The following is a 57,671-nucleotide window of genomic DNA, read 5'->3' as shown; positions in this document are numbered from 1 at the left end:
GAGCAGCTCTCGCTTTGTCAAAAGCCAGTGCTGGTGTTGCGAAGCCTTGGACACCCTCTGGTAAGTATTCAGCGACCTGTTCCCAGCTCGCAGCGCGGGGACCAGTAAGTGAAGCTGGGTACCAATGGTCAATGACGGACTTCATTTCTTCGATGGTGGCGGCAATATCCTTATCATGGAGCATAGCAACGACAGCATGCACGCAGGCGTTGGATGCCTCTTTCAATTCCCGAATTTGTTTCGCCAGATACGCAGCTGAATGTGGGTTGTGGGCAACATCCATCAAAATCAAAGGTGAATCAGAAACGCGCTCCATGCGTCCAGCCAGTTTTACTGACTTCAGACCATCAACGATGTGCTCGTCAGTGACTTCAAGCTCAGAAAGCCCTAATGCCATGAGTGCCGTTGCTGCATTCGGAAGTGGTAAGTTGGGAATCGGCAAATCACGCAAATCAAACGCGCCGCATTGCCAATGCCAGACATCACCTTCTTTTTCATAGTCAAATTGATACCCTACTTGATGCAGGTTCGCGCCAATATCATCAGCATGGGCAGCAACACTGGCTGGCGGTTCAGGTTGACCGCAAACCGCAGGTTTTCCGGCTCTGAAAATACCGGCTTTCTCGAAGCCAATCACTTCAATGTCATCACCGAGCCAATCGACATGATCGATAGCCAAGCTAGTGATCACTGATACATCATGATCAACAACGTTTGTGGCATCCAAGCGGCCGCCTAAGCCAACCTCTAGTACGACCACATCAACTTGGTTATCAAGAAACAACCAAAGTGCTGCCAACGTGCCGAATTCAAAGAAACTCAGGCTGGTATCACCACGCAGTGCTTCGATCGCGGCAAACGCTTCTGAATGCCTTTCATCATCCAACTCCAAGCCATTGATTCGAACACGCTCGTTATAACGCACCAGATGTGGGGAGCTGTATACGCCAACTTTGTAGCCAGCGTTGAGAAGAATGGTTTCAATAATGGCACAGGTGGAGCCTTTGCCATTGGTACCGGCTACCGTGATGACTGTCGGCGCTGGCTTGGTTAGGTTTCTGTTACTGGCAACCAGTGAAGCGCGGTCCAAACCTAAATCAATTGCGCTGGTGTGAAGAGATTCCAGATACTGCAACCATGCAGATAGCGGTGAATGAGCACCGGGCTTAATGAGTTCTGACATTTGTTATCTATTCAAATTTCCGATACTTTAATCATATCAGCTAAAAGACAAAGAGCGCCATAAGGCGCTCTTTCGATGTGAGATTTGCTAGGCGAAGTTACTCTTTATCTTCTTCCACTGGCTCAGCTTCAATTACTTCACCTTCCAGCGGTTTGTCGACGGACACAACCAATGGAGATTCTTGGTTGGTCATTTTCGCCAGCATACCACCGATGCGCTGACGCATTTCGCGGCGATCAACAATCATGTCAATCGCACCGTGCTCCAACAGAAACTCGCTGCGCTGAAAACCTTCTGGCAGTTTCTCTCGCACGGTTTGTTCAATAACACGTTGGCCAGCAAAACCGATCAAAGCTTTTGGCTCACCGATGTTTACGTCACCCAGCATCGCAAAGCTTGCGGTGACACCACCGAAGGTTGGGTCAGTCAATACAGAAACAAAAGGCAGGCCTTTTGCTGACAGGCGCTCCAGCGCTGCACTGGTTTTCGCCATTTGCATGAGCGACATCAGCGCTTCTTGCATACGTGCACCGCCACTTGCAGAGAAACAAACCAAACCACAGTTATTTTCGATGGCTGCGTCTACCGCTTTCACGAAGCGCGCGCCAACAACCGCACCCATTGAGCCGCCCATAAAAGCAAATTCAAAAGAGGCCGCAACTACTGGCATACCCAGTAGTTCACCTTTCATGACGATAAGTGCATCTTTCTCGCCACTCGACTTCTGCGCTGCAGAGATACGATCTTTGTACTTTTTCGAGTCACGGAACTTGAGCAGATCTTTCGGCTCCAACTCATCACCGATTTCTACACGGTTACCTTCATCAAGGAAGGTTTCCAGGCGCTTGCGCGCGCTCATACGCATGTGATGGTCACATTTCGGACACACGTGCAGGTTACGCTCAAGTTCTGCGTGGTACAGCACCTGTTCGCAAGACGAACATTTGGTCCAGACGCCTTCTGGGATAGAAGCCTTACGTGAAGAACCGATATTGCTTTTTGTCAGAATTTTTTCAAGCCAGCTCATGAACGACCTTTTATATTGGAGCACTCGCCGCTTACATCATTACCATGCACTGTTTCGCTCACCATGAACGCGGTCTGTGCAGAGATGGGCAAGTGGCCTTGATATCTACGAATTCAACAGAGAATTAAAACACAACTTGTTAAGACTTTGGACAAAAAACTGGTACTACCTATTGTTAGTCCCACTTATCTCTACTTTGTTTTGTGACAAAGAGGCGATTTTAGGTACCTCTTTCATGATTAAAGCTGTTCGTCTGGTAGAAACAAAGGGCCTATCGGCGAGGATGGCAATTCATATTCCGTCGGATAATCCACTTCAACCAGATACAATCCTTCTGCCTTTGCTGTCGCTGCTGCCAGGTTGCGGTCTTTAATTTCCAGCAACCACTTCAGCCACTCTGGCTTTTGCTCTTTGCGGCCGACAGCAATCAAGCTGCCAGTGATGTTTCTCACCATGTGGTGAACAAATGCATTGGCCTTGATATCAATGATCACGAAACGTCCCTGACGAGTCACATTTATATGGTGAACATTTCGCCATGGGCTATTTGACTGACACTGAGCTGCGCGAAAAGACGTGAAATCATTCTCACCCAATAAGCATTGGGCCGCTTCATGCATCAGCTTTTCGTCCAATTCACCATGATAGTGGCTCACACCGTGACGGAGAATACCCGGACGCAAAACGTTATTGTAGATAATGTATCGATAACGACGTGCCGTTGCGGTAAAGCGGGCATGGAACTCATCCGGCACCTCTTTCGCCCAACGCACTGCGATTGTGTCAGGTAGGTGTGTGTTGACGCCCATGGTCCATGCTCGTAGTGGCCTTGAGCCTTCAACATCGAAATGAACTACCTGACCTGTGCCATGAACGCCAGCATCTGTGCGACCGGCGCACTGCACTTCAATAGGCTGATTGGCGATTTTGGACAGGGCTTTTTCAAGATGTTCCTGAACGCTTGGCACTTCACGCTGGCGTTGCCAGCCATAAAATTTCGCACCGTCGTATTCCACACCCAGGGCAATTCTCATCGTGTTTTCTCTGTCTTACAGGTTATCTAAGGCGGCGCATTATATAACCTGCTTTCTTCATAAGCCAATCAGCCAATAATTCCTCTAAGTTGAGTTAGCTACCTTTTAACAACATAAAAAAGGCGGGATACCCCGCCTTTTTGGGATCTGTTGGTTAATTAAGCTTCTCAATCATCAATCTGGCTTCATCCTTGAGGTTCGTATCGCCGCTTTGCATTACCTTTTCAAGAAGTTGAATGGCACCGTCAACATCATTCATCTCAAGATAAGCTTTCGCCAAATCCATATTGGTCGCGGCTTCACCACTGCTATCAACATCAGCAGGTTGAATGTCGCTCAGCACGTCTGGAAAATCTTCTAGCCCAACATCCAGATCTATTTTCAACGAGTCAGGGTCTTCCTGGGGCACACCGTCATCTTTCATCAGCTCATCAATACTGATGTAGTCTTCACTCGGCGCGGTCTCTTCAACCAGCTCGCTTTCAACATCATCCAGCAATCCATCCAAGTCACCTTCAAGGTCCATGGACTTGATCTCATCACCCAGAACCTCTGGTTGCTCAGACCAATCTTCGCTTTCAAGCTCCGGCTCCGGCGCTTGCTCCGCGCTCCAAACGTCACTTTCATCCTCAGGGATGTCGAGCTCTTCGGTTTCAAAGTCCCCCAGCCCTGAGTGTTCTTCTTCCAGTTCTTCTGAAAGCAGTGCTTCCATGTTCAAGCCTGCAACCTGATGCTCATCGTCATCGAGTTGCGCTAGCTCATCCAATTCAGCGGCTCGATAAGGCGCTTGCGAAACCGGCGCGGAAGGTTGCGTGAAGCCCTCTTCTTTCGATTGTGGTAGGAATTCTTCCAGCTCTCGTTGTTCATCTAACGCGGCAGACAGTGCATCGTCTTCGTCAAACTCACCCAGTTCATCAAGTCCGATAGGCTCAACTTTCGGGAAAGCCAGTGTATTAGGCTCCGTCGCCGTGAAGGCATGAACCTCTTCCTCGGTTTCTTGTTCCGGCTGAGGTGTATTCAGCGATTCTTCTTGAAGCGCTTCCTCTTCGGCGACGTCACTTTCAACGGACTCAGCTGCGTCTTCCTGGGAGGGAGGAAGTTCGACTTCATATTCCTGCGCTGCATCTTCTTCGGTATATTCGGGGAGATTTTCCAAATCCAGTGGCACGGTATCATCGTCATCAGGCAACACTTCACTGATTGCTTCTGATTCACCTTCACTGTCTGCTAATGCTGCCTCTTCGTCATACTCAGGCAAAGAAGACAGATCGAGCGGCGCTTCATCTTCCGCCTCGAACGCGTCTTCGGCTTCTTGCTCGACGGAGACATCTAATGGTTCTTCTGATTCCGATTCTAACGCTTGAGGCTCTTCAACTTCGTTTTCTGCTTCCGGGCTTTCTGAGATTGAGGATTCAACGTCACTATCTTCAATATCTCGCTCTTCTGAAGCCAGTTCATCAACAGTAAGCTCTTCAGTGATAGCTTCGGCTGTATCTGGCGTCTCATCAAAGGCTACCAGCTCATCCTGTGTCTCGGCTGTCTCTTCTGACGCTTCTGGCTCAATGTCTGGTTGCTCTAGCTCAGTTTGGACAGAGTCAGCTTGCTCTGAATCAAGCTCTTCAGACTCAGTTGAAGACGCATCTTCATCTAGCAGACTATCGAGAAGATCCAAGTCTTCGGCTGTCGCCTCAGGCTCTTCAATCGGCGCTTCATCCAGTGCGGTTTCTTCCGTATCGCTCTCAATATCTTCTTCAGTCTGCTCGTCCTGCTCAAGCACATCATCCAGTAGTTCCAGCTCTGATTCAGAGGCTTCAGGTTCAGGTTCAGCCTCAACAGGCGTATCGTCCACCAGCTCATCCAGCTCAGTCTCTGAACTGCCGTTGTTCAGTGCGTCATCAACCTCAGTAAGATCCTCAACACCCGACTCTTCAGCCTCTGTGTGCTCTTCAGTCTCTGCCACTTCTGGCTCAGGAATCTCCAACTCATCAGAGACTTCTTCCGGCGCATCATCTGAATCGTCACCCAATACCTCACCAGTGATCTCCGGTGTTGTCTCGGCATCAATATCCAGCACACTATCGATGTCCAATTCATTATCAATGTCGACGTCGAGATCAGGGTCTTTATCGATATCAAGCTCGCTATCAACACCAAGATCATCACCAAGCAGATCGTCATCCGGGACTTCATCCAGTAATGCACTTTCATCTTCGAGTGCATCACCGTCGTCAATCAGCTCATCGAGCAAAACATCGGTTTCTCCGAGGTCGACTTCTTCCTGATCTTCTGTTTCACCAAGAACATCGCCCAGCAAATCATCGTCATCAATGGCTTCGTCAAGTAATGCCGTTTCATCAAGCGGGTCTTCGTCATCTTCGCTGACAAACTCGTCCAGCAAGGCGTCTGTTTCAGACAGATCCGCGTCGAGTTCTGGCTCGAGCGATAAATCATCGGTATCGTCTTTTTCTTCTGATGCGACAGTATTGCCATCTTCATCGATGAGATCATCACCAAGCATTTCATCAAGCAGTGCATCAGGGTCTGCGATATCGTCCTCTTCCACGACATCATTACTGATAAGATCTAGGTCATCGTCTTCGCCGAGTGGCTCATCCAGCATTGCCGTATTGTCTTCAGCGCTTGGCTCTGGCTCAGCAGCTGAGCCGATAAGGTCATCGATGTCATCATCAGACAGGTCGATATCCTGAGACAAGTCAACTTCAGGCTCACCATCCAGCACGTTATCGAACAAGGCTTCATTGGTTTCAAGGGCTTCTTCTGAAGCGTCTTCCTCTGCTGACGCTTCAGGCGCTGGTTCGGCTTCTGCAGTGGCTACTTCGTCGCCTTCACTTGACTGTTCTGCGGCCAGTAAAGCATCAATATCATCGACTTCTTCATCACCGCCGCTGAGCGATTGCTCCCACATTGCGGCGAGCGCTTCATCAGGGCTGAGTTCTGCTTCTTCAGGCTGTGAGGACATCTCATCGAGCGCACGTTCCATATCTTCCAAACCGATCGCGTCATCGGTGTTCGCTTCGACATCGGTACTGGTATCAAAGTCATCATCCAAACCAACATCCAAGTTCGATGTCAGATCAGTATCGGCATCGATGTCCAGGTCGCCTTCTTCAGGTTCTTCTGAAAGCTCAAGAGTATCGGACAGGTTGATATCATCAAGATCATCACCCATGTCGTCGCCAAAGAGTTCGTCGGTATCAATATCATCGGTAACTTCAAGTTCTTCATCTTCCAGAACAAGTTCGTCAGTACCGTCATCAACATCGACCATCGCCGCTGGCATATCTGGGGCTGCGCCATCCAGACCTTCCGGCTCTTCAACGTCAACATCTTCGTCTTTGCGGCGACGCATGATGAAGAAGGCTGCGGCACCAATTACTAGCAACGCTGGAATAATTGCCATAGTCCCCAGCATCAATGGGCTTGCCATCACGGATTCAAAGAACGACGGTTCTTTCATTTCCACCTTAGCCTGACGCATACGCTGAACTTCGAGGAACTCACGAATTTCTTCTGTTAGTTCTTCATCAGCTGACATCTGGTCTTTCATGGCAGCCAGCTCATTTTGTACTTCGGCCAGACGGATTTTCAGAATGTGGTTACTTTCAACTAGTTTGCCCATTTGCAGGTCAGATTCGTTGATTTGGTTCTGAACCGCAGACATGTTTGGTTTGGTCGGCGCGCCTGACATGTCACCCTTAGGTTCCATTACCTCCTTCTCTTTCATAGCCGCGTTCTCAGCCATGGCTTCCGGTTCACCGGCTTCCATTTCTGGCTTCGTTTTTTCGACCATTGCAGGTTCAGGTTTTGGCTCAGGCTTAGGTGTTGTTTTTGGTGTGGTCACTGCCGGCGTAGTGACTTGCTGACTTAATGGCTGATTAGCCACGCGTTTTGCGTCTTTACGCGCCTCATCAATTTGCAGGCGGCTCGCAACATCACCAGTACTCTCACGACGAATCTCAGTGAGTGTTGGCATCAACAAGGTACTGCCAGGAATCAAACCGTGGATATTGGCATCTTCAAACGAACCTGGATTCAGGCGAAAAATTGCACCAATGGTCTGATAGACAGTCACTGAGTTGTTCGGCTGATAGCGCGACGCGATAGACCAAAGTGTGTCAGAGTCACGGGTTGGCCCAACAGTCTGGCGTCGGTTCACAGAGGAAAGCGGCGCTTGATTTTGTTGAGTCAGAGGCTCAGTGGCACTGGACGGAGGAGACTCTTCTACCGGGCCAAGAATGCGAATAGCAGACTGCGCAGAGAACGGAATACCGAGGCTCAGCAATAGAGACGAGACGACAAGCGTTTTGCCGATACGACCACGTGATAAGTATGAAAAAAGAGTTCGCTTCATCGCGTTATAAAAATCTGGGTCAGACACTGCCCGCATTCCCCTATGGCAGAATAAAAGGCTTTTCACAATCGCGGTGCGTTTCCCGTACTGAAGTCGCTGGGAGGCAAGGCGTTAAACACCTGCTGCGATTGATATTACTGGTTATTTCCATAACTATATCGGAAGCCCAGCTGAAAACTGTAGTGTGAAGAGATAAAACTGTGTTTTGTGATCAAACAACCGGCACCAGATCACTGCTGCCGGCTGTTGGGTTGAATAAGTCAGGGATGATTACAGGTAATCGCGGATCAAAAATTCAGCAATTTGCACTGAGTTCGTCGCTGCGCCTTTGCGGACGTTGTCAGCAACAACCCACATGTTCAGGCCGTTCGGGTGACTGATATCATTACGCACACGACCGACCATGACATGGTCTTTACCTGTCGCTTCTTTTACCTGCGTTGGGTAGTCTTCGCCATAGTAAACTTCAACACCTTCAGCACGGGATAACAAGTCCATCGCTTCGGTGGCATCCAACGGCTGCTGACATTCAATGTGTACGGCTTCAGCGTGGCCATAGAACACAGGCACGCGCACACAGGTCGGGTTTACCGCCACGGAATCGTCGCCCAGAATTTTCTGGGTTTCCCACACCATTTTCATTTCTTCTTTGGTGTAGCCGTTGTCCATGAACTCATCGATGTGTGGCAGACAGTTAAACGCGATCTGTTTTTTGTAGGTGCCTGGTTCTGCTTCCTGACTGTTCAACAGTTTCACTGTCTGGCCTGCCAGTTCATCAACCCCTTTCTTGCCTGAACCCGATACTGACTGATATGTCGAGACGTTGATGCGCTCGATACCTGCTGCATCGTAAATTGGCTTCAGTGCCACCAGCATTTGGATGGTCGAACAGTTAGGGTTTGCGATGATGTTACGGTTACGGAAATCCGCAATCGCTTCCGGGTTCACTTCTGGCACGACCAGTGGGACATCGTATTCGTAGCGGAAACGTGAGGTGTTATCGATAACCACTACGCCTTCATCAGCAGCAATCGGTGCCCAACGATCAGATGATTCTGCACCCGCTGAGAACAGCGCGATTTGAACCTGGCTCCAGTCAAAGTCTTCCACGTTTTTCACGCGGACACTTTTACCGTTAAAGCGGATGGTTTCACCGGCGCTGCGCTCACTTGCCAGCAAGTGAAGATTGCGCACAGGGAATTTACGCTCTTCCAACACCTCGATAATGGTGCGTCCTACTGCGCCTGTAGCACCTAAAACAGCGACGTCATAAGCCACATCGAATTCTTGTGTCATGATTATTCCTCTACGGTAAAACCTAAATTAGCGAGCGACTCTAACCCAAACGCTGCCTCGCCCGCTAGTGTAATTGCACTGTACTCGCGTCTGTCCCAGTAATTCTTTCGCAAGCGGTCAAAGCTTGCGCGGTGCAGCTCAACGTCAGCCATCGCACGTCGAAACTCGGCGTCATCACGGCGGATGTCATAAATGAGCTGGCACAGTGCCATCAGATCGCTGTCGTCCCAAGGCTTGCTCAGTGATACCTTTGGAATTGGCGCGATCGGCAGCAAAGACGCCGCTTCGACTTTTTCTTCCTGATTATCCAGAAACTCGCAGTAACTGTTGTAGATCATGGTGGTGCCGCGTGCTTTACCTTCCAGTCCGTAACCCGCAACGTGCGGGGTGGCGAAAGCCAGCATGGGAAGAAGTTCCATGTCCACTTCCGGTTCAAACTCGAACACATCTAGCACGGCAGTTAAATGCTGTGTTTTCAGTGCAGCTTTCAGTGCGTCATTACTGACCACTGGACCGCGAGCCGCGTTGATAAGGATTGAACCAGGCTTCAATGCAGCGATCTCCGCTTCACCCATCAGATGATGCGTTGGGTATTCACCGGTCTTGGTTAGCGGCGTGTGGAAGGTCAGGGCATCACACTCTGCAATCAGCGTTTGTAGAGGATGAAACTCGCGTGTGTCGCCTTCCGCTTGTTTGATAGGATCGCATAACAGGTGCGGAATGCTGAGCGCTGACAGACATTTAGACAGGTAGCTTCCCACCTGACCTGCGCCCACAATGCCAACTTTACGGTCAGCAATAGAAAAGCCCTGTTGCTGGCTCAATACCAGCAGCGCGCTTATCACGTATTCGGCCACACCCACTTTGTTACAGCCCGGCGCGGCAGTAAAGAAGATGCCTTTGCTGGCAAGCAAATCCGCATCAACATGGTCTGTCCCTGCGGTTGCCGTACCAACAAATTTCAGTTTATTGGCTTTTTCCAGCAGTACTTCGTCAACTTTGGTGACGGAGCGAATCATCAGCGCGTCAACGTCAATCAGATCATCTGCCTTCAGGGTACGTCCTGCTTTTGCGGTAACCGTACCCAGCTTGCTGAACAGCTCAGCGGCATACGGCATGTTTTCATCAATCAGAATGTTCAAGTGTGTTTACTCTTACATTTATTCTATTGGCGCTATTGTGACGGTTTTCTGCGCCAGATAAAACGAAAAAACCCGGCCAATTGGCCGGGCAAAATCCAGGATCTGAAAGGTAGAGATCGGCTCTCAACGATCTAAACCTGCGTCTGTTGTGGGCATAAAGCCTACGTCCCGGAAAACTAAAGGGCCTGTCTACCTTTGACAGCCAGCAGACCCTGGGGACAAGTGAGACGCTTATCCCTCGTATTTTTTGATAACCAGCGTGGCGTTGGTGCCACCGAAGCCGAAGCTGTTAGACATCACAGTCTTCAACTCAACTTCACGGGCTTCCGACACGATATCCAAGCCTTCAGCGGCTGGATCCAGGTTTTCGATGTTGATGCTTGGTGCAACGAAGTTATTTTCCAACATGATGGTGGAGTAAATCGCTTCGTGAACACCTGCCGCACCCAGTGCGTGACCGGTCATGGCTTTGGTTGCAGAAATTGCAGGGCTGTTGTTGCCGAACACTTCCTGAATCGCCCCCAGCTCTTTCACATCGCCCACTGGCGTAGAGGTACCGTGAGTGTTGATGTAGTCAATTTGATCGACGTCCTGCATCGCCATCTTCATACAGCGAACTGCGCCTTCGCCCGATGGCGCTACCATATCGTAGCCATCTGATGTTGCACCGTAGCCCACGATTTCACCGTAGATTTTCGCACCACGCGCCAGCGCATGCTCAAGCTCTTCGATAACCATCATGCCGCCACCACCAGAGATAACGAAACCATCGCGATCAGCGTCGTAGGTACGTGATGCTTTTTCTGGGTTGTCGTTGTATTTGGTCGACAGTGCACCCATGGCATCAAACATCATGGTCAGTGACCAATCCAGTTCTTCACCACCACCCGCAAAAACTAAGTCTTGCTTACCCAGTTGAATCAATTCGACAGCGTGGCCAATACAGTGCGCGGACGTCGCACATGCTGAGCTCATGGTGTAGTTCACACCACGGATTTTGAATGGTGTTGCCAGACAAGCTGAAACCGTTGAAGACATGGTACGTGGCACCATGTAAGGACCAACACGTTTTACGCCTTTTTCACGTAATGTGTCTGTGGCTGCAACCTGGTTAATCGATGATGCGCCACCAGAACCGGCAACCAGACCGGTGCGGTCGTTAGACACCATATCTTCTGTCAAACCGGCATCTTCGATAGCCTGCTCCATTGACAGATAAGCGAAGCCCGCAGCATCGCCCATAAAACGAAACTTTTTGCGATCAATGTGATCAGCAGGATTGAGCTTTAAATCACCCCAGACATTACTGCGAAGCTTCATGTCTGCGAACTGTTGGGAAAAGCTAATCCCTGATTTACCCGTCTTTAATGACTCCAGCACTTCTTTAACGTTGTTACCGATGCTGGAAACAATTCCCATACCTGTAATTACGGCTCGTTTCATCTTTTGTTCCTACAATTCGAGTTCGCACCGATGATAGCGGTTTTGATACGCCTAAGTGGTCAGCTTTCCTAGAGTACAGGTGTAAGCTGAAATTTTTCACATACTGACACAGACCCGTTGTCGGTTCTGTATATTCCGTCGAATTGGCGATAGAATCCGCGCTCGACGTGCAAATCCCATTTTTATTAAGGTAAGGCTTGTGACCCAAACCCGTATTGAACACGCCCAAATCCATTGGAATGACGCCGGAACACCGGTCTCTGACAACTTTGACGATGTTTACTTTTCCAATGCCAATGGTCTGGAAGAAACGCGCTACGTGTTCCTGCAGCAAAACCAGCTACCAAACCGCTGGGATACCTTTTCACATGACCGATTCGTGATTGCGGAAACCGGGTTTGGTACAGGCCTTAACTTCCTGGCTGTGTGGCAGTGGTTTGCCCAATTCCGAAAGGAAAACCCTGAGGCTCAAGTCAACCAGCTTCATTTCATCAGCTTTGAGAAGTTCCCGGTCTCCGTCACTGATTTAGAAAAAGCCCACGCAGCCTGGCCAGAGTTGGCGGATTTCGCCGAAGCACTGCGCAAACACTACCCAGCAGCGGTTTCTGACTGCCACCGTTTGGTACTGGCAGATGGCATGATCACGCTGGACTTGTGGTTCGGCGACATCAAAGACTGTATGCCACAAGTGTGGACGTCTGATGACGGTATTGTGGATTGCTGGTTTTTGGACGGCTTTGCACCCAGCAAGAACCCTGAAATGTGGAGTCAGACGCTATTTGACGGCATGGCAAGACTGGCCAAACAAGACTGTACCGTCGCCACTTTCACTGCAGCTGGCTTTGTGCGTCGCGGCTTAATTGACGCAGGCTTTGAAATGAAAAAAGCCAAGGGCTATGGCACCAAACGCGACATGATTGTCGGCACCATGGTCGAACGTAACCAGCCACGCCAACAGGCTCCTTGGTATAAACGTACTGCACCACAAAATAGCAATGACATTGCGATTATTGGTGGCGGTGTGGCGAGCGCCACCTTGGCATTGTCACTGGTACGTCGTGGAAAATCAGTCACCCTTTATTGCGAACATGACAAGCCTGGACTTGCCGCATCTGGCAACCGACAAGGCGCGGTGTATCCACTTCTAAATGGCAGTGACGATGCCCTTTCTCGCTTCTTTGCGCCGGCATTTTTGTTCTCCCGTCAGTTTATTGAACAGGCAGCAGAAACGGTTTCGTTTAATCACGATTTGTGTGGCGTTACCCAATTAGGGTGGGATGAAAAAAGCACGGACAAATTGGCGAAGATGCTGACAGGTGGTTTTCCGGAATCTCTTATCCACGGCATCACTAGAGAAGACGCCGAATCACTGACTGGCATTGAAACCGGGCACGGCGGTGTCACCTATCCTCTCGGCGGTTGGTTGTGTCCTCAGCAGTTAACTCAGGGCTTGATAGCCAACGCTGAGGAAACTGGCCTGTTGACCTGTCATTACAGTACCGAAGTGACGAAATCCAGTCATCAGAACGGGGCGTGGATACTGACTGCAAACCAAAGCGAACGGACTCACGATACCGTGGTTGTCGCTAACGGCCATAAGTTCACCCAGTTTGAGCAAACCGCCCCCATTCCGGCCTATGCGGTTCGTGGCCAGGTGTCCCACATCAATACCACGCCAGCGTTAAAGCAGCTCAAAACCGTGTTGTGTTATGACGGTTACCTGACGCCGGCCAACCCAAAAAATGACACTCATTGCATCGGCGCCAGCTACAGCCGGAATGATACTTCCATGGACTTCCGCATGGACGATCAGGCTGACAACAAGCAGCGCCTGGTCGATTGCATTCCTGCTGAGTGGCCAAAAGAGATTGATACTGACCATGGTGGTGGTCGTGTAGGTATTCGCTGTGCCAGCCGCGATCATCTGCCATATGTCGGTGATGTCTGCGACTTTGAAGCCCTGAAAACCGTATACAGTGATTTACGAGATAAGAAAGACAGTGCCGAAGATGTGCCGGTTTACCCGAACCTCTATAGCCTGTTGGCACTCGGTTCGCGCGGTTTAACCTCTGCCCCCATCCTCGGTGAACTTCTGGCTTCACAGCTTTGTGGCGACCCACTCCCCATGCCGGTTGATGTGCTTAATGCCTTGCATCCGGGACGAATGTGGGTAAGAAAACTGCTCAAGGGTAAAGCTCTTTAGTAGAGAAAGATAATTCAAACAAAGAAGGCGCCGATTGGCGCCTTCTTCTTATCTGGTTGGTATTTAACCTGCCTGCTGTTGCAGCGATGCCCAAAGGTTACCCACCAGCACTTGATCGGAAGGGTTCAGCTCGTTTGAGTTCTCTTTCAGGCTTTCGTCAACACGTACCTTCAGCGCAGATACCTCTTCGATACCGTCCTGCTCACAATCTGCGGCCGCCAGCGAGACATGACCACGCAGATAACCGCTGGCAAACAACTCATCATCAGAGGCGGTGTCTACCATGGCATCAATCAGGTCGAGGATTTTCTCTTCGTATTCTTGGATCATTTTTAGCTCTCAGGAAAAGTCTGCTGGCGTTAAAGGAGGACGATTATAAAACGTTCGAAGGGCGTCTGAATAGGTTTTGGCGCGCGTAGGCATGCCGTTTTTCAGATATTTCATCACTTGTTCACGCACTTTTGCGGTAAATACCGGGCGGTCAGGTTCAAAAGAACCGTTTAGATTGTCGCAACTTACCTGAAAGCGAAAGCCACAACTGGCCGACAGAATCCACTCTACCGCCTGAGGTTTGATTTCTACCTTTTCAAACTCGGCTTGCGTCTGCTCATCGCGTCCATCCGGTAGATACCAGTAGCCAAAGTCTTCCAACAAACGGCGTTCAGGCCCGGCAATGCACCAGTGCGACACTTCATGAAGCGCAGAGGCATAAAAACCACGGGCGAAGATGATTCTGTGGTGTGGGTTGTCATCATCCGCAGGCAGATAAATCGGCTCATCGCCGCCCAGCAGCAATTCTGTGTTGAAAGAATCAATAAAAGTCTGATTAAAGACAGAAATAAGGTCGTTGTAATCGTGTTGCATGGCGCGAATTGTAATAATGAAGTTACAGCAAATTCAGTTAAGCGGGCATTTTACCTGCCAAAGCCCCTATTGTCGCAGCAAAAAGCGCCGTTTTAGGCCAATTCCACCAGCAAAAGCATGAATTCAATTCATGGTTGACCTCACAACCTTTCATTGGATTGAGAGATGGATCACAACTATGATTACGCGAAATTATCCCACTCAAATGCAAGTTACTGAATATCATGTTGTTGTCCACGTTATACATCGTTGGAATTACCGCTGAAGCCATGACAGGCGCATTGGCGGCTGGCCGCAGGAATATGGACTGGTTTGGCGTCATGCTGGTCGCTGCCTGCACAGCCATTGGCGGCGGTACCGTGCGTGATATTTTGCTCGGTCACTACCCGCTTAGTTGGGTCGCTAACCCGCATTATCTGGTGATTGTTTGCGTTGCCGGTATCGTGACGACCTGGATGGCATCTTGGGTGGCTCGCAATCACAAGCTTTTGGTCTGGCTGGACTCACTCGGTCTGATTGCTTTCAGCATTATCGGTTGTCGCGTGGGCATGGATATGGGGCTGTCGCCACTGATTTGTGTGGTGTCCGCGCTGGTCACTGGCATCTTTGGTGGCCTGTTGCGTGACTTGCTGTGTCGCCGTCAGCCAATGGTGCTGCATAAAGAGCTTTATGCCTCTGTCGCTTTCTTAGCCGGCGCTATGTATTGGGCACTGATGACATACGGAAACCAGTTTGGCATTGATGAGAACATCGCGACCATTTCTACGCTGGTGACAGGCTTTGTCTTCCGTATGTCAGCGGTGAAGTTTGGCTGGAGCCTGCCGGTGTTTAGTTTTGAATCGGAAGAAGCTTTAGAGCATAGGTCCTAGGGAAAAGATTGCATAAGAAAGATAACAAACAGGGCTGATGGTGCTAAACCATCAGCCCTTTTTCAAATCTTTGATTTTACAAGAATCTTCTTTCCCAGCCCCTAGGATCTTTCATTTAAATCTTCGGCGTATTGGTATGCACTCCTGCATTCTGTGCGCGGTGACGCAGCAGGTGGTCCATCAATACAATCGCCACCATGGCCTCTGCAATTGGCACTGCGCGGATGCCAACACATGGGTCATGACGACCTTTGGTAATCACATCGACGGTTTCACCATCTACGTTGATGGTTTCACCCGGTACCGTGATGCTTGAAGTTGGCTTCAGCGCAAGGTGCGCAACGATATCCTGACCTGATGAAATACCACCAAGGATGCCACCAGCGTGGTTGGATTTAAAACCTTCCGGCGTCAGTTCATCACGGTGCTCACTGCCGCGCTGGTTGACGACATCAAACCCATCGCCCACTTCCACACCTTTCACAGCATTGATCCCCATCAGGGCGTAAGCAACGTCTGCGTCTAAACGATCGAAAACTGGCTCGCCCAGACCAACAGGCACGTTATTCGCGACCACAGTCAGTTTGGCACCGATAGAATCGCCTTCTTTTTTCAGCGCACGGATCAGTTCATCCAAGGCTTCAAGTTTTGATTCATCCGGGCAGAAGAATGGGTTTTGCTCAACTTGCTCCCAGTCGACCTTGTCGATGGTCACATCACCCATTTGAGAAAGGTAACAACGGACTTCAATACCAAACTCTTGCTTGAGGTATTTCTTCGCAATCGCACCCGCAGCAACACGCATCGCCGTTTCACGTGCTGAAGAGCGGCCACCACCACGGTAATCGCGGTGTCCATATTTTTGATGGTAGGTGTAGTCGGCATGGCCCGGACGGAAGCGGTCAGCAATTTTAGAGTAATCCTGTGAGCGCTGGTCGGTATTTTCGATAACCAGGCCAATCGAAGTCCCTGTCGTTTTACCTTCGAAAACGCCAGAAAGGAACTTCACTTCATCCGGTTCGCGACGTTGAGTCGTGTATTTTGAGGTACCCGGACGACGACGGTCCAGATCGACCTGTAAATCTGCTTCTGAAATTTCAAGTCCCGGTGGGCAACCGTCAACAATGCAGCCCAACGCCAATCCATGACTTTCACCAAAAGTGGTGACCCGAAAAACCTGACCTATTGAATTGCCTGCCATTACTTCCTCTGTTTCTCTCCGGTCGACGTATCACAACCGCATTAGCATGCACCTAATGAAACATAACCGCGATTGAGAAGCAAAAGCTTTTTTTATGTACAGGTGGAAACTCCCTGTAATACTGGGCTGGTTTCAAGAAATGAGGCAAAACCGGAAAGAGAGATATAAAAAAGGCCGAAATCTATAATTTCGGCCTTTTTCTTAGGGGCAAAGACAACAATTAGTCTTTATAGATAGAAAATTCGTCGGCAACACTGACCAGATCCTGATAGGTCATCAGGAAGACACCGTGGCCGCCATTTTCAAATTCCAGCCAAGTCAGTGGCAGGTGCGGATACTGTTCCTGAACGTGAACCATGGAGTTACCTACTTCACAGATCAGAATGCCTTGCTCAGTCAGGTATTCCGGTGCATTGGCGATGATGCGGCGCATCAGTTTCAAGCCATCGGTCCCGGCAGCCAGACCCAACTCTGGCTCGTGACGGAATTCATCCGGCAGCGAGTTCATGTCTTCCTCATCCACGTATGGTGGGTTGGAGACAATCAGGTCATATTTATCTTTTGGCAGATCGCGGAACAAATCTGAGCGGATAGGGAAAACCTGCTGCTCCAGGCCATGTTCCTGAATGTTCATCTCTGCCACTTCCAGCGCATCGGTAGAAATGTCCACCAGATCTACTTCAGCGTCAGGGAACGCGTAGGCACACGCAATACCAATGCAGCCACTGCCGGTGCACAGATCCATGATACGGTTTGGCTCGACTTCCAGCATTGGGCTGAACTGATTCTGGATCAGCTCACCGATTGGTGAACGTGGTACCAGCACACGCTCATCCACGTAGAATTCCAAATCGCAGAAGTACGCTTTGTTTGTCAGGTAAGCCACTGGCGTGCGCTCGTTGATACGACGGACCACACGTTCAACAATACGGTGACGTTCACTGGTGGTCAGACGCGCAGTTTGCGTTTCTGCAGGCACATCGATTGGCAGATAAAGTGTCGGCAGTACCAGTTGTACCGCTTCGTCCCATGCATTGTCCGTTCCGTGACCGTAATAAATTCCTGCTGCATTAAAGCAACTTACCGTCCAACGTAGCATGTCTTGCAGCGTACGCAGCTCGTTGACGACTTCATCAACAATAATTCTATCCAAAATGGCCTCCAGTAGCCTCAACACATCACCGTCAGGGCGATTCCAACAGGAAAGCAGACATTGTTCTTATTTTAAGTAAAATGCAGCTAACAGAATTTGGAAATGACTTATGAGTAAGAAATCCCCGATCCCAGAAGATGACGACATGTCATTGTTCCGCGATGCGGTGAAAGGCGTTAAAAAACTGCAGCAGGATACCATAAACCCGCCAAGACGCCAGACAACAGAGCAAGCGCGCAAGAAGCAGACAGAGTCCGCGGCGCGCGACCATACCTTCTATTTCTCAGACGAGTTTGAACCGCTGCTGAAAGAAGATGGGCCAACCCAATATGCGCGCACAGGTGTCTCCAAATACGAAGTAAAAAGACTTCGCCGCGGTGTTTACGTGCCGGATATGTTCCTGGACCTACACGGCATGACGCAACTGGAAGCCAAGCGTGAGTTGGGCGCTCTGATTGCAGCATGTATAAAAGAAGGGGTCAGTTGTGCCTGTGTCATGCACGGTATTGGCAAACACATACTGAAACAGAAGACACCACTTTGGCTGGCACAGCACCCTGACGTGTTGGCATTCCATCAAGCGCCACTGGAATTTGGTGGTGATGGCGCTTTACTGGTTCTGATTGAAATCCCGGAAAAATAGCCTGAAGCCGAGGGGCTGTTGACCTTTGGTGATGATTTTTGCAGCAGTTTGTGGGGATTTTATGCAAGGCAGAGGCTTCGATGTGTAGCTAGCCTACATGAGAAGCCGATAACGCCGCAGAAATTCCCCACAAACGCTGCCCGAAGGGTTCTGCTCTAAGCGTTTTATGCTTTGTTGTGGTGTATTTGCTTAGACCACTAGGCGGCACACATCTCGCCGCGCCTAAAACGCTTATAGCTAGAACAAAATTTAACCACCAAAGGTCAACAGCCCCTAGACACAAAAAACGCCCTGTGTTGGGCGTTTTTTTATGTTTGCTTAAAGCTGTTTTCGACCTGGCCGTCAGGATGCGTAACCCATCACTTGCGAAGGACTTTTCATCCACAGCACTTCGCTCTGTTCCGTTTGCGGATTGTATTCAATGCAGGAAATTGAAGATGTCGGGAACATCGGCGGCTGCAAATCAGCTTCAAACTCTGCTGTGAGATAACCCACCAGCGGTAGATGAGAAACCAAAAGAATCGACGCTGGATTATCAACGGAAACTAAAGCGCGCAGGTAAGAAGCGACGTGCTCGCTGTCGCCATACGGCGTGATGCCATCTTCCGTCAAAATGCTTTTCGCTTCAGGCAAAACGGCTGCACATGCCGACCAAGTCTGCTGTGCGCGCAAATAAGGGCTCACCAACACTAAGTCCAGTTTTCCCTCTGGCAGCTCTTGTGCCAGCCAGCGTGCCATTTCAACCGATTGTTGCTCACCGCGATCGGTCAGCGGACGTTCTTCATCACTGGCGGCGAAGGTGTGTGCCTCACCGTGGCGCATAATATAAATTCGCATATCACAACAGCTGATTTTGAGTATTCTTCGATATGCTACCAGTCAATTCTTTAATCTGGAACGACTGATCGCACAGATGTTTGCCTCAATTTACTTACGTGGTCATAATTAAGACCTTGCCACTACCAGTGAAGGTGCTTTGTGCAAATCAGTCCCAACGATCATCGTAGCTACCGCCTTATTACTCTCGCCAACAATTTGAGGGTGCTTCTGGTAGAAGATGTGCAAGCACCGCGCAGTGCTGCTGCGTTAACCGTGAATGTGGGACACTTCTGTGATCCTGCTGATCGTGAAGGTTTAGCGCACTTCTTAGAACACATGCTGTTTCTCGGTACAGAGAAATATCCTGATGTCGGTGAGTTCCAATCTTTTATCAGTCGCCATGGCGGTAATAACAACGCCTGGACAGGAACCGAAAACACCACTTTTTTCTTCGATATCCGACACGACCATTTCGAAGAAGCGCTGGATCGATTCGGCCAATTCTTCTCTGCGCCTTTGTTCAACGCAGACGCGGTCGATAAAGAGCGTAACGCGGTTGACTCAGAATACCGCCTGAAACTTCAGGACGATGTGCGCCGGATTTACCAAGTGCAGAAAGAGACCATCAACCCGGCTCACCCTTTCTCCAAGTTTTCTGTCGGTAGCCTCGACACCCTTGCCGATCGCGAGGGCAGTTCGGTGCGTGATGAGCTGATTGCTTTTTACAAAACCCATTACAGTGCCAACCTGATGGCAGCCTCTATCACTGGTCCATTCAGGCTGGACGATTTGGAAACGCTGGCAAACCAAACATTCAGTGATATTCCAAACCTTGACCTGTCGCTGTTTGTGCCAGACGTCCCGTTTGTCGATAAAGCCCAGTTGCAGCAGTTTGTCTGTATCGAGCCGCTCAAAGATGTTCGTAAGCTGACACTGGCATTTTCAATGCCAGCGACCGATGAGCATTACAAAATTAAGCCACTTTCCTACATTGCCCATCTTCTCGGTTATGAAGGTACTGGCAGTGTGATGTCTTTGCTCAAAGCCAAAGGGCTCATCAACAATCTGTCGGCAGGTGGTGGGATCAGCGGTTCGAATTTCCGCGAGTTTTCAGTCAGTGTCAGCCTGACCGAGGCGGGACTGACCAAGATTGACGATATCGTGACTTACATTTTTCAGGCAATCAGTCTTATCCGCGAGCAGGGGCTCGATGATTGGCGTTATAAAGAAAAACGTGCGGTACAGGAAATGGCGTTTCGTTATCAAGAGCCTTCGCGCCCCATCGATACCGTGAGTCATATGGTGCTCAACATGCAGCATTATCAGGATGATGATGTGCTGTATGGCGACTACATCATGCAGGAATATGACGAAACCTTGATACGCCAGATGCTTGGCTACCTGACACCCGAGCATCTTCGCCTGACACTGATTGCCAAAGGCGGCAATTATGACCGCACAGCAAATTGGTACGACACCCCTTACAGCGTGAAACCATTCACCGAAGCTCAGCTCGAAAAATGGCGTGCGGCACATATCTCTCCCGCGCTGGCTTTACCAGAGCCAAACCCTTTTATCAGCTATGAACTCGACCCTGCAGATCTAGAAGCGCCAGAACAACAACTACCTGATATGATTCAAGAGTTACCGGGCTTTTGTTTGTGGCACTTGCAAGATACCGAATTCCGCGTCCCGAAAGGCGTGGTTTACGTTGCGATAGACAGCCCGCATGCGGTGCAATCGGTCAAGAACATCGTAAAGACCCGTGTCAGCGTTGAAATGCTGATGGAGTCGATCAATGAGACGGCCTACCCTGCCGAAGTCGCTGGCCTCAACTACAACCTCTATGCCCATCAAGGTGGCGTGACTTTGAAGCTCAGTGGCTTCAATGAAAAACTGCCGCTCCTGATGGATTTGGTATTGGATAAATTTGCCAAGCGCGATTTCAATCCAGAGCGCTTTGAAATCATCAAAACCCAGCTGCTACGAAGTTGGAAAAACGCGACTCAAAACAAAGCCATTAACCGCTTGTACAATTCGATGACTGGCATCTTGCAGCCAAACAACCCAACGTATGAAGAACTCATCGAAGCGCTGGAACCACTGCAGGTGACAGAGCTACCGGACTTTGTGCATCGCGTGATGTCAGAACTGCATGTTGAGATGTTTGTTTACGGTAACTGGCAGAAACAGCAAACACTGGATTTGGCTGAACCTGTAAAAGATGCCCTTCGCGTGCACAACCAGCGTTATCAGGAGTCCACCCGACCACTGGTTCTTTTAAAAGGTGCTGGCAGTGCGTCATATCATCTAGGATGCGACAGCCAAGACTCAGCCGTGTTGGTTTACTACCAGAGCCACGGCACTGAACCTCAGGATGTCGCCTTGTTTACTTTCGCTCAGCATTTGATGTCTGCCATCTTCTTCAACGAGCTGCGTACCAAGCAGCAACTTGGCTATATGGTTGGCTCTGGCAACATGCCAATGAACCGTCACCCAGGTTTGATTTTCTACGTGCAATCACCTCAGGCTGGCCCAGCGAAATTAATGGAAGCAATAGACGACTTCCTCAATGCTTTCTTCTTGGTTTTGCTTGAGCTTAACGAAGCGCAATGGCAAGCCAGTAAGCAAGGGTTACTCGGACAGATAGAAGAACCGGATGCCAATCTGCGCGCCCGCGGACAGCGTTTGTGGATCAGTATTGGCAATAAGGATACAGAATTCACCCAGCGCCAGAACGTTGCTGCCGCTATCCGCAATATGGATCGCGCTGATATGGTGAAGTTTGTGGTAGAGCAATTGAAACCACGTACATCAGATCGTCTGATCATGCACAGTTGTGGTGGCGCTCACCCTGACGAATGCAGCCTTGAAGGCACAAGGGCAATCGAGTCTGTCACAGCGTTTCGTCGCAATCGCACAGAGCGAATTAACTAAGGTCTATCGACTCGCTGATGCCTTTTACCATGCTTCAGATATAAAAATCCCCGGTCCAGCCGGGGATTTTTATGTTTAAGGATTTATGAGTGGAACGTCTTCCCTTCCGCTGCCATGGCTTTAAGTAGTTCACACGGTGCAAACCGCTCACCGTACTTGGCTTCATGCTGCTCCAGCATTTCCACCAAGCGCTTAATACCAATATGGTCCATATAGCGGAATGGTCCGCCGAGGAATGGTGGGAATCCGATACCGAACACAGCACCAATGTCACCGTCACGCGCTGATTTCACCACGCCTTCATCCAAACACTGCGCAGCTTCATTCAGCATCATCAGCACACAGCGAATCGCCAGTTCATGCGCTGATAGCTGACTTTTCAGCTCAACACCGAGCAAGGCGTAGACACGCTTATCGACTTCTTTTTTCTTACCGTTATAAACGAAGAAGCCTTTGCCACTCTTGCGACCTTTACGGCCATCATTCAGCATCACGTCGAACACATCCGGTGCGCGGAAGCGCTCACCCAGTTCATTCAACAGGATTGGGCTGATCTTCGCGCCAATGTCGATACCCACTTCATCCAGCAGTGTCACTGGGCCAACAGGGAAACCGAAGTCCAACAGCGCATTGTCAATGTGCTCAACCGACTCACCGGACAGCAAAGTCCTCGCCGCTTCATTCATGTAAGGCGCAAGAATACGGTTCACATAGAAACCTGCCTTGTCAGCAACCACAATCGGCGTTTTACCTTGCTTCTTCGCAAGCTTCACCACAGTCGCAACGGCTTCTTCTGACGTGCCCGCATGTGGAATGACTTCTACCAGCGGCATTTTATCGACCGGCGAGAAGTAGTGCAGACCCACAATATTTTCAGGACGCTTCGCACCCTCGGCGATTTGATGGATTGGCAGTGACGAAGTGTTGGTGGCGAAGATGGTATCTTCAGCCAGATTCTCTTCTACTTCCGCAACCATTTGATGCTTCAGGTTCAGATCTTCAAACACGGCCTCAACAACCACATTGTTACGGCTCATACCGGAATAGTCAGTCGTACCGCTAATGCGACCCATCTGCTGTTGCATTTCAGCTTTGGAAATGATGCGGCGCTTGCGCTTTTTATCCAGCAGTTTGTAGCTGTAAGCCATGGCATTAAGGATGCCATCGTTACTGACATCTTTGACGCGGACAGGTGTATTCGCTTTGGTCGCAGAAACATTGGCGATACCAGCTCCCATCAAACCACCGCCAAGCACAGTCACGCCTGTCACAGTGCGAGGCTCAGCATCAGCGCCGCTTTCTTTTTTCATTGCAGTTGTCGCAAAGAAAATGCTGCGCAGTGCGGCAGATTCTGAAGACATCACCAACTCACCAAAGCGTTTTGCTTCCAGTGCCAGACCTTTCTCTACGCCTTTATCCAAGCCGTGTTTGATGACTTCGAGAATAGCTTCGGTAGCCGGATAGTTACCGCGGGTTTTCTCACGGGTTTTCTTCGCGGCCTGATCGAACACAACAGACCGACCAAGTGCATTGCCGCCCATTGCCCAATCCTGCCAGCTACCTTTGCGCTTTGGCTTACCTTTCAGCGCCAACTCTTCAGCAACACGAAGCAACACAGACTGAGGAACCACGTCATCTACCACGCCCATTTTCTTCGCTTTCTTGGCGCGAAGCTGTTTGCCCGTCAGGATCATATCCAACGCGCCCGCTACACCGATGAGTTTTGGAAGACGTTGCGTACCACCGGAGCCTGGCAACAGGCCAAGCTGCACTTCCGGCAAACCTAAACGGGTTTTATCATCATCGCTCGCGACTCGGCTATGACAAGCCAGAGCGAGTTCCAAACCACCGCCCAGCGCTGGGCCATGGATCGCTGCGACGACATGAAATGGCAGTTTCTCGATACGGGAGAACAGCTTCTGACCATGTTCAGCAATAGCCTGTGCATCTTCCGCAGTATTGCACGCATCTAACATGCGAACGTCAGCACCAGCCACAAAGTTATCCGGCTTAGCAGAATGTAATACCAGACCTTTAATATCACTTTTGCTTTCAAGCTCGCTCAGAATCGCACTGATTTCATCAACAGAGGTTGCTTGTAGGGTATTCATGCTTTCGCCCGGGACATCAATACTCAGCCAAGCGATACCATTTTCGCCATAGTGAAGCGAAAAGGCACTATTTGTAGGGGTTGTTTGTTCCGTCATTATTCTGCCTCCAAGATCATCGCTGCACCCAGACCACCTGCTGCACAAGCAGTATTCAATGCTAAACCACCGCCACGGCGGCGAAGTTCATTCAGAGTTTGGGTGATCATGCGCGCACCGGTTGCGGCAAATGGATGGCCATAAGCAATCGAGCCTCCCAGTACATTGAACTTATCCATATCGATTTCGCCAATAGCCTGGCTACGACCCAGCATCTGTTCTGCAAAACGCTTGGAACCGAACATTTTCACGTTAGCCAGCGTCTGAGCAGCAAACGCTTCGTGCATATCAATCAGAGTGAGATCAGACAGCGTAATGCCAGCGCGATCCAATGCGATTGGTGTGGAGTAGGACGGCCCCATCAACATATCTTGCTCAACCTGGATCGCCGAAAACGCGTAAGAGCGAATGTAACCCAGTGGCGTTAGGCCAAGTTCTTTGGCGCGGCCTTCACGCACAAGCATTACTGCCGCTGCGCCGTCGGTCAGAGGTGTACTGTTCGCTGCAGTCACAGAGCCGTGCTTGCGATCAAAGGCAGGACGTAGCTTGGCGTAGCCTTCTACCGTAGAGTCTTCTCGGACATTGTTGTCTTTATCAATCCACTGACGATAAGGTTCCGGGAAAGCAGTCATCACTTCGTCGCGGACCAATCCATCCGCCCACGCTTTAGCTGCGAGAGAATGCGAGCGATGCGCCAACGCATCTTGTTCCTCACGGGTGATGCCGTGGCTCTTTGCCATTTGCTCAGCGGTTTGTCCCATGCTGAGGCCCGTCGAATATTCCGCTACGGCTGGTGGAACAGGCGCTAAGTCTTTGAGGGAGAGTGAGCTTAGGAGTTTTAAGCGTTTGCTCATCGTCTTAGCTTTGCTAAGCGCCAGCAGTGTCGCGGCCATATGCTTAGAGACACCAATTGGCAGCACGGAAGAAGAATCTGCGCCACCTGCGATACCGATATCGACAGCACCGGCCATGATGCTTTCAGTCACATTAACGACAGACTGGAAGCTGGTCGCGCAAGCGCGGCTGACACTGTAAGCATCAGTGTGAACATTCATACCCGTGCCAAGCACTATTTCACGTGCGATGTTCGGCGCTTCCGGCATTTGAACAACCTGTCCAAAAACCAGCTGGTCGATTAGCTTAGGATCAATGTCGGTACGGTTTAGCATTTCGCTAACAACCATCTTGCCGAGATCAACAGCAGGCACATCCGCATATGCGGTCGATTGTCGTGCAAACGGGGTGCGTAAACCCGCGACGACTGCGATACGTTCACCCTGACGCGTAGTCAGATTCTGGGGAGAGTTCATTGCCGCTCCTTGCAATTATTAGAGGTCAGACCAGAGGAGTGTAACTAATTTGTTATCGGATTAAAACGTGCGTTTTAATTAAATATGCCAAGCAAACGTAGACCGTTACGACATTTTTGAAAATAAAAACCAGATTAGAGATTAGAGATTAGCTCGCTGGATAACTGAGAAAAAAAGCAAAAAAAACCACACCTATCAGGTGTGGCAACGTATGTGGAAAGCAATCACGTATTAAATCAATTAACGTAAAGCCAATTGCAAATCAGGTCATAGACCTGAGGAGAAAGTAAAGTCAGCCTTCAAAAAGGAAGTTTGTCATCTTGCTCAACACAGTTTCATGCAACAGATTCGGTAAACCAACGAAGTCTGTAACACGTCACCAGATGACAGTGCCTACTATACCCACGCGATAAGAAGCGATTTTGAAGCAGATCAATTTTTTGTTTGATTAGTCATCGATGGTGTCAAAGAGCACCGTAAGTCGTGAAAGTCTGAGAGCCACATTCATTAAAAATGCACCTTATTGAATATTTCCACTTATTAGAAAAGTGTCAAAAACACTACACTCTTCCTCTAATCGCTTAAATCCAAAATAATTTATCTTCTACAAAGGTGTACCTTAGTTCTTAACATGGTTAACTCTTGGTCAAATCAGCACTACTATAAGACCTGAACAGCCAACCTTCTTAAAGTCAGATCATTACCCAAGACAATTTGACTCTAAAATCCAAAGTAATCAGGATGATAGAATGGTTTTGAAATTATTTGGAAATAAAAAGTCAGAAACCAAGGTCTCTAGTGATATGGAAAAGCAGAGACGATACGAAGCGCTCGTGAGAGCCTGGCACAGAGACCTCTACCGTTATGCATACTGGTTGACTAAAGACCAGCACGTAGCGGAAGATTTGGTGCAGGAAACCTGCCTACGTGCATGGCGCTCGCTTGATAGCCTTCAAGATGACAACGCCGCCAAAGCTTGGCTGATCACCATCCTTAGGCGAGAAAATGCACGCCGTTTCGAGCGTAAACAACTCGAATTGGTCGATATTGATGACCATCAGGTTGCAGACGATGCACGCCCTAGTGAAGAAGCCTCGGTTGAACAGCAATGGCTTCACAAGCAAATCATGCGTCTGTCACCAGAATATCGAGAACCGTTAGTGTTGCAGGTCGTTGCCGGATTTAGCGGTGAAGAGATCGCTGAGATCTTAGACCTAAATAAAAACACTGTTATGACGCGTTTGTTCAGAGCGAGAAACCAATTGAAAGAGTTCATGGACAATCAAACTTCAGGCCAGCGAGGTGCGCTAAATGGATGAGCTCGAATTTCGTCGACGCCTTCTGGCAGACCCTCAGGATAAAGACCCTGAGATTCTGGCCGCTAAATCTGAATCGCCAGCCAACCAAAAACTGGCGTCAGAATTGGACCAACTAGATGCATTGTTGGATCAAACCCTGCGCGTGGAAGTGCCGGATGATTTGGTTGATAAAGTGCTGTTTAAGCAAAGCAGCGACGCAGCAAGAGAAGCGAGAAAGCCTCGCTTCCATTTAGCTATTGCCGCGTCTGTCGCTTTTGCATTTGGCATTATGCTCGGTCAGTTTAACTGGCAAGCACTTCCTGTATTACCCGGACAAGCGAGCCTAGGACAAATTGCCCTCGAGCACTATTACAACGAAGAGAGCTTCACCAACGATGTGTTTGAGGGTGCAACCCTAACGCAAGTGAATGCTAAACTGGCGCCGTTGGGTAATACTTATAATGGTCAATTGCCTGGAGAAGTGTCTTACATTAATCACTGTAGCTTTGATGATAATCACGCTGTGCATATGGTCATCCAAGGTAAAGATGGCGAAGATTTCACTGTGTTTGTTGTGCCGCAGCAATCCCCTACAATGGAAAGCTACAGCGATGGCAATATGGAAGCGATCTCTTTACCTGCAGCGAATGACACTAGTGTGATTGTTGTTGGCAAAGAGGGCTCTGACATTATGCCTGTTGCTGAACAGCTCAAGCTGCATCTCAACCAAAAAGCGTGATACAAACAATTACATTTATTCAGGGAGCTTATGCTCCCTTTTTTTCTAAAAAATAACAGACATCTAGTAACTTATGACACGGTTACCAAACAATGTGTGATAACTGGTCAGATTTCCAATTCGCTACCTTCACAATAGAATCCGCGCTGCTTAAAAACAAGCATAAAACACCAGAAGAATTATAAACTTAATCGGATTAATTCATACTATGAATAAGAAGCGTCTGTTTATCCGCTCAGCAGTGGCAATGGCTGTTGCAGCGAGCTCCACGTCAGCACTGGCTGCTGGCTTCCAACTCAATGGCCAATCCGCAACTGGTCTAGGCCGAGCATTTGCTGGTGATGCAGTGATCGCAGATAACGCATCTGTAATGGCACGTAACCCAGCAGCAATGGCAATGTTTGACTCTCCAGAGTTGTCGTTGGGTGTTGTGGCAATTGATACTGATGTTGTTGTTAAAGATGCTAAGTATGGTTTGGCTGCTGCACCTGAGAGCACATATACATCTCTTGCAGATGAGCAGATTGGCGATACATCTTATGTCCCAAACCTGTTCTACATTCATCCAATCAATGAAAAATTTTCAGTTGGTTTAGGCATTTACTCAAATTTCGGTACTAAGACTGAATTTGGCAATGATTACGCAGCCAACGAGTTTGGTGGTCTGACAGACCTAAAAACCGTCAATTTCGGCCTTAGTGGTTCTTACCGTATCAATGATCAATTTAGCATCGGCGCAGGTGTTGACTACATCACTGGCTCAGGAAAGTTGAAACGTTCTGGCTTACTTTGGGGCGATAATCTGTTGGATGTTGACGCAGAAGGTGAAGGCTTTGGCTGGAATGCTGGCGTCGTTTACGAATTGAATCAAGATAATCGGTTTGGCTTGAGCTATCGTAATAGCCCAGATATCAAGGCTGATGGTGAAATGATGTTCATGCCAGGTTTTGCAAACATCGGTGGCGAACTAATTATGCGCCTACCGGACATTGCTGAGTTCTCTGGCTTCCATCAGTTGAATAAACAGGTTGCTGTTCATTACTCAGTGCAATGGATCGAATGGAATACCTTCGACAAGCTTGCTACCACCAATGGCACCGAGCTTAACGAATATAACTGGCAAGATGGCTGGCATTACTCGATCGGTGGTACTTACACGGTAAATCAAGACTGGACTTTGCGTGCAGGCTACATGTATGACACCAGCGCACAGGATAAAGACAAGTCTATTTCCGTTCCAGACTCAGACCGTCAATGGCTTTCTGCTGGTCTAACTTACAACTGGAGCAAGAGCGCTAATATCGATTTGGGTGTGACTTACCTGATGGGTGAAGACATCAAAGTTGAAGAAACCAACGGTATTACAAGCGTAAACGCCACCACCCGTGCAAATGCATGGCTGTACGGTATCCAGTACAGCTACAAGTTCTAAACGGGACACAGCTATATCAAAGGGGAGCATATGCTCCCCTTCTTGTTCGCTCAAATAAGTCCTAACGCAAACAACTTCAGTAACACCAAGGCTTTTCAGCTTACACTAGTGCGCTTAACTGGCATTTATAATTAACACGTGTTCGCCGAAACTCAGCGTACACCTGTTACAAACCACCGAAAATTAAGTATCTTTTACTGAAATGCATTAATACTTCGATATATTTATCTAAATACATTATCCCCCTATCATCAAAATTGCATATTGATTACCTGTCAGTACCCTGTACCGACCACAATAATCAAGTAAATACTCTAATGAACAAGAACAAACTTCTCCCGCTGGCAATTGCCGCAGCACTTGGCTCTCTTTCTTCAACCTCTGCAATCGCAGCAGGTTTTCAACTGGCGGAGTATTCTGCAACTGGTCTTGGCCGTGCATACGCTGGTGAAGCTGCAATGGCGGATAATGCATCAGCCCAATTCCGCAACCCAGCCATGATGACTTACCTCGACGGCACCCAGGTTTCTACTGGCCTTATCTACGTTGATCCAAACGTGGATGTAGAAGGCACAAACACCAGCTTAACTGGTGACAAAACTGCTACTTCATCTAAAGATTTTGCAGATTCAGCCTTTATTCCAAACTTCTATTTCTCTCATCAATTGAACGAGAAGGTTTATCTGGGTCTGGCACTGAGCTCTAACTTCGGCATGCATACTAAGCTGGATGACACTTTTAAAGGCACCCAGTTTGGTAATGAAGCGTCAGTAATGACCATGGAAATCAATCCAAACATCGCATACAAAATTAACGACCAATTCTCTGTTGGTGCAGGTGTTCGCTATGTGATGGGCGAAGGAAGCATTGGAGCTAAAAGTTCCGGTGGTTTTTTAGCCCCAAAAGGCACCACTCTCAAATACATGGAAGGTGACGACACCACATGGGGTTGGCAGGCAGGTGCAGCCTGGCAGATCAATGAAGACAATCGTCTGGGTTTTAACTATCGCTCGGAAGTAGATTTAGATCTTAATGGTTTTGCTCAAGGTTGGGGGTTCAACTTGGTCAATGGATCTCCACTTCAAGACATGATCAAATATGATGGCAGTATGGCTCTGACTTTGCCTGCAACAGCAGACATTGCAAGTTTCCATCAATTGACTGATACCATTGCGGTACACGCAAGCATCAACTGGACTGACTGGAGTACTTTCGAAAAACTGGAAGCAAATATTCCTTCACTCCGTGAGCCTACTCAGCTGGTTAAACAAGAAAACTGGAAAGATAACTATCGCTTTGCCGTAGGTGCCACTTATCAGCTAAACACCAAAACTCAACTGCGTTCAGGTGTTGCATATGACACGTCTGCGGTGGATGACACCAACCGTACTATAACTATTCCAGAAACCGATCGTCTGTGGTTGAGTTTAGGAGCAGGATACAACTACTCTGAGAATCTAACTCTAGATGCTGGTTTCACTTATATTCATGCTAAAGATGCCAATGTAAAAGAGCCAAGAAACGAGGAATTAGAAGAGGTGTTCCCTTCTTTCTTCGGCGGTTCTTTCGAAGGTCAAACCTCTGGCAACGTATGGCTGGCAGGTGTTCAGGCAACTTACCGCTTCTAAGAGTTGAACAAATCCCAGAGACAAAAATGCCACTCAATCGAGTGGCATTTCTTTGCTAATTTCTTAGTAATCGTCGATTTCGTCGAGCAAATCGTCATCCAGATAACTGTCATCAGGCTCTGCCAAATCTGCTGCTTTTCCACCGCGAGCCTTAAACTCTTTGTTCTGAAGGTAGGCATCTCGTGCGAAAGCATAAGGGTCAGGAGAATTAGTCAACAAACTTTCCTGTTGAACCAGCGCGGCCCTGTCTTCCATCCCTTCAAACAGCCATTTAAGAATAGATTGTGGGAGCGTTAGTAATGACAGTGGTGGATATAAGCCATCGACAACATCCCCTGCCCCTTCCCTTAAAGTGATAGGACCATAGACCGGGAACATAAAGTAGGGGCCTTGCCCAACGTCGTAATAACCCATTGCATCGCCAAATTGGCGGTCAGAAATTTTAGGAAGATTGGCTGCCGAAGCGATATCAATTAAACCACCAAGACCAAACACGGTATTTAGCCAAAACCGGTTAAAGTGAGTGAGAGCGGCTTCGCCATCAAGCATCACAATGCTGTTAACCATGCTTGCGGGCTCTTCAAGGTTACTGAGGAAATTAGAGATACCCGTTCGCGTCCAGCTCGGTACATAGTTGACATAAGCCAACGACACAGGTTTCGCTACATAAGGGTCGAGGTAGTCGTAGTTAACAGTCCACATCGCTCGGTTGAAGCCTTCAAAAGGATCATTGGGATGAGAAATGTCGAATTCAGCATTGGTTTCAGCGTCAGCCTGTAAGTCTTCCGGGGATTGGGCACAACCACTCAGTAAAACCAGCACACCAACTGCCAGAATAAGTTGTTTCCACATTGTTATATGTATTCCATTTGAGTAAAAAGAAGGCTGGTTATCACCAGCCTTTTGTCATTATTTTGGCAGTATAAATCACTTACTGCTTTTGGTTAATCACTAACTGTGAACTTCCGCCGAGCTCAAACGGGTCGGTTTCACCAAACCAATCACCGTCGCGGGTCATTACGTTGCCGTCGTTGTCGATGCGGGCTTTCACCATCACCTCTGGCAATGAAGACATCAAGCGCTCTGGGATCATACTGTCCGCATCTGTCAGTTCAACTTCTACTGGGAAGCGGCTCAACGGCAAACGCTTTGCTGCCACAGGCATAGGCGCACCGTCCGCAGAGTGAACCGATACAATCAATACACCTTCGCTTGGCAATTGGACTTGTTCATCCAGCGAAATTGTCACAGAGACGGATTGTCCTTCGCCAGCGCCCATTTGTGCTTCTGCACGTTGAATGCTGCGCTCCAGCATAGAGATACGTGGATCGTCCGCTGGCAGCAGTTGTTTCATGGTTGACCAAGCAGCCACAGCTTCTTCATAAGCTCCGCGCTCAAAAGCATCAAAGGCCAGCAAAGAGAACGCTTGAAGGTTACCGTGATCGACTCTGATCACTTCGCGCAGCAAGTTGCGTGCGGTATTGCTGTTTTGCTCGTCACCCGACAACATCAATGATTGTGCATAACCCAGCTTCACGTCGCTGTCGTCAGGCATCAGGTTATAGGCTTTTGCCATCGCGCCTTCTGCAGTTTGCACATCACGGTTCGCCAAACCAATACGACCAAGCAGTAACCATCCCATCGCATCATCAGGCGTCTGCTGAAGTTTAGTGCGAAGAGACAATGTCAGATCAGCCATTTCCTGATCAGTCATCGGCTCATTGGTATCGGCCATCAAGCGACGGGAAAGTTCAGGTAAACGAGATGCTGTTTCCTGCCAGGAAACCACTTCACGATAGTTACCCATGGTGCTGTATAGACCATAGCTCATCGCAATCATGATAAGGATACCTGGCACCAAGACGACAAACGGAACTTTGCTTTGTGTCGCTGATTTCTCACTCGCTGGAATATCATCCAACAGCGACTGCTTGAGCTCTACCGCCAATTCGTTCTGGTTTTCTACCAAACCTTCATCGGCTTCTTCATTAAGCTCTTCCATACGATCACGGAAGAAGGCTTTGTTGAGTTCATCGCGGCTTGCCGCTTCGTCCTGTTCTTTACCGCGGTAAATCGGCAGAACAAATAAGCCAACAGAGACCACAATCATTAAGGCTGTGATCAGCCAGAACCACATTTCAGTCATCCGTTGTTATCCTTATTTTTATTATCTGCAGACTCTTCGTTGAGCAACGCATCTAGACGCGCTTGCTCTTCGCTGTCAAGTTCTGCTTTTGCTGTTTTCACTTTTGGCTTGCGACTACGCATCACTAAAACGGTAAAGCCCCCCACCACAAACAATGCCGGACCAGCCCAAAGAATGAAGGTTGAGGCTGTCACTGGCGGGTTATAAGTGACGAAATTGCCGTAACGGTCAACCATATAATCGACAATCTCGTCTTCGTTCTTACCTTGCTTGAGCATTTCATAAACCTTCAAACGAAGGTCCTGAGCCAGACCAGCATTCGAGTCTGCGATGTTGTTGTTCTGACACTTAGGACAGCGCAACTCTTTGCCCAATTTTTTAAAGGCTTCTTCCTGCTCAGGTGTATCGAACTCATACACTTCAATGGCCGCCGACACAGAAAACGCTGCACTCGCAGCCAGCATGATTGCTAACAGAAAACGTTTCATCAGCCTTTTGCCTCCGCCAGCATTTGCTCATACATTGGGCCCAAAGTGTCGTTCCAGTTTCTGTCGTTCACATCACCGACATGACGGTAGCGAATCACTCCATTGGCGTCGATAAGGAAAGTCTCTGGCGCGCCATATACACCAAGATCCAGGCCCAACATACCGTTACCATCAAACAGGCTGATCAAGTACGGGTTACCCAACTGGTTCAGCCAGCCGATCGCTTTTACGCGATCGTCTTTATAGTTAAGTCCAATTATTTTTACACCATTTGCAGCTAACTCATTCAGGTAAGTATGCTCGGCATAGCAGGTTGGGCACCATGTCGCCCAAACATTCAGGAGTAAGGGTTCACCTTTGAAGATATCCTGATCATACAGCTTGCCAGCTTGAGTCAGATCTTCGAGACGAAACTCTGGCACTGCCTTACCTACCAACACAGATTCAAGCTTGGTCGGGTCATCGCCGTCAGCGTTTTTGCCTAATTGAACAAAGAAAACACCAACCAGCACCATAAACAGCGCGAACGGAATAAAGAGTAAAGGTTTGTTCACCTTTAAGCCTCCTTCACTGGCTCAGCAGAGACTTCTGACTGAACCTTCTTACGAAAACGGTAACGTTTGTCAGAGATAGCCAGTAAGCCACCCAGTGACATCACCAATGCACCCAACCAAATCCAACGGACGAAAGGTTTGTAGTAGATGCGCACAGCCCAGGAACCATCATTTAAACGTTCACCCATCGCAACATAAAGATCACGGGTGAAACCGCGGTCAATCGCTGCTTCAGTCATCATCGAGCGCTGCACCGTGTAGAAACGTTTCTCAGCATGCAGTGTGTTTACGCGCTTATCGCCACGGTAAATATCGAAGTCCGCGATATAACCGTCATAGTTCGGACCATCTTTATCGCGAAGACCTGCGAAATGGAAATCGTAGCCTTGCAGTTCAATGCGATCGCCCGGTGCCATTTTCACGTCGCGTTCTATGTCATAATTCTGAACCATCGCAATACCAAGCACGGTGATTGCCAGACCGATATGACCAAGCACCATCGCCCAATGGCTACGACCCAATTTACCCAGACCGGTGACAAAATCATGACGGTGCGTTGCCCGCTGATACACTTCAATGCAAGACAGAATGATGACCCAAAGACCCATCACAGCACCCAGTGCCGCCAGCGGCATAAAGACATCAGCGAAAACCCAGACGAGCGCCACACCCAGAACAACGGAAAGCACACCACTAAACAGCAACTCTTTTTTCACATTCTTCAGGTTGTCGCGTTTCCAGCGGATAAGTGGGCCAATGCCGAGCAAAAAGGCAAATGGCACAGAGAGCCAGGTAAACAGTAGATTAAAGAACGGTTCACCGATTGAAACTGAACCTAACCCGAGCTGTTTGTGAACCAGTGGCAGCAGTGTGCCAAGCAGGACAACCACCAAAGCTGCAACCAACAGAATGTTGTTCGCCAACAGAACGTTCTCGCGGGAAACCAGTTCAAAGTTACCACGCACACGGACTTCTGACGCACGCAATGCGTAAAGCAACAGCGAACCACCGATCACTACAACCAAGAAGGCAAGGATGAACAAACCACGGGTAGGGTCAGAGGCAAACGCATGCACCGACACTAATACGCCGGAACGCACCAAGAAGGTACCAAGCAGGCTCAGAGAGAATGCAGACAACGCCAGAAGCACTGTCCACGCTTTGAACGTGCCGCGTTTTTCCGTCACTGCTAATGAGTGCATTAATGCTGTACCGGCGAGCCAAGGCATAAATGATGCATTTTCTACTGGATCCCAGAACCACCAACCGCCCCAGCCAAGTTCATAGTAAGCCCACCAAGAGCCCAGTGCGATACCCAGCGTAAGGAATACCCAAGCCGCGGTTGTCCAAGGACGGGACCAACGTGCCCACGCCGTATCAAGGCGACCTGCCATCAAAGAGGCGATTGCAAAAGCAAATGCCACAGAGAAACCCACATAACCCATGTAAAGCATCGGTGGGTGAACAATCAGGCCTGGATCCTGAAGAAGCGGGTTGAGATCACGGCCATCAACCGGGAAGTAAGGGAGTGTACGTTCAAAAGGGTTAGAGGTCAGAATGATGAACAGCAGGAAGCCGACACCAATCATGCCCATTACTGCCAATACGCGGGAAACAGACTCCAGCGGCATGCCACGGCTGAAAATGGCAACGGCCAGTGTCCAACCAGCCTGGATAAGCACCCAAAGAAGCAACGAGCCTTCGTGCGCCCCCCAGACTGCCGTTAGACGATAGTACCAAGGCAAGGCACTGTTTGAGTTACTCGCCACATAGGTGACCGTAAAGTCGTTAACGTAGAATGCCCAGCTCAATGCAATGAAAGACATAAATAGCATCAGGAACATGCCGATAGCCAGTGGACGCGCAGAACGCATCATGGCCTGGTTTCCGACGTGAGCCCCCAAAAGTGGGTAAATACTCAACAGGACGGAAAAACCAAGGGAGATAATAAGGGCGAAATGCCCTAATTCAGCAATCATTAGTAGCTACCCTGTTTTTGCTGCTCGGTGTATTCAAGCGGTTTATGCCCTTTGCTCATCGCTTCTGCAATTTCAGGTGGCATATATTCTTCATCGTGTTTTGCGAGGACTTCATTCGCAAACACGGTGCGTTCATCAACCAGCACACCCTGTGCAACAATACCCTGACCTTCTCGGAACAGGTCAGGCAGAATACCTTCAAACTCCACCGTAACTTCAGGGCCGATATCCGCCACACGGAAACTCACTTTCAGAGATTCCGGATCACGATCAACCGAGTCAGTTACTACCATGCCACCGATACGCAGACGCTGCCCCAACTCTGGTTTGGTGCCATCCGGCTTACCATTAACCAGTTCAGTTGGCGTGTAGAATAGGTCCATGTTTTGGTTCAGTGCGTAAAGCACCAATCCAATCGTCGCGCCTACACCAAACACCAGTGCAAGAGCCAGCCCCAGTCGTTTCTTGCGTCTCGGGTTCATAGCGTGTTCTCCATTTTTTGGGCATTCTTAATACGTTGCTCTCGGGCAACTTTGTTTTTAATTTCTTTAAACAGTTTGCGTCGGGTGAAACGGGTCGCCAATGCAACCCAAGCCATCGCCACGAATGTAATGCCGAAGGCGCCCCAAACGTAACCGGCGTAACCACCCATCGCCAGAAATTCAGAGAAAGAATCGAAGTGCATAGTTATCCCCTCTCAACCAGTTCACGAACCCAAGGACGGTGCGCTTCACGTTGTAGAATTTTGTTTTTCAGTCCCATCAGCGACACGGCACCAAAGAACATAGCAAAGCCCAGAATATTCAAAAGCAGTGGCCATAGCATTTCTGATGCAATGGAAGGCTTGGCAAACTTAGTAATAGATGCGCCTTGGTGCAGCGTGTTCCACCACTCCACTGAAAAGTGAATGATAGGGAGGTTAATCACCCCCACAATCGCCAGAATACCCGCTGCACGACCAGCAGTGCGGTCATCATCAAAGGCGTTGTAAAGCGCGATCACACCGAGATAGAGGAACAGGAGAATAAGCTCAGAAGTCAGGCGTGCATCCCATACCCACCAAGCGCCCCACATAGGCTTACCCCAGATTGCACCAGTCACCAGTGCAATAAAGGTGAATACCGCTCCTACAGGCGCCATCGCCGCGGCTGCCCAATCAGAGGTTTTGATCTGCCACACTAAGCCGATAAACGCAGCAATTGCCATCGACATGTATGCACCCATTGACCAAATTGCTGCAGGAACATGAATGTAGATAATTCGGAAACTGTCACCTTGTTGATAGTCAGACGGCGCGAATGCCAATCCCCAAATGGTACCGGTTATCAGAGACAGTACTGCCAATACCGCAAACCAAGGTAACAAGGTGTTACACAGTTGGTAAGTTGCCTCGGGCTTGGCATATGGATGAAGCCATTTCCACATTGCAAATATCGCTCTCAGTTAATATGTTGTAATAATTTGGTATTATTGGACACTTACCCGCAAAGCAGCAGACACTGCAAACGGAGAAAGCGTGGCCGAACCGACCAGCATAGCCCCCATAATGGCAAGCTGGCCGTTTATTGGAAATCCTGCGGCAGCCATATCAATCGCCGATGTCGCGAAGATAAGCACCGGAATAAACAACGGCAGGACCAAAAGGCTTAGCAGCGCGCCACCTTTTCGAAGACCAACCGTCAGCGCTACACCAATCGAACCGAGGAAACTCAGCGTCGGCGTACCTATCAATAGCGTGAGCACAACAGCCTTATAAGCTTCCCAGTCTAAAGACAGTAATACCGCTAAAAGCGGACTTATGATCATTAGCGGTAGGCCTGTCAGCAACCAGTGCGCAATAATTTTCGCAAAGACCAGAACAGATAAAGGTTCTGGCATCAGTAACATCTGTTCTAATGAACCATCCATAAAGTCATCACGGAACAGCCTGTCTAATGACAACACCGCCGCCAGCAGGGCCGCCACCCAGATGATGCCTGGTGCGATTTCAGCCAGCAGGTTAGGCCCCGGACCCACCCCTAAAGGAAACAGCGTGATCACGATGATGAAAAACCACAGCGGGTTCAGCATGTCAGATTGACGGCGAAACGCGACGAGGAGTTCGCGGCGAATCATGTGAAACATAACAGTTCCCATTAGACCCCCAACCTGATCCGACGCAACTTTGAGTTACCTTCGAACATATCTTGATGGGTGGTAAACAACACCATGCCTCCATGGTTCACATGATGTTGAAAAAGGTTCTCTAGTACCTTTACACCCTGCTTGTCGATAGCCGTCAAAGGTTCATCCAGAATCCAAAGTTTGGATTGGCTGATCCACAGCCTCGCCAACGCTACTCGTCGATTTTGACCCGCTGACAACTGTGCAGCTGGCACATCTTCTCGTCCTGCTAGACCCACGCGGGCAAGGGCTTCCCAAAGACTATCTTCATCTGCTTCACCATGCATACGCTGGTAAAAAGCAAGGTTTTCAAACGCGGTCATTTCACGCTTTACGCCCGTGCTATGGCCTAGAAACAGCAAGTTGCCATAGAACTCTTCACGGGCTTTACTGACCAATTCTCCGTCCCAGAGTACATTCCCAGACTCAGCCAATCCCAGACCGGCGATGATCCGTAAGAGTGTGGTTTTACCTGCGCCGTTTGGACCTTCAATTTGGACAAGATCACCGGATGACAACGTAAAACTGAGATCTTCAAACAGCACCCTTTCATCACGGACACAGCTGAGCTCGCGCACTTCCAACATGAGAAATTGGCTTTCCCGATAAAGTTATGAAAAATTTGCCCGATAATACCATAGAGGCGTTTAAAGTCGTTAGCCGCAGGGTCTCGCTAATGTCACTCAAGTAATCAAATCCTACTGATTGATGAGGTCTGGGTATATGCGCTAAGCGTTAATAATTGTGAGTAAATATGAAAATCGACAATATCAATCACATCAATACATTAACGCAGGAAACATTGAAAAATGTTCCGGTAAAAAGCTTGCTCGAAGTAGGCAAGCCACTCCAATTATCCGGCAACACAGGCAGTCTGAGTGACGGCCAGCGTTCACAGCTTTCCCAGTTACTCGCCCTAATGCCGCTTTATTCCCTGTTGCAAACAACCAAGTCAGATGCAAAAACACACGCCCCTGTTGTCATTGATCTTCTAAAGCAACTCACCATGCCCAGCGATAGTAAACAGGCTGCCAAATGGCTCGCCGAGCAACAGGCCGACAAAGGATTGCTGGAAGCATTGCGCCACGCAACAACTGCTACCAGCGAACAAGACGGTGCTGGAAAACTTAAGTCTTTACTTATGTTGATGGCAGAGCAGCGCATCAACGAACAAACCAAGCCCGGTGACTACCATTGGCTGTTCCCTTTCAGGGACAACAACCTTTCTCCGGTGCGCATCAACGTCGAGAAAAAGACCGGAAGGAAAAAGAAAAAGTTGCGCTGGTGCGTCACGCTCAACCTGACTCTAGACAAAAACCGTCACCTCACTGCGACAGCAGAACTTGAGGACAATTCCCTTTCTCTCAGTTTTTCCACCGATGCTGATGGCTTAAAAAACCAGATAGAGACTGCAATGCCCAAACTCGAGGAAAAACTTGCCCAGCACCATATCGCACTCGAGCAATGTGATATCAACACCATAGAAAGTGTACAGACAGAAACTATTTCGTCAGGAGTGAACATTCAGGTATGAAGAAGCCCAAAAGCGCAGTGGCGCTTAAATACGACGGTGTCAATGCGCCAAAGGTGTCAGCCAAGGGTTACGATGCATTGGCTGAAAAGCTCATTGAAGAGATGGAAAAGAACGGTGGACTCATCCATAGCGATGAAGCACTGATGAATTGGCTATCGGCGCTGGAAGTAGGTGATGAAATCCCTGATCAGTTATATCTGGTGATCGCTGAATTGATCGCTTTTGCCTGGTACTTAGATGGAAAAACCCCGCCCGGCTGGGAGGGGTCAATGCTCAACAAAACGGTCTGATGGATTTAAGTATCTGATTAGCGCGTCATGCGCTGCTTTCGGATATTCATGAGAAGCTCTGCTTCTGCTTTAGGCAGGTCACACTCTTCCATCAACTCCCGAAGATCTGCCCCAAGTTCTACCATCTTACTGGCGCGGCTGTAGAGACGGCCGTCTGGGTCCTGCATTTCCATCTCATTCTGTTTGTCGAGCAACTCATCAAAGCGCTGTGATAGTTCAGCAAGCTTTTGACTCATGCCAATAGAGCCCGCCCGCAATTCATTAAACTGCTTAGACAAGCTCTCTTGCTGCTGACGGGCATTTTTATAAAGTAGCTCCATCGCCTGGAATTTCGCTTCCAGACCCAAGCGCGCTTTCTTTTCCCGTCTTAGCATCAACAAGGCAACCACCGCGACACTCAAAGAAACGCCCAGCGGTAACCATTGCAACACAAGGTCGAGCATTACAGCATTGCCATCTCTGACCACTCTTCATCAGAGAGTAGTTTATTCAGATCAACCAGGATCAGCAGATGACCGCTACGATTGCTTACACCTTGAATAAACTTGGCGCTTTCATCGGTACCTACACTTGGCGTAGTATCGATTTCAGAGGTCTTGAGGTAAACCACCTCAGCCACACTATCGACCATGATACCTATGACCTGAGATTCCGCTTCAATCACAATCACTCGGGTGTTGTCTGACACTTCACCTTGGGAAAGGCCGAAACGTGAACGGGTGTCGATGACTGTCACTACATTGCCGCGTAGGTTGATGATACCAAGAACATAGTCTGGTGCACCCGGTACCGGCGCGATTTCGGTGTAGCGCAAGACTTCCCGAACCTGCATTACGTTAATGCCGTAGGTTTCGTCTTCCAGCTGGAAAGTCACCCACTGCAGGACTTCGTCATTCACATTTTCTTTTTGAACTTCAGCTACCTGAGACATTTATTTTCCTCTTTTCGTGCTGTGCTGCGTCACTTACGCCAACGCATTGGCATCAATACCCTGATTCAGCATGGCAATCAGCGCTTCTACGTGGATCAAGGCGCACATTTTTTCTTTAACCAGTCCGGCCAACCAAGGCCGTTTGCCAGCTTGTTCGCGCCATCGCACTTGTTCACCATGGAGTGACTCAGTCCCCAGTAGGGCGTTACAAGCCAAGCCCCATTTACTGTCACCCAAGATCACTATATAACTATAGTCATCGCGATGGCTGTTATCCGCTATTTTTTCTGGCATCACCCATTTGGCGGTATCTACCACATCCAACTGTTGGTCCCGTTCAGTCTGAAGACCCAGATACCAGTCCGGTCTTCCAATCAGGTGATTGCAATCTTCGAGTTTGTGGATACCCCCTAACTCAGCCAGAGGAACGGCGTATGTCACGCCAAACGACTCAAAGAACAACACCTGAAACGCATACTCAGAAGCAATGTTTTGCCAAGGTGGCGCAATGTCTTCTTCAGCATGAGTTTCCTGGTCACTAGCGGTTTCAATCTCTGTATCGACAGAATCAGCCACTTCTTCAGTGACCGTTTCCTCAATTGCGACTTCAACTCCGGGCTCGGAAATAACTTCCGCTTCAACCGCTTCTTCCACCAATTCTTCAACATCGGTTTCGACAGTGGTTTCAACGGCTGTTTCAACTTCAACCGCCGCTTCTATGAAGGTATCAGTCAAGGTTTCCGTTGCTACTTCAACCTCGATATCCGTTTCTGTCTCAGTCAGCGCTTCGGTGTAGCTCTCAACAGCCTGATCGCTGTCAATGATCATTTCAGTTTCCGTCAATTCCTCGACTTTTACTTCCATGTCTTCATCCAGCTTCAGCTGACTAAGCAACTTTTCTACCGAAGACAAATCGCGCTTGTCTTTGGTCAGCGTAGCACCGTTGAATTTTTCAACCGGTTCCATCACAACAGGCTGAGGTTTGGGCTCAACGCTCTCCTCTTCGGCCTGTGACGTCACATCCGTGTCATGCTGCTGAGAAAAGTAATCTTCTTCCAACAGTGCATCAAAATAGTCATCCAGCGCCTGAACACTGGATAAGGCACGGCTATCTTTCATCCTGTTCAAGTCGCTCCAGATAAGAGAGCAGCGTTTTATAGGCAAACACGCCGCGACAATTTTTTGCGTAATACGATGGCGGCATGTGCTTTAAACTTGCATCGCGAAATTTAGTATCAATCGGCACTGCTGACGTCCAAACCTGATCAGGGTATCGCACCTTAAGCTCTTGAAGTGTTTCAAGAGAAGCACGGGTACGTTTGTCATACATGGTTGGGACAATACACACTTTGAAAGCTGATGCACGAGACTTTTGCATGATCTGCAATGTACGCACCATGCGCTCAAGACCTTTCATCGCCAGAAATTCAGTTTGTACCGGGATCAGAATACGGTTACTCGCCGCCAACGCATTAACCATCATGACACCCAGAATTGGCGGGCAATCAATTAAAGCGTAATCGTACTCTTCTTCAAGGCACGCCAACGTTTTCTTCAGCATCAATCCCATACCCCCGCGGTTGCCCATGGCGCGGTCGAGTGTCGCCAGTGACATATGCGATGGCAAAAGATCGAGATTTTTATATTCAGTCTTGAGGATCAAAGGCTTAACGGTATCGCGATTGATAGCCTGTAATTGAAAAAGGTCGAACAAAGTACGGGGCAACTGCTCCGAATCGTAATTCAGATAGGTTGTCAGCGATGCATGCGGATCGGTATCTATCAGCAACACACGCTTATTCTTTTCACTGAGAAGCCCAGCTAGGGTAATCGTGGTGGTGGTCTTCCCCACGCCTCCTTTCTGGTTTGCAATGCTCCAGACTATCACAGACGCTCCTTAAACGAGGTTGAGCTCAACGAAAATACGCTCGGTAATGCGATCCAACGGTAAGTCTTCGGTTGAAATGCCCGCTTTAGCGACAGCTTGCGGCATACCGTAGACCACACAGCTTTCCTCATCTTGTGCCCACACCGTTGAACCTTGTTGTTTCAGCAATCTTGCACCGTCCCGGCCATCTGCACCCATTCCCGTCAATACCATCGATAATACTTTGTCGTTGTAGACTTTGGCTGCAGACCCGAAGGTAACATCAACGCATGGCTTGTAATTCATACGATCGCCACCGTCGATAATTTTCACACGAGCTGCCCCTGGGCGTCCATCAATCATCATCTGCATTCCACCCGGCGCCAAATAAGCAGTGCCTGGTTGTAATGGATCGCCATCCTGCGCTTCTTTCACTGTGATTTTGCAAAGGCCATTCAGTCGCTGCGCAAAAGCTGCAGTAAAGGTTGAAGGCATGTGCTGAATAAGCACGATAGGCATTGGGAAATTCGCTGGCAACCCACTCAGCACTTTTTGTAGTGCCACTGGCCCACCTGTAGAAGTACCAATCGCCACTAATTGGTAGCGTTTACCGCTGGCTTTAAAACGTGCTGAAGATGAAACAGGTCTTGCCGCTGGTGCAGCAGGTGCACTAGACGCACGACTTGTCATCGGGCGGACTGGCGCACGCGAAGCCGTTGGTGTTGGCGCAGTGGTAGTTGGGCGTGCCGCAGGTGCAGGTCTTCGCATAAAGGCGCGCTTACGAGCAATCTCGTTCACGCGCTGTTGCAGCAAAGCGACCGCTTCGTCGCGGTTACGTGCGATGTCTTCGAATTTCTTTGGCAGAAAGTCAAGCGCGCCCGCATCCAACGCGTCTAAGGTGGCTTGTGCCCCGTCATGCGTTAACGAAGAAAACATTAGAATCGGCGTTGGATTGCTCTGCATGATCTCACGAACCGCAGTAATCCCATCCATCACAGGCATTTCAATGTCCATCGTAATGACATCTGGTTTTAGTTTTGCTGCCTTTTCAACTGCATCTTTTCCATTAACTGCACAGTCGATAACCTGAAGGCGAGGATCCCCGTTAATAATTTCGCTAACGCGGCGGCGGAAAAAACTTGAATCGTCCACCACCAAAACTTTCAACACCATGTCGTTCCTTTTGGTTTATCCGCCAGCATATCGCTTCAGCAAATTCGGTACATCAAGGATCAAAGCTATGTTCCCGTCACTGGTAATTGTTGCTCCTGCCATACCCGGCGTGCCTTGCAGCAGTTCATCCAGAGGCTTGATCACGACTTCTTCCTGTCCTATGAGAGAATCCACAACAAATGCTACAGGCTGATGGCCAATCTGGACGATCACAACATGTCCAGTCTCTCGGTTTTGAGAGTGATGCCTCGGGCAAAGCCAATCTTGCAAGTAAAAGAGTGGAATTGCTTTTTCACGCACTATCAACGTAAGTTGTCCGTCAACTGTGTTAGTTCTAGAAAGGTCAAGGCTGATGATTTCATTAACGTTCGACAGCGGGAACGCAAACGGATTGTTACCGATACCGACCATCAGAGTCGGCAGGATTGCCAGTGTCAGAGGCACTTTGATTGAGATAATAGTGCCGCGGCCCAGTTCTGAATCAATAGAAATTGTACCGTTCAGTTGGGTAATCGCCGTTTTCACCACGTCCATACCTACACCACGACCAGAGATATCTGAAATCTCAGTCTTGGTTGAGAAACCTGCAGCAAAGATCAGATTATAGGCCTCAGTATCGCTCAAACGTGCCGCGGCGTCCGCATCCATCACACCACGCTCTACTGCGATAGAACGCAATTTCTCAGCATCCATACCGCCACCATCATCTTCGATGGTCAGCAGAATGTGATCACCTTCCTGCGAAGCCGCAAGGGTAATGGTACCTGTGCGTGGTTTGCCTTTTTCCTCACGGGCATCCGGCATTTCAATGCCGTGGTCAACCGAGTTACGCACCAAGTGAACCATCGGGTCCGCAAGTGCCTCTACCAAGTTTTTGTCCAAGTCGGTTTCTTCGCCGCGCATTTCCAGCACGATGTCTTTTTTCAGGCTTCGTGCAAGGTCACGTACAACGCGTGGGAAACGGCCAAATACCTTCTTAATTGGCTGCATACGTGTTTGCATTACAGCGCCTTGAAGGTCAGCAGTGACCACGTCAAGGTTGGTCACTGCTTTCGCCATGTTTTCATCATCGCTACTTGCACCCAAACTCACCAGACGGTTACGCACCAAGACCAGCTCACCCACCATGTTCATGATGGTGTCCAACGTGGAGGTGTTCACACGTACAGTCTGCTCAACCTGAGGTGCGGGCGGCTTTTTGTCGTCAGCCTTTGCTGGTGGCTTGGCGGCTGGTACAGGTGGTTTTGCTGCCGCAGGCTCGGCTTTTGGCACCGGCGCTGGCGCAGGTTTTGGCTCTGCTTTCGGCGGCGGAGGTGGCGCTGTGGCTGCGGTAGCTGCGGTAGCTGCACCACTGTCAATCGGACTTTTACCCTTGCCGTGCAAGTCATCCAAAAGTTTTTCAAATTCATCGTCAGTGATTTCGTCACTGGACGGGCTTTCTACCGACGCGTTTTGTGGTGGTGGTGTCGCGGCTTCTGGCGCACCACCAACCTGTGGACCTTTGCCTGCACCGTGCAGGTCGTCCAACAGTTTTTCAAATTCGTCGTCTGTAATGTCATCACCGCCACCTGCTGCAGCTGGTGGGGCTGATGCGCTGTCACCTGCTTGTGGACCTTTGCCTGCGCCGTGCAGTTCGTCCAGAAGACGGTCAAATTCGTCGTCTGTGATTTCATCAACAGAATCACCAGCAATCGCTTCGCTACCTTCGGCCGGATCTTCTGCTACCGCTTCTGGCTCTGGCTCTGGTTCCGGCTCTGGTGCAGCCGCTTCTACTGCGTCATCTTCTGAAGCAGGGCGACTATATCTGTGGAGTGCTTCAATGAGTGCTGGATCAGCCGCAGGTACCGGTTCGCGCTCTTGCACGCAAGCGAACTGCTCGTTAACGGTATCCAATGACTGGAGGATGGTATCCATCACTTCCGGCGTCAATTCACGTCCGCCATTACGCAGGTTATCGAAGATGTTTTCTGCACCGTGGCATGTTTCAACCAGTTCGGTCAGTGAAAGGAAACCTGCACCACCTTTTACGGTATGGAAACCACGGAATATTGCATTGAGTAGGTCTCTGTCTTCTGGTGATTTTTCCAGGTCGACCAATTGCTCGGATAGCAATTCCAAAATCTCACCGGCTTCGATTAAGAAGTCCTGGAGGATTTCTTCATCCATTTCAAAACTCATAACGCACCCCTAAAAGCCCAGGCTGGAAAGCAGATCATCGACGTCATCCTGACTTTGCATCACTTGCTTCTCTTGACGCTCTTTCTCGGAGACGACTGGACCTTCAGCCACAATGCCAGATTGCTGTTGTTCAGCTTCTGCTTCTGTTTCTGGTTCTTTCTGATCGTCATCCAGACCAAAGGCAGTGAGGATTTCAACCAGTTGTTTTTCTACCTCTTGCACCAACTCAATGACACGACGGATAACCTGTCCGGTTAGATCCTGAAAGTCTTGCGCCATAAGGATTTCAGTCAATTGACCGTGGAGCTTAGTGGTATCCCCTTCAACCTGTGTCAACAAACCGTCGATTTGATGGCACAAGTCTTTGAAACTTGTTATGTCAATCCGCCCCCCCATGAGGTTGTTCCATTGCGGACGAACCAAGGCAAGACATTCTTGCAGGTTGTCGGCGATTGGAAGGGTCGCTTCCACTGCATCCATGGTGCGGTTCGCAGCCAGTTCCGTTTTTTCCATCACAAAGTTCAGGCGATCTTTCGCATCTGGGATCTCGCTGGTAGCCAAATCGTTGACGCGTGGATCTAAACGGAAATTTGACAACGAATCATGTAGTTGCCGGGTCAGTTTTCCTACCTCATTGAAGAGCGGATTGCGCACGTCACTGACAAGATTGGCCAGTAATTCGTTCGCGCCGTCCTGATTCCCTTCTTCGAGCAGACTGACCAATTCTTTAGCTTGGTCGAGTGTTATCATCGTTTAAATAATCCATCACTGCGCGAAGAAAAAATCACATACGCTCGAAAATCTTATCCAGCTTTTCTTTGAGCGTTGCGGCAGTAAACGGCTTAACGATATAACCATTCACACCAGCCTGAGCGGCCTCAACGATTTGCTCACGCTTGGCTTCTGCGGTGATCATCAGAACTGGAAGATGCTTGAGCTCATCATCAGCGCGAATGTTTTTTAGCAGATCGATGCCTTGCATGCCCGGCATGTTCCAATCAGTAACGACGAAATCAATACCGCCTTTCTTAAGAATTGGCAGTGCTGTCAGGCCGTCATCTGCTTCAACGGTGTTGTTGAAACCCAGATCTCGAAGGAGGTTTTTAACGATACGGCGCATTGTTGAAAAGTCATCAACAACGAGGATTTTCATATTTGTGTTCAAAGTGGCCTCCAGTGAGGTTCCTTATTATTGTAAAAACTTACTTTGACCAAGCGGATAGCTTGGTCCGTAACCGCTGCATTGCCTGATTTTGTATCTGGCAAACCCGGGATTCACTAACCCCGATAATGGCCCCAATCTCCTTGAGGTTGAGTTCCTCGTCATAATAGAGAGAGAGTACCAAAGCTTCTCTTTCAGGAAGTCCGCGGATGGCATTCGCTAAGTGCGATTTAAAGCTATCCCCGGCCGCTTCCTCAAAGGGAAGATTTTCATCACGATGACTTTCTGTCACGAAAGCATCTTCTGAAACGCCCAAGTCATCGATACCAATCAGTCGCCCTGCGTTGATGTCGTTTTGAGCCTGGTAATACTGATCCAAACTCATGCCCAGGCGTTTCGAAATTTCTTTGTCGCTGGGGTCTCGCCCCAATTCACCTTCAAGCTGTGAAATCACTTCGCTGATTTGGCGGTTATTCTTGTGAACCGACCTCGGCACCCAGTCGCCTTTACGGATGTCATCCAGCATGGCGCCACGAATACGGATACCAGCGTAGGTTTCAAAACTCGCTCCTTTTGTGGAATCGTAGTTCTGTTGCGCTTCAAGCAAACCAACCATGCCCGCCTGAATGAGATCTTCAACCTGCACATTTGGGGGCAAACGGGCTATTAGGTGGTGCGCAATCCGTTTCACTAATGTGGCGTACTGCTCAAACACCGTCTCCGTTGATGCTCCTGTCCTGCTATAGGTCAGCGCCCTATTCACTGAGGTAATCCCCCGCAGCCTCGTCCCGAACCAGCAGTCGCTCAACGAAAAACTCCAAGTGTCCGCCCGGATTACGCGGTACAGGCCAGGTCAGGGCCTTGTTTGCCAACGCATTTAGAGCAAGCGCGGCCGGAGACTTCGGAAATGCATCAATCACGACGCGTTGCTTCTTTACAGACTGACGCACATGCTCATCTAATGGAACACATGCTACTAATTCTAGATTAGCATTTAAAAATCTTTCTGTTACCCGAGTTAATTTTGTGAATAAATCGCGACCTTCGCGGTAACTGCGCACCATATTGGCAACGACCTTGAACCGGGTAACGCCGTGTTCACGGCTCAGCAGCTTAATCAATGCATAGGCATCTGTGATGGAAGTCGGCTCATCACACACCACAATCAACACATCCTGTGCCGCGCGTGAGAAGCTCAGGACCATGTCAGAAATACCTGCTGCGGTATCCACCAGCAGCACGTCAACGTCTTCTTCGAGAGTACCAAATGCCCTAATAAGACCGGCGTGCTGAGCTGTGCTGAGCTCGGTCATTCCTCGCATACCCGACGAAGCTGGAATAATCCTCATGCCGTGCGGACCTTCGATAATGATATCTTTGAGGTCGCACACGCCCTGCATAACGTGGCTGAGGTTCTTACCTACACGCAAACCCAGCAATACATCGACATTTGCCAGCCCTAAGTCAGCATCCAACACCATGACTTTTTTGCCTTGCTTGGCCATGGCAGCTGCCATACCCAAGGTGATGTTGGTTTTACCGACACCACCTTTACCACCAGTGACGGTGATGACTTTGGTACGAGTCGGGTTTGTCAGGCGGCGGAGGCCGCTTGCTTGATCATGCATGGTTGTCTCAATCATAAAAGTCCGCCGCATTCGACTCTGGTACATCATGACTCCAGAAATGGTTTCGCTGCTCTGAATCTTGATCCATCAGTTCACTCGCCTTGTTAACCAGGTATCTCCCACTTGCCTGGCGAATGTCCTCGGGTACACGCTGGCCATCAGCCAGATAGGTAACCGGAAGGGCGTTTTCTATGGTCACACTCAATAATTCCCCCAGACTGAGGGATTCGTCTAACTTCGTGAGCACGCATCCAGATAGGGGAATGCGCCGGAAGTGATCAATAGTCTCCTGCAGTACGCGACGTTGTGAAGTCGCGGGCAATACAAGGAGGCTTCGGATATGTGAACCACTGTTTTGGATAAGAGTATCAAGTTGTTCTGATAGCCTCAGATCTCGCTGGCCCATGCCTGCGGTATCCAATAGGATCAGTCGACGGTGACGTAACTGATACAGTATATCGGCCAGTTCATCCGCATCTTTAGCAACTTTTACGGGGCAACCTAAAATTCTGCCATAGGTCGCTAACTGCTCATGCGCGCCGATACGGAAGGTATCTGTCGTCACCAGAGCAATTTCTTCAGGGCCAAAATCCATTGCCGCCCTGGCTGCTAACTTTGCGATGGTCGTTGTTTTGCCTACGCCGGTAGGGCCAAGTAATGCAATCACACCGCCCAACTCCAACAGGTTTTCACTGGTCGTAATGACTTGATCTGCCACTAACTCCAGTAACTCCGACCACGCTTCATTTGGTGGGGTATCTTCAGGAATATAGCCAGCCAGTTGGTCGGCCAGTACTGGGGAGATACCCATTTTTTCAAGACGTTTGATTAGCATGGCACGAAGAGGCTCTTTACGCTCTACTTCCTGCCACATCAAGCCAGAAAGTTGATGCTCAAGCAGGCTGCGAATCGTCGCCATTTCCTTGCGCATCGCTTCGATTTCTTCGTTGCCTTGACGCGCTGGTTGGCGACGCGATTCGCTGCGCAATTCAAAGCGATCATCGCGACCCTGTGCACGGCGGTCTTGCTCGTCACGTTTTTGACGATACAGACGGTCAAGCTCCTGACCTTTAGCTTGTTGCTGCGAGCGGGAGAAACCGTTGTTGGCGCCATTGCGACTACCATTGCTCTGACCGTTCTGGCCGTTATGACCATTAGAACGACGGGCTGGCGCAGCACTGTAAATGTTTTCACTTTGACGGGTACGGGCGTCATTTTGACGCGCTAACAATGCGCTCAGCGAATCGCCTTCCTGCTGAGGCTCATCGGGAGTATTGCTTTCCGGCAACTGGGATTGGTAACGGTCAAGCAAGCTGGAGAACTTGCTGCCCAATGCACCACCCAGTGGTTTTCTGGCTGCCTCTTTGCTGATGTCACGGCGCAGGTGCACAGTGTCATCAGCCAGTCGGCGTGTTTGTTGAGCACGGTCCATGTTTTGCGCCATCTGCGTTTTCGCCGTTTCCTTGCGCACATCACGGGTTGGTGCGTCAGTATCTACTGCCGCCACGATTTCGACACCGCCAGTTACTTTTTTGTTGGACATGATGACTGCATCTGCGCCGAGTGCTTCTTTCACTTCGGCCAGCGCTGTTCGCATGTCTTTGGCAAAAAATCGTTTAATCTTCAAAATCGATGTCCTGAATTACTGATGTCGCAACATCAGTTGCCAACCGCTCTCACAATTCTTATTTGTTTTTCATCCGGCACTTCCTGATAAGACAGGACTCTGAGTGACGGGATGGTATTTTTAACAAACTTGGCCAGTGTTGAACGAAGTACCCCTGAAGTCAGCAAGACTGCCGGTTCACCCTGCAGTTCCTGATGCTGGGTAGCTTCTGACAGGCTCTGTTGTAGCCTTTCTGCCAGACCCGGTTCGATACCGGTCGATTCACCACCTGACGCCTGCATAGTTTTATGCAATATCTGTTCCAACTCAGGAACCAAAGTAATAACAGGTAATTCTGGCTCTACACCATTGATTTCCTGAACAATAAGGCGTCTGAGCGAAATTCGTACAGCAGCAGTGAGAATGTCGGGATCTTGACTCTTCGGCGCATACTCGGAGAGTGTTTGTATAATAGTCCGTACATCACGAATAGGAATCGCTTCATTGAGAAGGTTCTGCATCACTTTCACCACAGAGCCCAGCGAAATGAGGTCAGGAATAAGACCTTCCACCAGTCGAGGCGACTGCTTAGCCAGCATATCAATAAGGTTCTGCGCTTCTTCGTGACCTAGGAGACGTTCAGCATTGTTGGTCAGCATCTGGCTCAAATGGGTTGCCAGTACAGTGGCTGAATCCACGACCGTATAGCCAAGTGCCTGGGCATGTTCGCGCTGAGATTTCTCAATCCACACTGCTTCCAGTCCAAACGCAGGGTCAACGGTACCTTCACCGTCAACAGGACCAAACACCTGACCTGGATTAATCGCTAGTTCCTTGTCAGGGCGGATATCCGCCTCGCCAACAGCAACACCCATTAAAGTAATCCGGTAGCTGTTCGGTGGTAGTTCCAAATTGTCACGAATATGTACTGGTGGGATAAGGAAACCAAAGTCTTGCGACAGCTTCTTGCGCACGCCTTTTACGCGGTCAAGCAGCTCGCCCCCCTGATCGCGGTCAACCATTGGGATCAGACGGTAACCAACTTCTAGACCAATCACGTCAACTGGCTGTACATCGTCCCAGGAAAGCTCTTTCGGCTTTGGGGCCACCACTTCTTTTGCAGGTGCTTCTTCCGCTTCTTTCCTGGCTTTAGCCTGTTCTTTGGTTTTCCAGTAGGCGAAACCACCGCAAACCAGCGCCAGCGTCAAAAATGGAATGTGTGGCATGCCTGGAACAATACCCATCACCGTCAAAATACCGGTCGCGATAATAAGAGCGCGGGGATTGTCAACCAGTTGGAAGACCACTTGCTGCCCCATGTCTTCGTCAGTGTTCTGACGGGTTACCATGATCGCTGCGCCAATCGACAGCAAGAGCGACGGGATCTGTGCAACGAGACCATCACCGATAGTCAACAGAGTGTAAATTTCGATGGCGTTTGAGAAGCTGACATCATGTTGGATCATACCGATGGATAAACCACCGATGATATTGATCGCCAGAATTAAAATACCGGCGATAGCATCACCTTTGACGAATTTTGACGCACCGTCCATCGAACCATAGAAGTCGGCTTCTTTGGTCACTTCCTGACGGCGGGTACGCGCCTGTTCCTGATTAATCAGGCCAGCATTCAAATCCGCATCAATTGCCATTTGCTTACCCGGTAATGCATCCAGGGTGAAACGCGCGCTGACTTCGGATATACGACCCGCACCTTTGGTGACAACCATGAAGTTGATGATCATCAGGATAAGGAACACCACCAGGCCAACAGCGTAGTTACCTCCGATCACCACTGAGCCAAAGGCATCGATCACCTGTCCGGCTGCACCTGGACCTTCATGACCATGAAGCAAAACGACACGGGTTGAAGCGACATTCAGTGCCAGACGCATCAGAGTCGCGATCAGCAGTACAGTAGGAAAAGCGGCGAAATCAAGTGGTCTACGGGTGTAAACAGTGACCAGAAGCACGACCAGAGAAAGGGCAATGTTAAAAGAGAACATCAGGTCGAGCAGCAATGGCGGCATAGGTAGCACGACCATCGCTAGGGTTGAGAGTACGAGGAGCGGTGCACCAATCGCTGGGAATGCAGTTCCTCGCTTGAATGGAATTTTATCCTGTACCTTGTCGTAGAACGGCAAAGAAAGCTTCATGTGTCGTTTATGTTCTTCTGGGCTTAATCACTGAGACCCAAGAAGCAAAAAACGAACCAGTTTTAATGTATCTTTAAATCAACAAGTTATTAATAGAATATCGCCAAGTATCACATCAGCGACGTAATTCCGGCGGTATTGGCAATTGCTGATCTGCCAGCGGATTAGGTTTACGTCCACGCCCTTTTTTGTATTGCTTAAGCTGAAATACGTAAGCAAGCAACTGAGCAATCGCCGTGAATAGACCATCAGGGATCTGTTGTTCCAACTCGGTGCTATAGTAAACCGCTCGGGCAAGCGGCGGCGCAGGCACAATCGTGATGTCATGCTCAGCGGCAATTTCACGGATTTTAAGTGCGAGGAAGTCTGAACCTTTGGCGACCACTACTGGCGCTTTGTCGATTTTACTGTCGTAACGAAGCGCAACCGAATAGTGTTCCGGGTTAGTGATCACCACGTCTGCAGACGGGACTTCTGCCATCATACGACGCTGAGCCATTTCGCGCTGGAGCATTCGGATCCGCCCCTTAACTTCAGGCTTACCCTCAGTTTCTTTGTATTCGTCTTTAATTTCCTGCTTAGTCATCTTGAGCTGTTCATTGTGCTGCCAGATTTGGAACGGCACATCTATCGCGACCACCACCAGCAGGGAGCAACAAATCAACAATACGAAATTCAGCAGAATATCGAGGGCGTGATAGAGATTGGTCGGAAACGTTTCGATATTGAGCTGATAGAAATCATCGAGACTCGCCCACATGAGATAGAAAGCCACACCGGATACCAGCGCCACTTTTAGAATTGACTTGAGAAGCTCAACCCAGCTTTGCTTGCCGAACATCCTTTTGATGCCTTGCAACGGACTCATTTTGGACAATTTAGGCCTTGCTGCTTCCCAGGAAAAGGAGACACCACCCAATGCGGAAGCACCAATCAAACCTGCAATAAACAGCATCAACAATACAAAGGTGATCGGCCAGACAATATGAAATATCGCCCCATAAGAAATCAGCCCCAGCGTGGTGACATCAAATATCTCCTCACGCGTGAGCGTAAAAAGTTTTCGCATCATCTCCATCAAAGCTTTGCCAAGACTTTCGCCAAACCACATCAATGCAACTGCGCCCACTACGAGCACGGCGACTGACGCCAGTTCTCTTGAGCGCGGTACCTGACCTTTCTCCCGCGCCTGCTGTCGCCTTCGGGGCGTCGCGTCTTCTGTGCGTTCCTGACCGTCGTTCTCTGCCATCAGGCACCTCCACCTACTGTGCAGTCGAGACGGATAAGGTCACAGATGGTGTTCAGCCCTGTGTCCCAGTGATTCAGGTAATGAGGCAAAATCCCGTTAAGCAGATACATACAGATCATCAGGCCCACCAGCAACGCAAACGAGAAGCCAAGTGAGAAGATATTTAACTGCGGCGCAGCACGGGTCATGACACCAAAGGAAAGGTTCACCGTCAGCAAGGCGATAATGCCCGCTAATGCCATGCCAAGTGCCACGCTAAACATGATGCCAAACCAACTTGCCAGCGCGCGGTAATCCGCCACACCAAGCATTTCGCCCACAGGCAGGGTTTTAAAGCTCATAACCACCAAGTTGAGCATCTGAAGATGCCCATCGGTAGAAAGGAAAATCATGGTCGCGACGAAGAGATAGAACTGACCCAGTAATGGCGTGTTCTGCCCGTTGGCCGGGTCGACCATGGAAGCAAAACCCAGGCTCGATTGCATACCGATAATTTGACCGAGCAACACGAAAGTCTGGATAACAAACTGGGTTACCGTCCCCATCGCAATACCAATCAGGATTTGCTGCGCCAAAACGACAAAGCCGCCAAAGGAAACCAGCTCAATGGTTTCAGGTACACGGGGTAACGCTGGCATCACAGCAAACGTGATGGCCAGCGACAGATACAAACGAATACGGACTGGCACAAAACGGGCACCGAAAAACGTCATTGTCATCATCATTGATGAGATGCGCGTAAACGGCCAGAAGTACTGTGCCAGCCAATTGAGAATGATATCTGCCGGGTATTCCATACCTGAAACTCAGTCAGTAAAGGAGCTGAGGTATTTCTTCAATCAAACGGAAGAAATACTCCATCAGCATGCGCGTCATCCAATGGCCGAAGAACATCAGCGCCACCAGCGTCGCAATCAAACGCGGCAGGAAACTCAAGGTCTGTTCGTTAATCGAGGTCGCGGCCTGAAAAATTGCCACCAGCAAACCAACGATTAGACCGGGGATGATAATGGCGCAAACCATGACCAGGATGAGATACAGAGCATCCTGAAACAGTTCGACAAAAGCTTCTGGTCCCATGACTCACTCCTACCCAAAACTGCCCGCGAGGGTCGATAGAATAAGGTTCCAACCATCAACCAAGACAAATAGCATCAGCTTAAACGGCAAGGAGACAATCATCGGCGAAAGCATCATCATACCCATCGCCATCAAAACTGAGGCCACCACAAGGTCGATAATCAAAAACGGCAGGAACAGCATAAAGCCTATCTGGAAGGCGGTTTTCAGCTCAGAGGTGATAAACGCTGGAATAAGCACCGTCATTGGCACCTCTTCCGCTTCCGTTACCTGTGAGCCAGACATGTTCACAAAGGTTTCGAGATCTTTAACCCTTGTCTGTTGCAGCATAAATTCACGCAATGGTACCTGAACGCGGTCAAACGCTTCGCGGGCAGTAATTTCCTCATTAAGGTAAGGCTGAACCGCCGCGACATTCATTCGGTCAATCACAGGCGACATAATGAAGAAGGTCAGGAACATGGCGATACCGATAATCACCTGGTTTGATGGTGTCTGCTGCAGACCCATGGCCTGACGCAGGATTGCCATCACGACCACAATACGGGTGAACGACGTCATCAGAATCACAATCGCTGGCAAGAAACCGAGCGCTGTCATCAACGCTAAGATCTGCAAAGTGACCGAGTAGTCCTCACTGCCATCTGGATTGACGGTCATAGTCAGTGCTGGAATGCCACCACCATTTCGAGACTGGATCATCGAGGCCTCACCGGCATCGTTAATCAGGGTTTCAGTAATGGTTTCTGACGCTGGAGCTGACTCTTCTTCAGCCAGCGCAAACGGGGTGACAAAAAAACAGCAAAGCGCCAGAAAAATGGCAGTGACAGATTTAAGACGCATCATTTTTCTTCAATATTTGGTTGAATTGGGAAGAGAAAGATTTCGGAGATTCCGAGTCAGTGATTGGATTGTCTAACGACTTTATCAGGGTGATTTGCTGAGCTGTCACACCAACCAGCACTTGCTCGCCATTCACATCGAGCACAACAACACGCTCCTTCTGACCTAGCGGAAGCTGGCTAACCACTTTCAGCCCAGATTTCGCGCCCATCAGCGATGGTACCTGCATACGTTTCAGTGCCCAGGCCAAACCAAATATCACACCAATCACCAACACTAACGCACCCAAGGTCGTCGCTAGGTCTTGGCCATCTGGTGCTGCCGCATAGGCACTTGGGGCAAACATCAATCCAATTGCAGCTCGTCTCAGGAATACCATGAACTCTCTTTCTCTGCCTGTGTTTTTCGGTTAATACACCCACTAAGCAAAATCCAGGCCTAAAAAAAACGCCCACCGCAAAGCGGCAGGCGTCTTTATTACAGCATGCAAAGGAGTTCGTCGTTAACGCAGCTTTTTAATTCGTTCTGTTTGGCTGATAACGTCGGTCAGTCGGATACCGAACTTGTCGTTCACCACGACCACTTCGCCATGAGCAATCAGGGTGCCGTTAACCAGCACATCCAGCGACTCACCCGCTAAACGATCCAGCTCAACCACCGAGCCCTGGTTCAGTTGAAGCAGGTTACGAATGTTGATATTGGTGCGTCCTACTTCCATGGAAATAGTTACCGGAATATCAAGAATCCCGTCCAGCTTTCGGGCCTCATCCGCATTGATTGGTGGGGTTTCGTCCACTAACTCATCTAACGGGGCAGTCTGTACATCATCACCGCCTTCCACTTCAGCCTGTTCGGCAAGCGCTGCAGCCCAATCGTCTTCTACATCACTCATGATTCTCTACCAACGTATTAGTTATTCGTCCGAATTTTTGTCGCTCATATCTTCGAGCAACTCAATCGGTTCGTCTTCCAACAGGTTGACATCACTCTTCATCACTTCTGGACGCTTGAGCTTGTCAGTAATCTTTATCGCGAGATTGTCATTTGACTGTCCCATCTTGCCGCGGAATGTTGGCAAATCTTCGATAAAGACTGTACATGCATCTGGCATTTTTACGGGGATCACGTCGCCCGCTTCCAGCTCCATCAAATCGCGCAGCGACAGGGAGGTTTCAAGCAACTTCGCTGTCAATGCGACTTCCACATCCATCACCTCATCCTGAAGCGCTTTTGACCAGCGCTTGTCGGTATCCATCTTGTCACTCTGGATACCAGCATCAAGCAATTCACGGATGGGCTCGACCATGGAATAGGGCATGACAACGTGGAAGTCACCGCCACCACCATCAAGTTCGATGTGGAATGAGCTCACGACAATCACTTCTGTCGGGCTCACAATATTTGCCATTGCGGGGTTCACTTCTGAGTCGAGGTATTCGAACTCAACTTTCATGACCGGTGCCCAAGCATCTTTGTAGTCTTCAAATATCAGCTTGAGCAGCATTTGAATAACACGACGCTCGGTTGGAGTGAATTCACGGCCTTCGATACGCGCATGGAATCTGCCATCACCACCAAAGAAGTTCTCAACCAAGATAAACACAAGGCGCGCTTCCATAGTAACCAGTGCAGTACCTTTCAACGGACGGAAGCGAACCATGTTCAAACTGGTCGGTACGAATAGTGTGTTTTGGTACTCACCAAACTTCACCATCTGTACGCCGTTAATCGATACTTCAGCCGTTTTGCGCATCATATTAAACAAGCTGATACGCATGTGACGCGCAAATCGCTCGTTTATTAGCTCCAGGGTGGGCATTCGCCCACGGACGATACGGTCT

Annotated in this window: 53 protein-coding genes (2 of these 53 cut by a window edge); 10 read left to right on the top strand and 43 right to left on the bottom strand. The window is 49.3% G+C overall.

Annotated features, from left to right (window positions below; genetic code table 11):
* The 7 genes from folC to fabB all read right to left on the bottom strand — a co-directional run.
* Nucleotides 1-1,183, bottom strand: the 5' portion of a protein-coding gene (folC, locus tag GMA8713_RS00535) for a bifunctional tetrahydrofolate synthase/dihydrofolate synthase (RefSeq protein ID WP_062704694.1). The gene continues 86 nt to the left of window position 1, outside the view; only the first 1,183 of its 1,269 coding nucleotides appear in the window; it begins with the start codon at nucleotides 1,181-1,183; its stop codon lies beyond the left edge, outside the window.
* Nucleotides 1,184-1,280: 97 nt separating this feature from the next.
* Nucleotides 1,281-2,210 (bottom strand): acetyl-CoA carboxylase, carboxyltransferase subunit beta, encoded by a 930-nt coding sequence (gene accD / locus GMA8713_RS00530; RefSeq protein WP_062704692.1) that lies wholly within the window; start codon nucleotides 2,208-2,210, stop codon nucleotides 1,281-1,283.
* 239 nt (nucleotides 2,211-2,449) lie between these two features.
* Nucleotides 2,450-3,244: a tRNA pseudouridine(38-40) synthase TruA gene (gene truA / locus GMA8713_RS00525; protein ID WP_062704690.1), complete on the bottom strand. Its 795-nt coding sequence runs from the start codon at nucleotides 3,242-3,244 to the stop codon at nucleotides 2,450-2,452.
* Nucleotides 3,245-3,398: 154 nt separating this feature from the next.
* Nucleotides 3,399-7,652, bottom strand: a complete 4,254-nt coding sequence (locus GMA8713_RS00520; RefSeq protein WP_062704688.1) for a FimV/HubP family polar landmark protein — start codon at nucleotides 7,650-7,652, stop codon at nucleotides 3,399-3,401.
* 234 nt (nucleotides 7,653-7,886) lie between these two features.
* Complete coding sequence (locus GMA8713_RS00515; RefSeq protein WP_062704686.1) at nucleotides 7,887-8,912, bottom strand: aspartate-semialdehyde dehydrogenase; 1,026 nt, start codon at nucleotides 8,910-8,912, stop codon at nucleotides 7,887-7,889.
* Between the two features lie 2 nt (nucleotides 8,913-8,914).
* Complete coding sequence (locus tag GMA8713_RS00510) at nucleotides 8,915-10,054, bottom strand: 4-phosphoerythronate dehydrogenase (RefSeq protein WP_062704684.1); 1,140 nt, start codon at nucleotides 10,052-10,054, stop codon at nucleotides 8,915-8,917.
* 231 nt (nucleotides 10,055-10,285) lie between these two features.
* Nucleotides 10,286-11,497 carry a beta-ketoacyl-ACP synthase I gene (gene fabB / locus GMA8713_RS00505; RefSeq protein WP_062704682.1) on the bottom strand — a complete coding sequence of 404 codons (1,212 nt, stop codon included), beginning with the start codon at nucleotides 11,495-11,497 and terminating at the stop codon, nucleotides 10,286-10,288.
* 199 nt (nucleotides 11,498-11,696) lie between these two features.
* Here fabB and mnmC point away from each other — a divergent pair, with 199 nt between their 5' ends.
* Nucleotides 11,697-13,700: a bifunctional tRNA (5-methylaminomethyl-2-thiouridine)(34)-methyltransferase MnmC2/FAD-dependent 5-carboxymethylaminomethyl-2-thiouridine(34) oxidoreductase MnmC1 gene (mnmC, locus tag GMA8713_RS00500; protein ID WP_062704680.1), complete on the top strand. Its 2,004-nt coding sequence runs from the start codon at nucleotides 11,697-11,699 to the stop codon at nucleotides 13,698-13,700.
* A gap of 63 nt (nucleotides 13,701-13,763) precedes the next feature.
* On the opposite strand, the gene GMA8713_RS00495 is transcribed toward mnmC, so the two are convergent.
* Nucleotides 13,764-14,030, bottom strand: coding sequence for a YfcL family protein (locus GMA8713_RS00495; protein WP_062704679.1), 267 nt, complete (start codon nucleotides 14,028-14,030; stop codon nucleotides 13,764-13,766).
* A gap of 9 nt (nucleotides 14,031-14,039) precedes the next feature.
* The gene (locus tag GMA8713_RS00490) at nucleotides 14,040-14,564 is read right to left on the bottom strand and encodes an elongation factor P hydroxylase (RefSeq protein WP_062704677.1); all 525 of its coding nucleotides are present in this window, start codon (nucleotides 14,562-14,564) and stop codon (nucleotides 14,040-14,042) included.
* A 224-nt stretch (nucleotides 14,565-14,788) separates the two neighbouring features.
* Here GMA8713_RS00490 and GMA8713_RS00485 point away from each other — a divergent pair, with 224 nt between their 5' ends.
* On the top strand, nucleotides 14,789-15,433 hold the full coding sequence (locus GMA8713_RS00485) for a trimeric intracellular cation channel family protein (protein WP_062704675.1): 645 nt from the start codon (nucleotides 14,789-14,791) through the stop codon (nucleotides 15,431-15,433).
* A gap of 115 nt (nucleotides 15,434-15,548) precedes the next feature.
* Here the strand turns inward: GMA8713_RS00485 and aroC are convergent, their stop codons facing one another.
* Together aroC and prmB are read right to left on the bottom strand one after the other, a co-directional pair.
* A complete protein-coding gene (gene aroC / locus GMA8713_RS00480; protein ID WP_062704673.1) occupies nucleotides 15,549-16,634 on the bottom strand; it encodes a chorismate synthase in 1,086 nt (361 codons plus the stop codon).
* A gap of 220 nt (nucleotides 16,635-16,854) precedes the next feature.
* Nucleotides 16,855-17,787, bottom strand: a complete 933-nt coding sequence (gene prmB / locus GMA8713_RS00475) for a 50S ribosomal protein L3 N(5)-glutamine methyltransferase (protein ID WP_062704671.1) — start codon at nucleotides 17,785-17,787, stop codon at nucleotides 16,855-16,857.
* Between the two features lie 109 nt (nucleotides 17,788-17,896).
* On the opposite strand from prmB, the gene smrB reads away from it, so the two are divergent.
* Nucleotides 17,897-18,430: an endonuclease SmrB gene (gene smrB, locus GMA8713_RS00470; protein WP_062704669.1), complete on the top strand. Its 534-nt coding sequence runs from the start codon at nucleotides 17,897-17,899 to the stop codon at nucleotides 18,428-18,430.
* Between the two features lie 342 nt (nucleotides 18,431-18,772).
* On the opposite strand, the gene sixA is transcribed toward smrB, so the two are convergent.
* Nucleotides 18,773-19,267 carry a phosphohistidine phosphatase SixA gene (gene sixA / locus GMA8713_RS00465; protein WP_062704667.1) on the bottom strand — a complete coding sequence of 165 codons (495 nt, stop codon included), beginning with the start codon at nucleotides 19,265-19,267 and terminating at the stop codon, nucleotides 18,773-18,775.
* Between the two features lie 141 nt (nucleotides 19,268-19,408).
* Here sixA and GMA8713_RS00460 point away from each other — a divergent pair, with 141 nt between their 5' ends.
* Entirely contained in the window at nucleotides 19,409-22,186 is a 2,778-nt protein-coding gene (locus GMA8713_RS00460; RefSeq protein ID WP_062704665.1) for an insulinase family protein, read from the top strand.
* Between the two features lie 83 nt (nucleotides 22,187-22,269).
* Here the strand turns inward: GMA8713_RS00460 and fadJ are convergent, their stop codons facing one another.
* Together fadJ and fadI are read right to left on the bottom strand one after the other, a co-directional pair.
* Entirely contained in the window at nucleotides 22,270-24,393 is a 2,124-nt protein-coding gene (gene fadJ / locus GMA8713_RS00455; RefSeq protein WP_062704663.1) for a fatty acid oxidation complex subunit alpha FadJ, read from the bottom strand.
* Nucleotides 24,393-25,703, bottom strand: coding sequence for an acetyl-CoA C-acyltransferase FadI (gene fadI, locus GMA8713_RS00450; RefSeq protein WP_062704661.1), 1,311 nt, complete (start codon nucleotides 25,701-25,703; stop codon nucleotides 24,393-24,395). The genes fadJ and fadI overlap by 1 nt, the downstream gene beginning before the upstream one ends.
* Nucleotides 25,704-26,452: 749 nt before the next feature.
* Here fadI and GMA8713_RS00445 point away from each other — a divergent pair.
* The 4 genes from GMA8713_RS00445 to GMA8713_RS00430 all read left to right on the top strand — a co-directional run bounded on the left by GMA8713_RS00445 (nucleotide 26,453) and on the right by GMA8713_RS00430 (nucleotide 30,800).
* Nucleotides 26,453-27,022, top strand: a complete 570-nt coding sequence (locus GMA8713_RS00445) for a sigma-70 family RNA polymerase sigma factor (protein WP_002537816.1) — start codon at nucleotides 26,453-26,455, stop codon at nucleotides 27,020-27,022.
* Nucleotides 27,015-27,740 (top strand): DUF3379 family protein, encoded by a 726-nt coding sequence (locus GMA8713_RS00440; RefSeq protein WP_062704659.1) that lies wholly within the window; start codon nucleotides 27,015-27,017, stop codon nucleotides 27,738-27,740. Before GMA8713_RS00445 ends, GMA8713_RS00440 begins: the two co-directional genes overlap by 8 nt.
* A gap of 208 nt (nucleotides 27,741-27,948) precedes the next feature.
* Entirely contained in the window at nucleotides 27,949-29,172 is a 1,224-nt protein-coding gene (locus GMA8713_RS00435; RefSeq protein ID WP_062704657.1) for a porin, read from the top strand.
* Between the two features lie 317 nt (nucleotides 29,173-29,489).
* Complete coding sequence (locus GMA8713_RS00430; protein WP_062704655.1) at nucleotides 29,490-30,800, top strand: outer membrane protein transport protein; 1,311 nt, start codon at nucleotides 29,490-29,492, stop codon at nucleotides 30,798-30,800.
* A gap of 63 nt (nucleotides 30,801-30,863) precedes the next feature.
* Here GMA8713_RS00430 and GMA8713_RS00425 read toward each other — a convergent pair whose 3' ends face one another.
* The 10 genes from GMA8713_RS00425 to ccmA form a co-directional block, all read right to left on the bottom strand.
* On the bottom strand, nucleotides 30,864-31,652 hold the full coding sequence (locus tag GMA8713_RS00425; protein ID WP_062704653.1) for an MlaA family lipoprotein: 789 nt from the start codon (nucleotides 31,650-31,652) through the stop codon (nucleotides 30,864-30,866).
* Nucleotides 31,653-31,731: 79 nt separating this feature from the next.
* A complete protein-coding gene (gene ccmI, locus GMA8713_RS00420; RefSeq protein WP_062704651.1) occupies nucleotides 31,732-32,946 on the bottom strand; it encodes a c-type cytochrome biogenesis protein CcmI in 1,215 nt (404 codons plus the stop codon).
* Nucleotides 32,943-33,434, bottom strand: a complete 492-nt coding sequence (locus GMA8713_RS00415; RefSeq protein ID WP_062704649.1) for a cytochrome c-type biogenesis protein — start codon at nucleotides 33,432-33,434, stop codon at nucleotides 32,943-32,945. Before GMA8713_RS00415 ends, ccmI begins: the two co-directional genes overlap by 4 nt.
* Nucleotides 33,434-33,988 carry a DsbE family thiol:disulfide interchange protein gene (locus GMA8713_RS00410; RefSeq protein WP_062704647.1) on the bottom strand — a complete coding sequence of 185 codons (555 nt, stop codon included), beginning with the start codon at nucleotides 33,986-33,988 and terminating at the stop codon, nucleotides 33,434-33,436. The genes GMA8713_RS00415 and GMA8713_RS00410 overlap by 1 nt, the downstream gene beginning before the upstream one ends.
* Nucleotides 33,989-33,990: 2 nt before the next feature.
* Nucleotides 33,991-35,967, bottom strand: a complete 1,977-nt coding sequence (locus GMA8713_RS00405) for a heme lyase CcmF/NrfE family subunit (protein ID WP_062704645.1) — start codon at nucleotides 35,965-35,967, stop codon at nucleotides 33,991-33,993.
* Nucleotides 35,967-36,449: a cytochrome c maturation protein CcmE gene (ccmE, locus tag GMA8713_RS00400; protein WP_062704643.1), complete on the bottom strand. Its 483-nt coding sequence runs from the start codon at nucleotides 36,447-36,449 to the stop codon at nucleotides 35,967-35,969. Before ccmE ends, GMA8713_RS00405 begins: the two co-directional genes overlap by 1 nt.
* Nucleotides 36,446-36,652 (bottom strand): heme exporter protein CcmD, encoded by a 207-nt coding sequence (gene ccmD / locus GMA8713_RS00395; RefSeq protein ID WP_002537832.1) that lies wholly within the window; start codon nucleotides 36,650-36,652, stop codon nucleotides 36,446-36,448. Before ccmD ends, ccmE begins: the two co-directional genes overlap by 4 nt.
* 2 nt (nucleotides 36,653-36,654) lie before the next feature.
* On the bottom strand, nucleotides 36,655-37,392 hold the full coding sequence (locus GMA8713_RS00390) for a heme ABC transporter permease (RefSeq protein ID WP_062704641.1): 738 nt from the start codon (nucleotides 37,390-37,392) through the stop codon (nucleotides 36,655-36,657).
* Nucleotides 37,393-37,434: 42 nt separating this feature from the next.
* A complete protein-coding gene (gene ccmB, locus GMA8713_RS00385; RefSeq protein WP_422615187.1) occupies nucleotides 37,435-38,091 on the bottom strand; it encodes a heme exporter protein CcmB in 657 nt (218 codons plus the stop codon).
* Between the two features lie 11 nt (nucleotides 38,092-38,102).
* Entirely contained in the window at nucleotides 38,103-38,717 is a 615-nt protein-coding gene (gene ccmA / locus GMA8713_RS00380; protein ID WP_062704637.1) for a cytochrome c biogenesis heme-transporting ATPase CcmA, read from the bottom strand.
* A 167-nt stretch (nucleotides 38,718-38,884) separates the two neighbouring features.
* Here ccmA and GMA8713_RS00375 point away from each other — a divergent pair, with 167 nt between their 5' ends.
* A complete protein-coding gene (locus GMA8713_RS00375; RefSeq protein WP_062704630.1) occupies nucleotides 38,885-39,664 on the top strand; it encodes a flagellar hook-length control protein FliK in 780 nt (259 codons plus the stop codon).
* Complete coding sequence (locus tag GMA8713_RS00370) at nucleotides 39,661-39,954, top strand: EscU/YscU/HrcU family type III secretion system export apparatus switch protein (protein WP_062704628.1); 294 nt, start codon at nucleotides 39,661-39,663, stop codon at nucleotides 39,952-39,954. The genes GMA8713_RS00375 and GMA8713_RS00370 overlap by 4 nt, the downstream gene beginning before the upstream one ends.
* Nucleotides 39,955-39,971: 17 nt before the next feature.
* Here the strand turns inward: GMA8713_RS00370 and GMA8713_RS00365 are convergent, their stop codons facing one another.
* The 19 genes from GMA8713_RS00365 to fliM form a co-directional block, all read right to left on the bottom strand.
* Nucleotides 39,972-40,397, bottom strand: coding sequence for a DUF2802 domain-containing protein (locus tag GMA8713_RS00365; RefSeq protein ID WP_062704626.1), 426 nt, complete (start codon nucleotides 40,395-40,397; stop codon nucleotides 39,972-39,974).
* Complete coding sequence (locus tag GMA8713_RS00360; RefSeq protein WP_062704624.1) at nucleotides 40,397-40,885, bottom strand: chemotaxis protein CheW; 489 nt, start codon at nucleotides 40,883-40,885, stop codon at nucleotides 40,397-40,399. Before GMA8713_RS00360 ends, GMA8713_RS00365 begins: the two co-directional genes overlap by 1 nt.
* 33 nt (nucleotides 40,886-40,918) lie before the next feature.
* A complete protein-coding gene (locus GMA8713_RS00355; protein ID WP_062704622.1) occupies nucleotides 40,919-42,004 on the bottom strand; it encodes a chemotaxis protein CheW in 1,086 nt (361 codons plus the stop codon).
* Nucleotides 41,994-42,773: a ParA family protein gene (locus GMA8713_RS00350; RefSeq protein ID WP_062704620.1), complete on the bottom strand. Its 780-nt coding sequence runs from the start codon at nucleotides 42,771-42,773 to the stop codon at nucleotides 41,994-41,996. The genes GMA8713_RS00355 and GMA8713_RS00350 overlap by 11 nt, the downstream gene beginning before the upstream one ends.
* A gap of 9 nt (nucleotides 42,774-42,782) precedes the next feature.
* Complete coding sequence (locus tag GMA8713_RS00345) at nucleotides 42,783-43,925, bottom strand: protein-glutamate methylesterase/protein-glutamine glutaminase (RefSeq protein WP_062704618.1); 1,143 nt, start codon at nucleotides 43,923-43,925, stop codon at nucleotides 42,783-42,785.
* Nucleotides 43,926-43,940: 15 nt separating this feature from the next.
* Nucleotides 43,941-46,103, bottom strand: a complete 2,163-nt coding sequence (locus GMA8713_RS00340) for a chemotaxis protein CheA (RefSeq protein WP_062704616.1) — start codon at nucleotides 46,101-46,103, stop codon at nucleotides 43,941-43,943.
* A gap of 9 nt (nucleotides 46,104-46,112) precedes the next feature.
* Nucleotides 46,113-46,853 carry a protein phosphatase CheZ gene (locus GMA8713_RS00335; RefSeq protein WP_062704614.1) on the bottom strand — a complete coding sequence of 247 codons (741 nt, stop codon included), beginning with the start codon at nucleotides 46,851-46,853 and terminating at the stop codon, nucleotides 46,113-46,115.
* 34 nt (nucleotides 46,854-46,887) lie between these two features.
* Nucleotides 46,888-47,256: a chemotaxis response regulator CheY gene (gene cheY / locus GMA8713_RS00330; protein WP_002537850.1), complete on the bottom strand. Its 369-nt coding sequence runs from the start codon at nucleotides 47,254-47,256 to the stop codon at nucleotides 46,888-46,890.
* A 49-nt stretch (nucleotides 47,257-47,305) separates the two neighbouring features.
* Nucleotides 47,306-48,028 (bottom strand): RNA polymerase sigma factor FliA, encoded by a 723-nt coding sequence (locus GMA8713_RS00325; protein ID WP_062704612.1) that lies wholly within the window; start codon nucleotides 48,026-48,028, stop codon nucleotides 47,306-47,308.
* Nucleotides 48,021-48,908 (bottom strand): MinD/ParA family protein, encoded by an 888-nt coding sequence (locus GMA8713_RS00320; RefSeq protein WP_062704611.1) that lies wholly within the window; start codon nucleotides 48,906-48,908, stop codon nucleotides 48,021-48,023. Before GMA8713_RS00320 ends, GMA8713_RS00325 begins: the two co-directional genes overlap by 8 nt.
* A complete protein-coding gene (gene flhF, locus GMA8713_RS00315; protein WP_062704609.1) occupies nucleotides 48,901-50,520 on the bottom strand; it encodes a flagellar biosynthesis GTPase FlhF in 1,620 nt (539 codons plus the stop codon). Before flhF ends, GMA8713_RS00320 begins: the two co-directional genes overlap by 8 nt.
* Nucleotides 50,521-50,552: 32 nt before the next feature.
* On the bottom strand, nucleotides 50,553-52,658 hold the full coding sequence (gene flhA / locus GMA8713_RS00310; RefSeq protein ID WP_062704607.1) for a flagellar biosynthesis protein FlhA: 2,106 nt from the start codon (nucleotides 52,656-52,658) through the stop codon (nucleotides 50,553-50,555).
* A gap of 115 nt (nucleotides 52,659-52,773) precedes the next feature.
* Nucleotides 52,774-53,907, bottom strand: a complete 1,134-nt coding sequence (flhB, locus tag GMA8713_RS00305) for a flagellar biosynthesis protein FlhB (protein ID WP_062704605.1) — start codon at nucleotides 53,905-53,907, stop codon at nucleotides 52,774-52,776.
* Nucleotides 53,907-54,704 (bottom strand): flagellar biosynthetic protein FliR, encoded by a 798-nt coding sequence (fliR, locus tag GMA8713_RS00300; protein WP_062704603.1) that lies wholly within the window; start codon nucleotides 54,702-54,704, stop codon nucleotides 53,907-53,909. Before fliR ends, flhB begins: the two co-directional genes overlap by 1 nt.
* Nucleotides 54,705-54,717: 13 nt before the next feature.
* Nucleotides 54,718-54,987, bottom strand: coding sequence for a flagellar biosynthesis protein FliQ (gene fliQ / locus GMA8713_RS00295; protein ID WP_062662983.1), 270 nt, complete (start codon nucleotides 54,985-54,987; stop codon nucleotides 54,718-54,720).
* Between the two features lie 9 nt (nucleotides 54,988-54,996).
* Nucleotides 54,997-55,830, bottom strand: a complete 834-nt coding sequence (fliP, locus tag GMA8713_RS00290; protein ID WP_062705068.1) for a flagellar type III secretion system pore protein FliP — start codon at nucleotides 55,828-55,830, stop codon at nucleotides 54,997-54,999.
* A complete protein-coding gene (fliO, locus tag GMA8713_RS00285) occupies nucleotides 55,820-56,209 on the bottom strand; it encodes a flagellar biosynthetic protein FliO (protein WP_062704601.1) in 390 nt (129 codons plus the stop codon). The genes fliP and fliO overlap by 11 nt, the downstream gene beginning before the upstream one ends.
* Before the next feature lie 123 nt (nucleotides 56,210-56,332).
* Complete coding sequence (gene fliN, locus GMA8713_RS00280; RefSeq protein WP_062704599.1) at nucleotides 56,333-56,722, bottom strand: flagellar motor switch protein FliN; 390 nt, start codon at nucleotides 56,720-56,722, stop codon at nucleotides 56,333-56,335.
* Between the two features lie 21 nt (nucleotides 56,723-56,743).
* Nucleotides 56,744-57,671 carry the 3' portion of a flagellar motor switch protein FliM gene (fliM, locus tag GMA8713_RS00275; protein WP_062704597.1) on the bottom strand. The gene runs 137 nt beyond the window's last position, so the window shows 928 of its 1,065 coding nt (coding positions 138-1,065); its start codon lies off the right edge, out of view; it ends in the stop codon at nucleotides 56,744-56,746.

Origin of the sequence: Grimontia marina, assembly GCF_900060185.1 — a bacterium.
Lineage (GTDB): Bacteria > Pseudomonadota > Gammaproteobacteria > Enterobacterales > Vibrionaceae > Enterovibrio > Enterovibrio marinus.
Note: the sequence above shows the minus strand (reverse complement) of the source record. Positions and strands in the feature narration are given on the sequence as shown.

What these genes read in the sequence shown, in the direction of transcription:
- GMA8713_RS00485 (WP_062704675.1), top strand. Translation starts at nt 14,789, where the DNA reads ATGTTGTTGTCCACGTTATACATCGTTGGAATTACCGCTGAAGCCATG.
- GMA8713_RS00355 (WP_062704622.1), bottom strand. Translation starts at nt 42,004, where the DNA reads ATGAAAGATAGCCGTGCCTTATCCAGTGTTCAGGCGCTGGATGACTAT.
- GMA8713_RS00415 (WP_062704649.1), bottom strand. Translation starts at nt 33,434, where the DNA reads ATGAAACGTTTTCTGTTAGCAATCATGCTGGCTGCGAGTGCAGCGTTT.
- GMA8713_RS00360 (WP_062704624.1), bottom strand. Translation starts at nt 40,885, where the DNA reads ATGTCTCAGGTAGCTGAAGTTCAAAAAGAAAATGTGAATGACGAAGTC.
- GMA8713_RS00430 (WP_062704655.1), top strand. Translation starts at nt 29,490, where the DNA reads ATGAACAAGAACAAACTTCTCCCGCTGGCAATTGCCGCAGCACTTGGC.
- GMA8713_RS00375 (WP_062704630.1), top strand. Translation starts at nt 38,885, where the DNA reads ATGAAAATCGACAATATCAATCACATCAATACATTAACGCAGGAAACA.
- GMA8713_RS00390 (WP_062704641.1), bottom strand. Translation starts at nt 37,392, where the DNA reads ATGTGGAAATGGCTTCATCCATATGCCAAGCCCGAGGCAACTTACCAA.
- fliO (WP_062704601.1), bottom strand. Translation starts at nt 56,209, where the DNA reads ATGGTATTCCTGAGACGAGCTGCAATTGGATTGATGTTTGCCCCAAGT.
- sixA (WP_062704667.1), bottom strand. Translation starts at nt 19,267, where the DNA reads ATGCGAATTTATATTATGCGCCACGGTGAGGCACACACCTTCGCCGCC.
- ccmD (WP_002537832.1), bottom strand. Translation starts at nt 36,652, where the DNA reads ATGCACTTCGATTCTTTCTCTGAATTTCTGGCGATGGGTGGTTACGCC.
- ccmA (WP_062704637.1), bottom strand. Translation starts at nt 38,717, where the DNA reads ATGTTGGAAGTGCGCGAGCTCAGCTGTGTCCGTGATGAAAGGGTGCTG.
- GMA8713_RS00520 (WP_062704688.1), bottom strand. Translation starts at nt 7,652, where the DNA reads ATGCGGGCAGTGTCTGACCCAGATTTTTATAACGCGATGAAGCGAACT.
- GMA8713_RS00340 (WP_062704616.1), bottom strand. Translation starts at nt 46,103, where the DNA reads ATGAGTTTTGAAATGGATGAAGAAATCCTCCAGGACTTCTTAATCGAA.
- GMA8713_RS00365 (WP_062704626.1), bottom strand. Translation starts at nt 40,397, where the DNA reads ATGCTCGACCTTGTGTTGCAATGGTTACCGCTGGGCGTTTCTTTGAGT.
- ccmE (WP_062704643.1), bottom strand. Translation starts at nt 36,449, where the DNA reads ATGAACCCGAGACGCAAGAAACGACTGGGGCTGGCTCTTGCACTGGTG.
- flhA (WP_062704607.1), bottom strand. Translation starts at nt 52,658, where the DNA reads ATGAAGCTTTCTTTGCCGTTCTACGACAAGGTACAGGATAAAATTCCA.
- fliQ (WP_062662983.1), bottom strand. Translation starts at nt 54,987, where the DNA reads ATGGGACCAGAAGCTTTTGTCGAACTGTTTCAGGATGCTCTGTATCTC.
- GMA8713_RS00345 (WP_062704618.1), bottom strand. Translation starts at nt 43,925, where the DNA reads ATGGTGTTGAAAGTTTTGGTGGTGGACGATTCAAGTTTTTTCCGCCGC.
- GMA8713_RS00435 (WP_062704657.1), top strand. Translation starts at nt 27,949, where the DNA reads ATGAATAAGAAGCGTCTGTTTATCCGCTCAGCAGTGGCAATGGCTGTT.
- accD (WP_062704692.1), bottom strand. Translation starts at nt 2,210, where the DNA reads ATGAGCTGGCTTGAAAAAATTCTGACAAAAAGCAATATCGGTTCTTCA.
- cheY (WP_002537850.1), bottom strand. Translation starts at nt 47,256, where the DNA reads ATGAAAATCCTCGTTGTTGATGACTTTTCAACAATGCGCCGTATCGTT.
- fabB (WP_062704682.1), bottom strand. Translation starts at nt 11,497, where the DNA reads ATGAAACGAGCCGTAATTACAGGTATGGGAATTGTTTCCAGCATCGGT.
- fliN (WP_062704599.1), bottom strand. Translation starts at nt 56,722, where the DNA reads ATGAGTGATGTAGAAGACGATTGGGCTGCAGCGCTTGCCGAACAGGCT.
- GMA8713_RS00370 (WP_062704628.1), top strand. Translation starts at nt 39,661, where the DNA reads ATGAAGAAGCCCAAAAGCGCAGTGGCGCTTAAATACGACGGTGTCAAT.
- ccmB (WP_422615187.1), bottom strand. Translation starts at nt 38,091, where the DNA reads ATGTTTCACATGATTCGCCGCGAACTCCTCGTCGCGTTTCGCCGTCAA.
- flhB (WP_062704605.1), bottom strand. Translation starts at nt 53,907, where the DNA reads ATGGCAGAGAACGACGGTCAGGAACGCACAGAAGACGCGACGCCCCGA.
- GMA8713_RS00495 (WP_062704679.1), bottom strand. Translation starts at nt 14,030, where the DNA reads ATGATCCAAGAATACGAAGAGAAAATCCTCGACCTGATTGATGCCATG.
- GMA8713_RS00405 (WP_062704645.1), bottom strand. Translation starts at nt 35,967, where the DNA reads ATGATTGCTGAATTAGGGCATTTCGCCCTTATTATCTCCCTTGGTTTT.
- fliP (WP_062705068.1), bottom strand. Translation starts at nt 55,830, where the DNA reads ATGCGTCTTAAATCTGTCACTGCCATTTTTCTGGCGCTTTGCTGTTTT.
- ccmI (WP_062704651.1), bottom strand. Translation starts at nt 32,946, where the DNA reads ATGACTGAAATGTGGTTCTGGCTGATCACAGCCTTAATGATTGTGGTC.
- smrB (WP_062704669.1), top strand. Translation starts at nt 17,897, where the DNA reads ATGAGTAAGAAATCCCCGATCCCAGAAGATGACGACATGTCATTGTTC.
- fliR (WP_062704603.1), bottom strand. Translation starts at nt 54,704, where the DNA reads ATGGAATACCCGGCAGATATCATTCTCAATTGGCTGGCACAGTACTTC.
- GMA8713_RS00440 (WP_062704659.1), top strand. Translation starts at nt 27,015, where the DNA reads ATGGATGAGCTCGAATTTCGTCGACGCCTTCTGGCAGACCCTCAGGAT.
- GMA8713_RS00335 (WP_062704614.1), bottom strand. Translation starts at nt 46,853, where the DNA reads ATGATAACACTCGACCAAGCTAAAGAATTGGTCAGTCTGCTCGAAGAA.
- GMA8713_RS00425 (WP_062704653.1), bottom strand. Translation starts at nt 31,652, where the DNA reads ATGTGGAAACAACTTATTCTGGCAGTTGGTGTGCTGGTTTTACTGAGT.
- GMA8713_RS00320 (WP_062704611.1), bottom strand. Translation starts at nt 48,908, where the DNA reads ATGATTGAGACAACCATGCATGATCAAGCAAGCGGCCTCCGCCGCCTG.
- aroC (WP_062704673.1), bottom strand. Translation starts at nt 16,634, where the DNA reads ATGGCAGGCAATTCAATAGGTCAGGTTTTTCGGGTCACCACTTTTGGT.
- fadI (WP_062704661.1), bottom strand. Translation starts at nt 25,703, where the DNA reads ATGAACTCTCCCCAGAATCTGACTACGCGTCAGGGTGAACGTATCGCA.
- fadJ (WP_062704663.1), bottom strand. Translation starts at nt 24,393, where the DNA reads ATGACGGAACAAACAACCCCTACAAATAGTGCCTTTTCGCTTCACTAT.
- GMA8713_RS00515 (WP_062704686.1), bottom strand. Translation starts at nt 8,912, where the DNA reads ATGACACAAGAATTCGATGTGGCTTATGACGTCGCTGTTTTAGGTGCT.
- GMA8713_RS00445 (WP_002537816.1), top strand. Translation starts at nt 26,453, where the DNA reads ATGGTTTTGAAATTATTTGGAAATAAAAAGTCAGAAACCAAGGTCTCT.
- truA (WP_062704690.1), bottom strand. Translation starts at nt 3,244, where the DNA reads ATGAGAATTGCCCTGGGTGTGGAATACGACGGTGCGAAATTTTATGGC.
- GMA8713_RS00490 (WP_062704677.1), bottom strand. Translation starts at nt 14,564, where the DNA reads ATGCAACACGATTACAACGACCTTATTTCTGTCTTTAATCAGACTTTT.